47 protein-coding genes (1 of these 47 cut by a window edge) are annotated in these 52,704 nt (G+C 58.4%); 35 read left to right on the top strand and 12 right to left on the bottom strand.

Annotated elements, in window-relative coordinates:
- Nucleotides 1-386: 386 nt before the first annotated feature.
- A complete protein-coding gene (gene clpB, locus IEW18_RS19050; RefSeq protein ID WP_188559468.1) occupies nucleotides 387-3,005 on the top strand; it encodes an ATP-dependent chaperone ClpB in 2,619 nt (872 codons plus the stop codon).
- Between the two features lie 101 nt (nucleotides 3,006-3,106).
- Here the strand turns inward: clpB and IEW18_RS19045 are convergent, their stop codons facing one another.
- Nucleotides 3,107-4,042: a hypothetical protein gene (locus tag IEW18_RS19045; RefSeq protein WP_188559467.1), complete on the bottom strand. Its 936-nt coding sequence runs from the start codon at nucleotides 4,040-4,042 to the stop codon at nucleotides 3,107-3,109.
- A 330-nt stretch (nucleotides 4,043-4,372) separates the two neighbouring features.
- A complete protein-coding gene (locus IEW18_RS19040; protein ID WP_188559466.1) occupies nucleotides 4,373-4,960 on the bottom strand; it encodes a hypothetical protein in 588 nt (195 codons plus the stop codon).
- 283 nt (nucleotides 4,961-5,243) lie between these two features.
- Between IEW18_RS19040 and IEW18_RS19035 the strand changes: the two genes are divergently transcribed.
- From IEW18_RS19035 to IEW18_RS19010, 6 genes are all read left to right on the top strand, one after another.
- Complete coding sequence (locus IEW18_RS19035) at nucleotides 5,244-6,215, top strand: gluconolaconase (RefSeq protein ID WP_229728853.1); 972 nt, start codon at nucleotides 5,244-5,246, stop codon at nucleotides 6,213-6,215.
- Between the two features lie 339 nt (nucleotides 6,216-6,554).
- Nucleotides 6,555-10,316 (top strand): T9SS type A sorting domain-containing protein, encoded by a 3,762-nt coding sequence (locus IEW18_RS19030; RefSeq protein ID WP_188559464.1) that lies wholly within the window; start codon nucleotides 6,555-6,557, stop codon nucleotides 10,314-10,316.
- Between the two features lie 182 nt (nucleotides 10,317-10,498).
- The gene (locus IEW18_RS19025) at nucleotides 10,499-11,104 is read left to right on the top strand and encodes a HupE/UreJ family protein (protein ID WP_188559463.1); all 606 of its coding nucleotides are present in this window, start codon (nucleotides 10,499-10,501) and stop codon (nucleotides 11,102-11,104) included.
- A 340-nt stretch (nucleotides 11,105-11,444) separates the two neighbouring features.
- Entirely contained in the window at nucleotides 11,445-13,805 is a 2,361-nt protein-coding gene (locus tag IEW18_RS19020; RefSeq protein ID WP_188559462.1) for a M1 family metallopeptidase, read from the top strand.
- Nucleotides 13,806-13,979: 174 nt separating this feature from the next.
- On the top strand, nucleotides 13,980-14,354 hold the full coding sequence (locus IEW18_RS19015; RefSeq protein ID WP_188559461.1) for a PH domain-containing protein: 375 nt from the start codon (nucleotides 13,980-13,982) through the stop codon (nucleotides 14,352-14,354).
- A 69-nt stretch (nucleotides 14,355-14,423) separates the two neighbouring features.
- Nucleotides 14,424-14,807 carry a hypothetical protein gene (locus IEW18_RS19010; protein ID WP_188559460.1) on the top strand — a complete coding sequence of 128 codons (384 nt, stop codon included), beginning with the start codon at nucleotides 14,424-14,426 and terminating at the stop codon, nucleotides 14,805-14,807.
- Between the two features lie 66 nt (nucleotides 14,808-14,873).
- Here IEW18_RS19010 and IEW18_RS19005 read toward each other — a convergent pair whose 3' ends face one another.
- From IEW18_RS19005 to IEW18_RS18995, 3 genes are all read right to left on the bottom strand, one after another.
- Entirely contained in the window at nucleotides 14,874-16,913 is a 2,040-nt protein-coding gene (locus IEW18_RS19005; RefSeq protein WP_188559459.1) for an alpha/beta hydrolase family protein, read from the bottom strand.
- A gap of 233 nt (nucleotides 16,914-17,146) precedes the next feature.
- Nucleotides 17,147-18,529: an NAD(P)/FAD-dependent oxidoreductase gene (locus IEW18_RS19000; RefSeq protein ID WP_188559458.1), complete on the bottom strand. Its 1,383-nt coding sequence runs from the start codon at nucleotides 18,527-18,529 to the stop codon at nucleotides 17,147-17,149.
- Between the two features lie 327 nt (nucleotides 18,530-18,856).
- Complete coding sequence (locus IEW18_RS18995) at nucleotides 18,857-19,549, bottom strand: carboxypeptidase-like regulatory domain-containing protein (RefSeq protein ID WP_188559457.1); 693 nt, start codon at nucleotides 19,547-19,549, stop codon at nucleotides 18,857-18,859.
- 114 nt (nucleotides 19,550-19,663) lie between these two features.
- On the opposite strand from IEW18_RS18995, the gene IEW18_RS18990 reads away from it, so the two are divergent.
- From IEW18_RS18990 to IEW18_RS18975, 4 genes are all read left to right on the top strand, one after another.
- A complete protein-coding gene (locus IEW18_RS18990; protein ID WP_188559456.1) occupies nucleotides 19,664-20,062 on the top strand; it encodes an ArsR/SmtB family transcription factor in 399 nt (132 codons plus the stop codon).
- A 42-nt stretch (nucleotides 20,063-20,104) separates the two neighbouring features.
- Nucleotides 20,105-20,431: a (2Fe-2S) ferredoxin domain-containing protein gene (locus IEW18_RS18985; RefSeq protein ID WP_188559455.1), complete on the top strand. Its 327-nt coding sequence runs from the start codon at nucleotides 20,105-20,107 to the stop codon at nucleotides 20,429-20,431.
- Nucleotides 20,432-20,510: 79 nt separating this feature from the next.
- Nucleotides 20,511-21,206: a YjjG family noncanonical pyrimidine nucleotidase gene (locus IEW18_RS18980; RefSeq protein WP_188559454.1), complete on the top strand. Its 696-nt coding sequence runs from the start codon at nucleotides 20,511-20,513 to the stop codon at nucleotides 21,204-21,206.
- Between the two features lie 142 nt (nucleotides 21,207-21,348).
- Entirely contained in the window at nucleotides 21,349-21,897 is a 549-nt protein-coding gene (locus IEW18_RS18975) for a hypothetical protein (RefSeq protein ID WP_188559453.1), read from the top strand.
- A gap of 59 nt (nucleotides 21,898-21,956) precedes the next feature.
- Here the strand turns inward: IEW18_RS18975 and IEW18_RS18970 are convergent, their stop codons facing one another.
- A complete protein-coding gene (locus tag IEW18_RS18970; RefSeq protein ID WP_188559452.1) occupies nucleotides 21,957-22,958 on the bottom strand; it encodes a glycoside hydrolase family 43 protein in 1,002 nt (333 codons plus the stop codon).
- 202 nt (nucleotides 22,959-23,160) lie between these two features.
- Here IEW18_RS18970 and pruA point away from each other — a divergent pair, with 202 nt between their 5' ends.
- A complete protein-coding gene (gene pruA, locus IEW18_RS18965; RefSeq protein WP_188559451.1) occupies nucleotides 23,161-24,831 on the top strand; it encodes an L-glutamate gamma-semialdehyde dehydrogenase in 1,671 nt (556 codons plus the stop codon).
- Nucleotides 24,832-24,954: 123 nt separating this feature from the next.
- Here the strand turns inward: pruA and IEW18_RS18960 are convergent, their stop codons facing one another.
- A complete protein-coding gene (locus tag IEW18_RS18960; protein ID WP_188559450.1) occupies nucleotides 24,955-25,557 on the bottom strand; it encodes a Uma2 family endonuclease in 603 nt (200 codons plus the stop codon).
- 132 nt (nucleotides 25,558-25,689) lie between these two features.
- On the opposite strand from IEW18_RS18960, the gene IEW18_RS18955 reads away from it, so the two are divergent.
- From IEW18_RS18955 to IEW18_RS18900, 12 genes are all read left to right on the top strand, one after another.
- On the top strand, nucleotides 25,690-26,082 hold the full coding sequence (locus tag IEW18_RS18955; protein ID WP_188559449.1) for an NADH-quinone oxidoreductase subunit A: 393 nt from the start codon (nucleotides 25,690-25,692) through the stop codon (nucleotides 26,080-26,082).
- Between the two features lie 69 nt (nucleotides 26,083-26,151).
- Nucleotides 26,152-26,706, top strand: coding sequence for an NADH-quinone oxidoreductase subunit B (locus tag IEW18_RS18950; protein ID WP_308428074.1), 555 nt, complete (start codon nucleotides 26,152-26,154; stop codon nucleotides 26,704-26,706).
- An 86-nt stretch (nucleotides 26,707-26,792) separates the two neighbouring features.
- Entirely contained in the window at nucleotides 26,793-27,356 is a 564-nt protein-coding gene (locus IEW18_RS18945) for an NADH-quinone oxidoreductase subunit C (RefSeq protein ID WP_188559448.1), read from the top strand.
- 18 nt (nucleotides 27,357-27,374) lie between these two features.
- Nucleotides 27,375-28,643, top strand: a complete 1,269-nt coding sequence (locus IEW18_RS18940; RefSeq protein WP_188559447.1) for an NADH-quinone oxidoreductase subunit D — start codon at nucleotides 27,375-27,377, stop codon at nucleotides 28,641-28,643.
- Nucleotides 28,644-28,664: 21 nt separating this feature from the next.
- Nucleotides 28,665-29,234 (top strand): NADH-quinone oxidoreductase subunit NuoE family protein, encoded by a 570-nt coding sequence (locus tag IEW18_RS18935; protein ID WP_188559446.1) that lies wholly within the window; start codon nucleotides 28,665-28,667, stop codon nucleotides 29,232-29,234.
- Between the two features lie 124 nt (nucleotides 29,235-29,358).
- Entirely contained in the window at nucleotides 29,359-30,699 is a 1,341-nt protein-coding gene (nuoF, locus tag IEW18_RS18930) for an NADH-quinone oxidoreductase subunit NuoF (protein WP_188559445.1), read from the top strand.
- Between the two features lie 129 nt (nucleotides 30,700-30,828).
- Entirely contained in the window at nucleotides 30,829-31,830 is a 1,002-nt protein-coding gene (locus tag IEW18_RS18925; RefSeq protein WP_188559444.1) for an NADH-quinone oxidoreductase subunit G, read from the top strand.
- Nucleotides 31,831-31,943: 113 nt separating this feature from the next.
- Nucleotides 31,944-33,026, top strand: a complete 1,083-nt coding sequence (gene nuoH, locus IEW18_RS18920) for an NADH-quinone oxidoreductase subunit NuoH (protein ID WP_188559443.1) — start codon at nucleotides 31,944-31,946, stop codon at nucleotides 33,024-33,026.
- Nucleotides 33,027-33,086: 60 nt separating this feature from the next.
- Nucleotides 33,087-33,659 (top strand): NuoI/complex I 23 kDa subunit family protein, encoded by a 573-nt coding sequence (locus IEW18_RS18915; protein WP_188559442.1) that lies wholly within the window; start codon nucleotides 33,087-33,089, stop codon nucleotides 33,657-33,659.
- A 99-nt stretch (nucleotides 33,660-33,758) separates the two neighbouring features.
- Nucleotides 33,759-34,271: an NADH-quinone oxidoreductase subunit J family protein gene (locus IEW18_RS18910; RefSeq protein WP_188559441.1), complete on the top strand. Its 513-nt coding sequence runs from the start codon at nucleotides 33,759-33,761 to the stop codon at nucleotides 34,269-34,271.
- A 74-nt stretch (nucleotides 34,272-34,345) separates the two neighbouring features.
- On the top strand, nucleotides 34,346-34,870 hold the full coding sequence (locus IEW18_RS18905) for an STM3941 family protein (RefSeq protein ID WP_188559440.1): 525 nt from the start codon (nucleotides 34,346-34,348) through the stop codon (nucleotides 34,868-34,870).
- A 164-nt stretch (nucleotides 34,871-35,034) separates the two neighbouring features.
- A complete protein-coding gene (locus IEW18_RS18900; RefSeq protein WP_188559439.1) occupies nucleotides 35,035-36,789 on the top strand; it encodes a serine hydrolase domain-containing protein in 1,755 nt (584 codons plus the stop codon).
- A 56-nt stretch (nucleotides 36,790-36,845) separates the two neighbouring features.
- Here IEW18_RS18900 and IEW18_RS18895 read toward each other — a convergent pair whose 3' ends face one another.
- The 3 genes from IEW18_RS18895 to IEW18_RS18885 all read right to left on the bottom strand — a co-directional run bounded on the left by IEW18_RS18895 (nucleotide 36,846) and on the right by IEW18_RS18885 (nucleotide 38,518).
- A complete protein-coding gene (locus tag IEW18_RS18895; RefSeq protein ID WP_188559438.1) occupies nucleotides 36,846-37,220 on the bottom strand; it encodes a periplasmic heavy metal sensor in 375 nt (124 codons plus the stop codon).
- A gap of 65 nt (nucleotides 37,221-37,285) precedes the next feature.
- The gene (locus IEW18_RS18890; protein ID WP_229728852.1) at nucleotides 37,286-37,891 is read right to left on the bottom strand and encodes an RNA polymerase sigma factor; all 606 of its coding nucleotides are present in this window, start codon (nucleotides 37,889-37,891) and stop codon (nucleotides 37,286-37,288) included.
- Between the two features lie 153 nt (nucleotides 37,892-38,044).
- Nucleotides 38,045-38,518, bottom strand: coding sequence for a MaoC family dehydratase (locus tag IEW18_RS18885; RefSeq protein ID WP_188559437.1), 474 nt, complete (start codon nucleotides 38,516-38,518; stop codon nucleotides 38,045-38,047).
- Between the two features lie 272 nt (nucleotides 38,519-38,790).
- Between IEW18_RS18885 and nuoK the strand changes: the two genes are divergently transcribed.
- The 5 genes from nuoK (at nucleotide 38,791) to IEW18_RS18860 (ending at nucleotide 44,391) form a co-directional block, all read left to right on the top strand.
- Nucleotides 38,791-39,123: an NADH-quinone oxidoreductase subunit NuoK gene (gene nuoK / locus IEW18_RS18880; RefSeq protein ID WP_045687923.1), complete on the top strand. Its 333-nt coding sequence runs from the start codon at nucleotides 38,791-38,793 to the stop codon at nucleotides 39,121-39,123.
- 111 nt (nucleotides 39,124-39,234) lie between these two features.
- A complete protein-coding gene (gene nuoL, locus IEW18_RS18875) occupies nucleotides 39,235-41,190 on the top strand; it encodes an NADH-quinone oxidoreductase subunit L (protein WP_188559436.1) in 1,956 nt (651 codons plus the stop codon).
- Between the two features lie 4 nt (nucleotides 41,191-41,194).
- Entirely contained in the window at nucleotides 41,195-41,464 is a 270-nt protein-coding gene (locus tag IEW18_RS22025) for a superinfection immunity protein (RefSeq protein ID WP_373285749.1), read from the top strand.
- Nucleotides 41,464-42,933: a complex I subunit 4 family protein gene (locus IEW18_RS18865; protein WP_188559434.1), complete on the top strand. Its 1,470-nt coding sequence runs from the start codon at nucleotides 41,464-41,466 to the stop codon at nucleotides 42,931-42,933. Before IEW18_RS22025 ends, IEW18_RS18865 begins: the two co-directional genes overlap by 1 nt.
- 51 nt (nucleotides 42,934-42,984) lie before the next feature.
- Nucleotides 42,985-44,391, top strand: coding sequence for an NADH-quinone oxidoreductase subunit N (locus tag IEW18_RS18860; protein WP_188559433.1), 1,407 nt, complete (start codon nucleotides 42,985-42,987; stop codon nucleotides 44,389-44,391).
- A gap of 67 nt (nucleotides 44,392-44,458) precedes the next feature.
- Here IEW18_RS18860 and IEW18_RS18855 read toward each other — a convergent pair whose 3' ends face one another.
- Together IEW18_RS18855 and aspS are read right to left on the bottom strand one after the other, a co-directional pair.
- On the bottom strand, nucleotides 44,459-45,793 hold the full coding sequence (locus IEW18_RS18855; protein ID WP_188559432.1) for an OmpA family protein: 1,335 nt from the start codon (nucleotides 45,791-45,793) through the stop codon (nucleotides 44,459-44,461).
- 309 nt (nucleotides 45,794-46,102) lie between these two features.
- On the bottom strand, nucleotides 46,103-47,866 hold the full coding sequence (gene aspS / locus IEW18_RS18850) for an aspartate--tRNA ligase (protein ID WP_188559431.1): 1,764 nt from the start codon (nucleotides 47,864-47,866) through the stop codon (nucleotides 46,103-46,105).
- Between the two features lie 309 nt (nucleotides 47,867-48,175).
- Here aspS and IEW18_RS18845 point away from each other — a divergent pair, with 309 nt between their 5' ends.
- From IEW18_RS18845 to IEW18_RS18820, 6 genes are all read left to right on the top strand, one after another.
- Nucleotides 48,176-48,634, top strand: coding sequence for a T9SS type A sorting domain-containing protein (locus IEW18_RS18845; protein ID WP_188559430.1), 459 nt, complete (start codon nucleotides 48,176-48,178; stop codon nucleotides 48,632-48,634).
- A 168-nt stretch (nucleotides 48,635-48,802) separates the two neighbouring features.
- On the top strand, nucleotides 48,803-49,366 hold the full coding sequence (locus IEW18_RS18840) for a hypothetical protein (protein ID WP_188559429.1): 564 nt from the start codon (nucleotides 48,803-48,805) through the stop codon (nucleotides 49,364-49,366).
- A 110-nt stretch (nucleotides 49,367-49,476) separates the two neighbouring features.
- A complete protein-coding gene (locus tag IEW18_RS18835; protein ID WP_188559428.1) occupies nucleotides 49,477-49,923 on the top strand; it encodes a nucleoside deaminase in 447 nt (148 codons plus the stop codon).
- A gap of 108 nt (nucleotides 49,924-50,031) precedes the next feature.
- Complete coding sequence (locus IEW18_RS18830) at nucleotides 50,032-50,640, top strand: superoxide dismutase (protein WP_188559427.1); 609 nt, start codon at nucleotides 50,032-50,034, stop codon at nucleotides 50,638-50,640.
- Nucleotides 50,641-50,921: 281 nt separating this feature from the next.
- A complete protein-coding gene (locus IEW18_RS18825; RefSeq protein WP_188559426.1) occupies nucleotides 50,922-52,202 on the top strand; it encodes a nucleoside permease in 1,281 nt (426 codons plus the stop codon).
- Between the two features lie 173 nt (nucleotides 52,203-52,375).
- Nucleotides 52,376-52,704 carry the start of an AAA family ATPase gene (locus IEW18_RS18820; protein WP_188559425.1) on the top strand. Its footprint extends 784 nt past the window's final position, so 329 of the gene's 1,113 nt are visible here — the first part of the coding sequence; the start codon lies at nucleotides 52,376-52,378; the stop codon falls past the right edge of the window.

Raw genomic sequence — 52,704 nt, 5'->3', positions numbered from 1 at the left:
GCATCCGCTTGCAACTCGTCATCGATGCGCATAACCAACGCATAGAAGCAGACGGCTAATCACCTGCTATTTTACCACCACCCTGCTTTTAACATTTTATCAACACCGGACATCCTTATTAGGCCATAAGAGTAGTCAGGAGATTTCCCTAGAAATGACGATTCAACGCTTAACAATACTTTCTTGAAGAGACTCATAGTAGGCATTAAAAGGGAAAAATGAAGCTTAAGTGGCGCGTTGGGCCAATGTATGGCAAATTGTCTAATTTATATTGATTTAGATTAACAAAAGCCGACAAAAAGTCAGTGAAATCATATCTGCACCCCGTTTGCTAAGCATGTCGTAGAACTTCCTAACCCGAAGCACCTACCTAGATCTTAGCAACCATGAACTTTAATAACTATACCATCAAGGCACAGGAGGCCGTGCAGAAGGCCACTGAAATTGCCGGGGGCAACCAGCAACAGGCCATTGAAACCGGCCACTTGCTGAAGGGCCTCTTCCAGAGCGACGAGAACGTGCTGTCGTTTCTGGCCAAGAAGCTGGGCGTGAACCTGAACATCCTCACGCCCCGCCTCGATGCCATTGTAACGGGCTACCCCAAAGTAAGCGGCGGTTCGCCCTACCTCTCCAACGAAGCGGCCGCCGCTCTGCAACGCGCTACCGGCTTTCTGAAAGAGTTTGACGATGAATATGTGTCGGTGGAGCACCTGCTGCTGGGGCTGGTGGGCGGTAAGGACGCCGTGGCTACCCTTATGAAGGACGCCGGCTTTAACGAAAAGGACCTGAAAGCCGCCATTAAGGAGCTGCGCGGGGGCCGCAAGGTAACTTCGCAGACCGCCGAAGATCAGTACCAGAGCCTCAACCGTTACGCCCGCAACCTCAACGAGCAGGTGCGTACCGGCAAGATGGACCCGGTTATCGGCCGCGACGAGGAAATCCGCCGCGTACTGCAGATTCTGAGCCGCCGCACCAAGAACAACCCGGTGCTGCTCGGCGAGCCGGGCGTTGGTAAAACCGCCATCGTGGAGGGCCTGGCCCAGCGCATCGTGGCCGGCGACGTGCCCGAAAACCTCCAGGACAAAATCATCATGTCCCTGGACATGGGCCTGCTCATTGCGGGCGCCAAGTACAAGGGCGAGTTCGAGGAGCGCCTCAAGTCCGTCATCAAGGAAGTTACCGACTCCGAAGGCCAGATCATTCTGTTCATCGACGAGATGCACACCCTGATTGGGGCCGGCGGTGGGGGCGAAGGCGCTATGGACGCCGCCAACCTGCTCAAGCCCGCTTTGGCCCGCGGCGAGCTGCACTCCATCGGGGCCACTACCCTCAAGGAGTACCAGAAGTACATTGAGAAGGACAAGGCTCTGGAGCGCCGTTTCCAGGCCGTGATGGTGGATGAGCCGACTATTGAGGACGCCATCAGCATCATGCGCGGCATCAAGGAAAAGTACGAGCTGCACCACGGCGTGCGGATTACGGATGACGCCGTAATTGCTGCCGTAGAGCTGTCAAGCCGCTACATCACCGACCGGTTCCTGCCCGACAAGGCCATTGACCTGATGGACGAGGCCGCCGCTAAGCTGCGGATTGAGCTGAACTCCATGCCCGTGGAGCTCGACGAGGTGCAGCGCCGCATTATGCAGCTGGAAATTGAGCGCGAAGCCATCCGCCGGGAAGAAAACCACGACCGGGAAAGTGTGCTCAACAAAGAACTGAGCGAGCTGACCGCCAAGCGCGACTCGTTGAAAGCCCAGTGGGAAAACGAGAAATCGGCCCTCACCAGCATTCAGACCGAGAAAGAGAACATTGAGCGCTACAAGCTGGAAGCCGAACAGGCCGAACGCCAGGGCGACTACGGCCGCGTGGCGGAACTGCGCTACGGCAAAATTCAGGAAGCCGAAGCCAAGCTAAAGGAGCTACAGGCCCAGGCCGAAGCCGACAAAGGCAAGGACGGCGGCTCGATGCTGCAGGAAGTGGTGACCTCTGAGGACATTGCTGAGGTGGTAGCCAAGTGGACCGGCATTCCGGTGAGCAAGATGCTGCAGTCGGACCGCGAGAAGCTGCTGAACCTGGAAGCTGAACTAGGCAAGCGCGTAGCCGGCCAGAGTGAGGCTATTGCGGCTATTTCCGATGCCGTGCGCCGCTCCCGGGCGGGCTTGCAGGACCCCAAGCGGCCGATTGGCTCGTTTATCTTCCTGGGTACTACCGGTGTGGGTAAAACCGAGCTGGCCAAGGCCTTGGCCGAGTACTTGTTCAACGATGAGAACAGCATGGTGCGCATCGACATGAGCGAGTACCAGGAGCGCCATGCCGTATCGCGCCTGATTGGGGCGCCTCCCGGCTACGTGGGCTACGATGAAGGCGGCCAGCTGACCGAGGCCGTACGCCGCAAGCCGTACTCGGTGATTCTGCTCGACGAAATCGAGAAGGCCCACCCCGACGTGTTCAACATTTTGCTGCAAGTGCTGGATGATGGTCGCCTCACCGACAACAAAGGCCGGGTGGCGAACTTCAAGAACACCATCATCATCATGACCTCAAACACGGGGGCCGACATCATCCAGAAAAACTTCAAGGAGCTGAATGAGTACAACCACGACGAGGTGGTGGACCGCACCCGCGAGGAAGTGGTGGAGCGACTGAAGCAGCACATGCGCCCCGAGTTCCTGAACCGCATCGACGAGATTGTGATGTTCCAGCCCCTAAAGCGCCGGGAAATCCGCAAGATTGTGGACATTCAGTTCAAGCAGATTCAGCAGCGCCTGGAAGAAGCCGGTATCCGGCTGGAAGCTACCGATGAGGTGCTGGAACACCTCGGGGAGCAGGGCTTCGATCCGCAGTTCGGTGCCCGTCCCTTGAAGCGTGTACTGCAGCGCTTGGTGCTGAATGAGCTGTCGAAGGACATCCTTTCGGGTCGCGTGAGCAAGGACGCCGTAGTGGAAGCCGTACTGGAAGATGACCAGATCCGCTTTGTAAACGTGGAGCTCCCAACTGTGGGGTAAGCGTTGAGTGCAAACAAAAAAGCCTCGCTGGTTAGTATCGGCGAGGCTTTTTTGTTTGCGGTATCATTGAATCTGCGGTAGACGCAGGATTAGAGCCAACCCTACCGGCGGCGGGCGGCTTTGCGTTCCAGTCGGGCGCGGTAGGCCCGCCCCGAAGCGACGTGCTTTTCCTTTAGCCGGGCACGGAGAGCCGGGGGCAATGGCTTGCCGGCCAGGTAGCTGGCGCGCAGTTCGGCAAACTTAGCGTCTGAATACGGAGCATTGTGCAAGAGCATGTAGGTAAGCCCACCGGCTGTTAAAAACAGGCCCGCGGCTACCTGGCCCCCGGAAGGCTCGCTGCTTTGCGTGGGGCCGTAGGGCGAGGTAGAGTTACTGCCGGCGTCGGAACCGGTCATGAGGCGCAACCCTGGCAGCGCCAGCAGAATAGGCAGCTGCCCCCCTAGGCGCTTGGCGTTGAACAATCCTTGCACGGCATCAAGCGTGTCCAGCTGGGCATCAGCTAGTGCCTGAGCAGGGGTAGGAGCCGGAGTGCTGCGTGCAGGACCGGCCGGCACCACTCCCTTCGCCAGCAGCGGATTATGGTCGGAAGCAGTGCCGTGCACAGGCAAAAAATTGCCCTTCAAACGCCGGCTGATGCTGATTGGCAAGTGGCCCGTGGCGGCCAGTTCGCGCAATACGAGCCGCTCCCGGCTTCGCCGAAACTGAATGCGTTTATTTAGCCCAATGCCAACAAATGCGGTGCCGGCTACTACGCCAGGCGTCCAGACGCCGGCGCTGGTGGACTGCTGAGCTGGCAAGATGGAGGCGAGCATGCCCGCTGAACCCAGGGCCAGCCACCCAAAGCCACCCCCGCGCCGGCTTCGGAACAACTCATGCACAGCCCGGGCAGTATCGGCTCGGGTCAGGGCAGTAGTTGCAACGGTTGCTGGAACAGCCGCCGGGACTGGAGAGGTGGTGGCAGCGGGCAGGGCTTGCCCGCTCGCAGCAGCAGCACCGGCGGCCAGCATAGAAATGATGCAGAGAAGGCGCACTAGCATAAACTCATGGTGAATTGATAAAATGAGGGCAACGGAATGAGGCAATATACTGGCTAACCTGACCAGTCGGAAACTCCAAGTAGTGGTAGCTTTCTGCTCCATTCCGGCTACCGATTCGCAACTGCTTCTTACCAAACCCTTTAAAGCGCGTGCTACCGCGCTGGGTGCTGAAGGAGTTGTTGAAGAACATTCCCTCGGGCCGCGTGAACAGAGACGCCGTGGGGGAAGCCTCCCGCTCCGCTTCCCCCACGTGAAGCTACCGACGGTAGGGCAAGGAATGATATAACAAAGCCCCGTTGGCTAGCGCTGGCGGGGCTTGTGTTGAGCTACTTATCTGCGCTCATTCATTCGACGGGGCGCCTCAAAGAACTTAGGCTTTAAACGACGGCGTATCCACGTTGGCAGGGGTTTACCTTGAGAATGATCTTGTAAGGTTTGTTCCAGACGCCCATTACTGAAGCGGGCTAGTTTGCTGACTCCGTATCCGGCACCCAAACTACCTATCAATACCACAGGCGTAACATCAGCGTCCCGTTCCTCTACTACCACTCCATTTATGGTTGTGCGGTACGCTCCTTGAGCAGCAACTAAGCCGCGAGCCGTGTACAAGCCTGACATAATCACCCATAAGGCCCCACCTCCCTGACGTTTCGCAAACAGGTTAATAATGGCCCGAGCAGTGTCGCTAGTCGCATAATGCATCAGCATTTGCTGCTTAAAAGTTTGCTTGACTTTGGGTAAAGCCACACCCCTACTTGATTCAGCACGCTTAGTCGTGTCGGGCCAAGTTGTGCTTCTCGATAAAAGAGCAGTTACCACGACTTTGCCGGCTGGCTTATGCGAAAAATAAGGGGGTTGCGGTGCTGCAATAGGCACATTTGCTTTAATCAATGCCGTAATGAATAAGGGTAATAGCATACTTCGCACTTAATATTTCTACGCTTCGCCAAAGTAGCAACGACATACCTTTAATACAAAGCTCTTGATAATATCTCATTATGAGAGCCTGGTAGCAACACGTATTGTTCTCCGCGTAAGCAGGCCTTTTCACTTGACTTCATTCCTGGCTACCGGGAATCAAATTCGGCTATCGTTTAGCTTATCTCCACTAAAGTGCGTATGAGTAGCTACCTGATTTATTGACCTTTATCTAACTCACATGCGCTGCTCCTTCCCTTTTCCCGAAACTGCACGGTTGCCTTTGTCGCGGTATATCCGCCTGGCTGCTTTAACGGTGGGGCTGACGGCTGCCCTAGCCAGTTGCTCCAATGACGACGATGATGACATGGTAGCCGAACCGGCGGCACCCGCCCGCATCAATGTAGCCCAGGCCGGCTTGCACCCCGAAGGCATTCAATATGACGAGGCAAACAAACGGTTTCTGGTTAGCTCCCGCACCAAAGGGCAAATCGGCAGTGTGCGCGACGACAGCACCTACACGCTGTTTGCGGATGACGCGCGGCTGATTTCTACCATTGGGTTGAACCTGGACGCGGGCCGGCAGCGCCTGCTGGTGGCCGTATCGGACAACGGGGCCAACCCCACCCGCTCCAGGGCCGCTACCCTGCGCAGGCTGGCGGCCCTGGCCGTGTATAACGCCAACAACGGCAGCCTGATTTCCTACACTGACCTGGGCGCCCTGCGGCCGGGAGCCAACCATTTTGCCAACGACATAGCCGTGGACGGGCAGGGCAATGCTTACATTACCGACAGCCTTTCGCCCATTATCTACAAAGTAGACGCCCAGGGGGTCGCCTCCGTTTTTCTGGAAAATGCGCAACTCAGTGGTGGTACGGGCTTTGGCCTCAATGGCATTGTGTTCCACCCCGACGGGTACTTGCTGGTGGCCAAATCCAACGACGGCACCTTGTTTAAGGTGCCGCTGAGCAACCCCGGTAGCTTTTCGCGCGTGACCAGCGCCCAAAGTTTGGTAGGGGCCGATGGACTGCTGCTGCTCAATCCGCAAACGCTGCTGCTGGTGGCGGGCAGCCAAAGCATCGTGTTTCGGCTAACCAGCACCGACGCCTGGGCTACGGCCACGGCCGCCGGCAGCTTTGCTACGGGGGCCGTTAGCCCGACTACCATCACGCGGCGCAACCAATCGGATGCCTACGTGCTCTATCCCTTCCAAAGCACCTCGCCCCGCTTCTCCATCGTAAGAGCAGCTTTTTAAGCAGTATTAGCAGCAGGAAAAACTAGGCACCAGACAAGGCTAGCTCACGCCGGGTTGTGTACTGGTGCATGCAGAACCTCGTTGGTAGCTTGCCAGCGAGGTTTCTGCATTCTAATGCTTTATGAATGAATGCTGTTTTTTCGGGTAAATACGCTAGGCGCACGGGTCTTTTTCAATACCTTTAGATCAATAGTATCCGGAAAAAGTATAACGTTGTTTTTTCCTGGAGCAACCCTTAGTCATCCTTATTGATAGCCCTTTCTCAGCCTGGCCTGAGCTTCTAACTTCGTTACATTCCTTTTCCTTTCTTCTATCGTTTCCACCCTTACTTCCATCCTTATGATGCGAACAACTACCATGACCAGCCTCGGCCGGCCACTTGCCGTGGCGTTGCTGGGGCTGCTGTCTTTTACGGAAGCAGTGGCGCAAAAGCGGACTGTTCCGGCCGCAGTTGGCACGCAGTACCGGCCCACAACCCCGCAGGCGGCCATTAGCTCTACCGCTACGGGCGGCAACTGGAGCGACCCGGCTACTTGGTCGGGTGGCGTAGTGCCTACCGCGGCCGACAACGTAACCGTCGTGGGCGGGGCCACGGTAACGCTAGACGTGAATGCCGCCTGCGCCGCCCTGACAGTGGCTACTGGCGGCTCCCTGCTCACCTCGGCTACTACCGCCTACCAGTTGCTGGTAGCTGGCAGCGTAACCAACAATGGCACGCTGGACTTAAGCAACCCAGCTGGCACGGGCACGGTGGGCTCGGAGCTGCGGTTTACGGGCGGCGGCGACGCCAGCTTCAGCGGCACGGGCACCACGGATCTGCAGAGCCTTTCCCTGGGCAAGGCAGCCGCTACCGATGTGGTCAGCCTAGACTTGCCAACGCTGCTGGTGCAGGGCGCGGCCGGCACGGCCACCACGAGTTCGGGGTTTCTGCTGACGCGGACCGGCTCGCCAGCCGTCGACTACATGACGGGCATTCTGAAGCTAACGGGCACGGCTACGCTCACTAACAAGGTCTTTCAAACCGTTTCCTACGTTATTCCTGCCACCGGGGGCATTTGGCTTAACAACCCCAACTTCACGGTAGCAGGGCAAGGAGGCTCCCCTACCAACAACGGATTGTTGCGCGTATCGGCGGGCACTTACACCATTGGTTCCGGCATGGGCAACTCCCTGGGCTTCGGCAGCGGGGCCGCGCTTACCGTAGAGGGCGGGGCCCTGAACGTGGCCGGCCGCCTGAACGCCGTCGCTTCGGCTCCCATTACCTTTACCCAGAGCGGCGGCACGATTAGCGTGATGACCCAGACGCCGTCGACCAGCGCTTCTGCCTCTTTTGGCTTGCTCAGCAACGACGCGGCCAACGTGCAGAATATTTCGGGCGGCACCATCATCCTGGTAAACCGCAACCGGGCTTCTCCCCCCACCAACGACTACGTTGTGCTGGGTACGATGAACTATACGGGTGGTACGCTGCAGGTAGGCTCGGGCGCCACGGATACCAACTTCAATTTCAGAATTGGGGGTAACGTGCCAGGCCTGGTCATCGATAATACGACTACTGCCAAAACGGTTACCCTTGGGGCTCCTACCACGGTGTACGGCCCGGTAACCATCAACTCAGGCACTACCTTGGACGTTAGCGTGCTGGAACTCACCTTGACGGGGCCAAGCATTACCAACAACGGCACCCTTACCGCCTCATCCGGACGGCTGGCCTTCACGGGCACCACGCCCCAAACCCTAGGCGGCTCGGGCACTTTCTCCTCGGTTTCGGCGCTTACGCTCAACAACGCCGCGGGCCTGACCCTGAACGCGCCGCTGACGGTAAGCGGCAACCTGGTGCTTACCAACGGCAAGCTAGTTACCTCGGAAGCCAACCTGCTGACCCTGCAAGCCATTGCTCCGCCTACGGGCTCGGAGACTAGCTACGTGCAGGGTCCTCTGGCAGTGCAAGTCAACAGCACCAGTCCCGCCTCGCGCACTTTTGCCGTGGGTGATGCTACGGCGTGGCGCCCGGTCGTACTCAGCGGCCTGACCACTTCCGGCGTGCAAACCTTCACGGCCACGATTATCCGCGGTACTCCTACCCCGACGCTGAGCAGCCCGCTCACCTTCGTCAATTCCGTCCGTTACGCCCGCGTGCAGGGTCCGCTCCCGACTACGGCTTCCGTGCAGCTTAGCTACGGCGCCGATGATGTTATTGGCAACTTATCCTCGGCGGTAGTGGCGCAGGCGGCGGCTCCGGCCGGCCAGTACGTGTCGCGGGGCGGCGCTCCGGCCACTACCCCTACCACCGGCTTGTTCTCGACCATAGACCTGACCAGCGGCCAGGAATACTTTGCCTTGGCTAACAGCCAGCAGGAAGGGGGTGTGCTAAGCACCAGCGTGGCCAGCGGCTGCCCCGGCATTTCGGGCACCCTTACCCTGTCGAATTACAGCGGCACTATTCAGGGCTACCAGGTGAATACCGGCGCAGGCTTCCAGGCCGTGCCCGGCACAAACACCTCCCCTACCCTGGCCTTTACCAGCACCCAAACCTCCACCTTCCGGGCCGTGCTGCTGACCAGCGACGGGCGGACGGTATTTTCCCAGCCCGTTACGGTAACCGTAATTCCGGCTCCCGATGCTACCCTGACGGCCACTTCGGCTACTACGTTCTGCGGCTCGGGCACGCTTACGCTCACGGCCCCGACGGGTACGGGCACTTTGTTCTACCAGTTTCTGCGGAACGGCCAGCCCATTGCTGGCGCTACCTCTGCTACCTACACCGCCACGGTTACGTCCAGCGCCTCGTACTCGGTAACGGTTAGCAATACCAGCGGCTGCTCGTCTACTTCGGCTCCCTTGCAGGTGACGGTGAATCCGGCCACCAGCGCGGGCTTCAGCTACGCCAGCACCAGCTACTGCACCTCGGGCACGGCTAACCCCACGCCTACTTTGGCAGCGGGGGCCACGGCCGGCACGTTCAGCAGCACCACCGGACTGGCCGTAGATGCCACTACGGGTGCCATCAACCTTTCGACCAGCACGCCCGGCACCTACACTGTAACCAACTCGGTAGGCGGCACCTGCCCCTCCAGCGCTACCTTCCAAGTGACCATTACGGCCCCCGCCGCGGCGGGCTTTAACTACGCTAGCACCTCGTTCTGCACGTCGGCTACCGGCACGGTGGCACCAACGTTGGCTACCGGTGCTTCCGCCGGGGCCTTTACCAGCACGGCCGGACTTACCCTGGACGCTGCTACCGGCGCTATTACGCCCGGCACCAGCACCCCGGGTACCTACACCATCACGAATACGGTAGCGGCGGCCGGCGGCTGCGCCGCGGCTACGGCCACGGCTACCGTCACCATCACCGCGCCGGCGGTTGCCAGCTTCAGCTACCCCGCTGCCAGCTACTGTACTTCGGGCGCAACCAACCCGGCCCCCGTACTGGCCAGCGGCGCCTCGGCGGGCACGTTCTCCTCTACGGCAGGCCTGAGCATTGATGCAGCTACGGGCACGATTAACCTGACCGCCAGCACCCCGGGCACGTACACCGTAACCAACACGGTGGCCGCCAGTGGCGCCTGCTCGGCCGTAACGGCTACCACCACGGTAACCATCAACGCTACCCCGGCCCGCCCCACGGTGACGGTCGCCTACAGTGGCACCACCACTACCCTGACCAGCAGCGCCACCGCGGGCAACCAGTGGTACCTGAACGGCACGGCTATTCCCGGTGCTACCAACCAGACCTACGTAGTAAGCGCGGCCGCGCAGTATGGCACTTACACCGTGGTAACTACCTCGGCGCAAGGATGCGCCTCGCTGGCCTCGCAGCCGCTGGTAATTACGACCAGCCAGAAGCCGCTGGCTGGTTCCTCGCTGACTATTTACCCCAACCCTACCCCCGACGGCCGCCTCACCCTGAAGCTGCAGGGTTACACCAAGGCCGTTGAGCTGACGGTGTTCAACGCGGTGGGCCAGCCCGTACGCACCCTCACGGTGCCCGCCGGCCGCCCAGACCAAGCGCTGGACCTGAGCCAGCTACCTAGCGGCGTGTACATGCTACGCGCCCGCACCGAAGGTGGCCTCGATGTTCGCCGCATTGTGAAGGAGTAGCCTTTCTCGAAAGGCGACCAAAAGCCCTGCCGAATCTTCGGCAGGGCTTTTTTGTGTGGTAAGCGGCCGGCTTAACTACTGTGCATTGCCTCTGCCGTGCCGTGCGCACTGACTTGGTGACCCGCAGCCAGCCCGGCTTTATCCGTCCTTTCCTCTATTCATCTATCTGCTAGATTTGCCCGATGTCGTCCTCTGTCTTCACTACCTACCTGCAGCTTGGGTTTCACCACATCTTCAACCTGCAGGCCTACGACCACCTCGTGTTCCTGCTGGCCCTCTGCGCGCCCTACGTGCTGCAGGACTGGCGGCGGGTAGTGGCCCTGGTCACCAGCTTCACGGTGGGCCACTCCATCACGCTGGCCCTGGCTACGCTGAACGTGGTACGCTACTCACCCGAGCTGATTGAGCTGTTGATTCCCATCACGATTGTGCTGACCTGCCTGCTGAACCTGGTTCGGGCCGGCCGCCCCGCCTCCCGGCCACCGACCCGCCGGGACCCTACCCCCCTGCTGCTGACCTTGCCCAACCTGCTGGCGGCCCTGTTCGGCCTGATTCATGGCCTGGGCTTCTCCAGCTACCTGCGCGAACTACTCGGCCAGCAAAGCCAGCCGATACTGGAGCTGCTGAGCTTCAATATCGGGGTAGAGCTGGGCCAGCTGCTGATTGTTGCCATCATTCTGCTGGTGGGGCTACTCCTCCTGCGCGTGCTTAACGTCGCCCGCCGCGACTGGCTGCTGGTGACAAGCGGAGCCGCCCTGGGCATCGCGCTGACTTTATTGGTGAAATAGGGAGGTGGTGAAATGATAAGCAGCAGTGAGTTAAAGAAGTCTGTCATCTTGAGCTTGCGAAGGACCTTATCACGCAGAAACGACAAGCGTACCACCAACTCGCTCTGGCGTGATATGGTCCCCTTCGCTCTGCTCAGGATGACAGACTTTTTTAGCTTACTACTCACTATTTCACCGTTCACCTTTCCATTATTTCACCGCTTTACCACTCACCTTCCCACCTTATTGTTTCATTTTCCGTGCAACGTGGCGGGGTGGTTTGCGTCTTTCGCCGCACGCGGCGGGGGCCGATTTTTGACCCCGTTATTTCACCCTGATTTGCCCCTTTTTCCTTTTACCTATGCTGAAACCTACTCTGCTGGCCGCTGGGCTGGTGGCGCTGCTGGCCTTGCCGGCGGCGGCCCAGTCCACCAACTCCGGCACCGATAAATTTGCCCAGCTGGAAACCCTGCTGCCTACCCCCAATACCTACCGCACAGCCTCGGGCGCGCCCGGCAACGAGTACTGGCAGCAGCGCGCCGACTACAACATCCGGGTCAAGCTGGACGACACGAACCAGTCGATTTCCGGCGACGAGGACATCACCTACACCAACCTCTCGCCCGACGTGCTGACCTACCTGTGGGTGCAGCTCGACCAGAACATAATGGACAAAAACTCCATTACCACGGCTACCGAGGTGGGCCAGATTCAGCCGCGTATGTCGTTTCAGGCCCTGGACTACCTGCAGCGCAGCGAGTTTGACGGTGGTTTCAAGATTGCGGAAGTAAAGCTGAAGGGCGGCAAGGCCCTGCCCTACGTCATTAACCACACCATGATGCGCGTGGATTTGCCGACGCCCCTGCGGCCGCGGCAAGCCGTAACCTTCAGCATCAAGTGGGCCTACAACATCAACGACCAAACCAAAATCACGCAGCGCTCGGGCTACGAGTATTTTCCGGAGGACAAAAACTACCTCTACGAAATTGCCCAGTTCTACCCCCGCATGGCGGTGTACTCTGACAACCAGGGCTGGCAGCACAAGCAGTTTCTGGGCAACGGCGAGTTTGCCCTACCCTTCGGCGACTACCGCGTGAGCATCACGGCCCCCGCCGACCACGTAGTGGGCGCCACCGGCACGCTGCAGAACCCCAACGACGTACTGTCCTCGGCCCAGCGCCAGCGCCTCGAAAAAGCCAAGAACTCAACTAAGCCCGTCCTAATTGTGTCGCCGCTGGAGGCGGAGCAGGCCGAGCAGAAGCGTGCCAAAGGCACCAAAACCTGGACCTACGCCGCCAAAAACGTGCGCGACTTCGCCTGGGCTTCCTCGCGCAAGTTTATCTGGGATGCCATGGGTATCAAGCAGAACGGCACGCCCGTCATGTGCATGAGCTACTACCCCAAGGAAGGCAACCCGCTCTGGGGCAAGTACTCCACGGAGGTGGTGGCCCACACCATCAAAACCTACTCGAAGTTCACGATTCCTTACGCCTACCCGGTGGCTATATCGGTGCACGGCCCGGTAGGTGGCATGGAGTACCCCATGATCTGCTTTAACGGGGGCCGCCCCGAGAAGGACGGCACCTACTCGGCGGACCGGAAGTACGGCATGATTTCGGTGATTATCCACGAGGTAGGCCACAACTTCTTCCCCATGATTGTGAACTCCGATGAGCGCCAGTGGACGTGGATGGACGAGGGCCTGAACACCTTTGTGCAGTACCTCACGGAGCAGGAATGGGAGCGAAACTACCCCTCGAAGCGCGGCGAGCCGGCCAACATCGTGGCCTACATGCAAACCGACAAGAGCCTGCAGACGCCCATCATGACCAACTCGGAATCGGTGCTGCAGTTCGGTAACAACGCCTACGGCAAGCCCGCTACCGGCCTGAACATTCTGCGCGAAACCATCATGGGCCGCCAACTCTTCGACTACGCCTTCAAGGAATACGCGACCCGCTGGGCTTACAAGCACCCCACCCCCGCCGACTTCTTCCGGACCATGGAAGATGCCTCGGGCGTGGACCTGGACTGGTTCTGGCGCGGCTGGTTCTATACCGTGGACAAGACGGACCTGGCCATTGAGGGCGTGAAGTGGTACACGGTGGACTCCAAGAACCCGGAAATTGAAAATGCCCGCAAGCGCGAAATGATCAACAAAGCGCCCCAGAGCATTTCGCAGCAGCGCAACCTGCAGGACATCAAGAAGACGCTGGTCGACGACAAGCCGGAGCTGAAGGACTTCTACAACAGCTACGACCCGCTAGCCACTACCGAGGCCGACAAGCAGCGCTACCAGCAGCTAGTAAAGGGCCTGAGCCCCGAGCAGCAGCAGCGCCTGAACGGCGGCCTGCATTTCTACGAGGTAAGCCTGAAAAACAAGGGCGGCCTGACCATGCCGATTATCGTGCAGATGACTTACGAGGACGGCAAGCAGGAAATCATAAACATTCCGGCCGAAATCTGGCGCAGAAACAACGCCGAGGTTACCAAGGTGTTCATTACCGAAAAGCCGGTCGTGAGCTTCGTGCTGGACCCCTTTCTGCAAACCGCCGACACCGACCTCTCGAACAACGCTTGGCCCCAGCGCGCCCAGCCTTCCCGCTTCGAGCTGTTCGAGCAGCAGCAGCGCGCCCAGCCCAACCCCATGCAGCAGCAGTCAGCCCTGCAGCAGAAGGAGCAGAAGCCGGTAAACGGCACTACCTCGGGCGGCACCAACTAACCGTCATTCCTCGCAGAGCAAGGAATCTGGAATAGACTCCTGACAGCTACCCCAGATTCCTCATCTCGCTTGAAATAACAGCGGCTCTTCGCTTAGAAAGCGTCGGATTACTCTGTAGTCCGACGCTTTTCTTTTAGATTCCCCTATCCTTTCCACCTTATCCTCTACCACACTATGGGACTTCTCGATGCCATCCTCGGCAACGCCGCCGAAACCGACGCCCAGGAAATTCAGCTGGAGCTGCAGCAGCTGCTGGCTCCCGGCGAAACCGTGCGCGCGGCTTACGCCGTCATCCGCGACCTGCTGGTGTTCACCAGTAAGCGCCTGATTCTGGTGGACAAGCAGGGCGTGACGGGCAAGAAGCGCGAGTACCTGAGCATTCCCTACCGCAGCATCGAGCGGTTCAGCATGGAAACCACCGGCCACTTCGATCTGGATGCGGAAATCAAAATCTGGGTCCGCGGCCAGACGGAGCCCATCAGCAAAACTTTCCGCAACGACAAAAACATCCTCGACGTGTACCGCGCCCTGAGCGAGTTTGCCTTATAGATAGTGGCGTTGCGTGCAACTATCTGGCCGGTACGCAGCTCTTGGTAGAGACTTCCACCTCCTACCCTTATGATGCGTTCGTTACTCTCCATAACCTTAGGTAGCCTGTTCCTGCTGGGCCTGCTGGTTAGCTGCCAGATTGATGAAGAGGCGCAGAAGCCTGATCTGAGCTGCGTTTCAGTGCGTGTGCTCGGGCTCAGTTGCAACGGCATGCTGCTGCAGCTGGATGAGAATGTAAACTTCGGCAACTCCATCATGTACCGCGACACCTTACGTACGCACGTAATTGGCACGTACGCTGAGTTGCCGGCCGGGGCCGACCCGGGCCGGAAGATTACCGTGGCGTTGCGCAATCCCACGGCTCAGGAAGCCACTCCGCGCCCCTGTCTGGCCATCTACCAAGGGTTCGACGTACCCCAGATGGTAGTAGAGTCCCCGCGTTGCAGCAAATAGATTGGCAACCAGCAAAAAAGCCCGTGACGTATGTGCCACGGGCTTTTTTGCTGATCCTAAGAGCCCCTACTGACCGCCAGCGGTAGCTGCGCCGGTTTTCAGGTATTTGTCGTACCAGGCCAGGTACCGCTCGTAGCGGTCCTTCACGTAGCTGGGCTTGCTGATGCCGTGGAACTGGCCGGGGTAAATGATGAGCTGGGTGGGGACTTTCCGACTTTGCAGGGCCTGGTACATTTGCTCGGTGTTGAGCAGGGGCACGTTAAAGTCCTTCTCGCCGCAGAGAAACAGCGTGGGCGTGTTGATTTGGCCGGCGTGGAAGAAGGGGTAGGAAATGCGCATCCACACGTCGGTATGGTCCCAGGGCGTACCCAGTTCGGTTTCGTAGTCGCGGATGTACTGGTCGGTGCCGTAGCCGGCCAGCACGTTGGCAATGCCGGCCCCGCTGGTAGCGGCCTTGAAACGCTTGTCGCGGGCAATGAGGTGGTCGGTGAGGATGCCGCCGTAGCTCCAGCCGCCCACGCCCAGGCGCGCGGGGTCGGCGAGGCCTTGCTGCACAGCGTAGTCTACCACGGCCAGGGCATCATCGGAGTCTTTGTTGCCCCAGTCGGCGTAGATGGCGCGGCAGTACTCCAGGCCCCGGCCCGAGCTACCGCGCGGGTTGCTGGCTACCACCGCGTAGCCGCGGGCCGCCAGCACCTGCCACTCCGGCGCGAAGCTGTAAGCAAACTGCGAGACCGGCCCGCCATGAATCCGGAGCACCGTGGGGTACTTCTGGCCCGCTTGGTAGCCCACCGGCTTCACCAGAAAGCCACTGACTAAGGTGCCGTCCTTGCTTTTCGCCTGAATGGGCTCCACGGCCCCGAGCTGCACGGTTTTCAACCAGGCGTCATTCTGCTTGGAGAGCGGGCGCAGGCTTTTCTTCTCGAAGGCAAACACCTCGTCGGGCAATAGCGGCTCGCTGTTTACTACCACTACCTGCCCCTTCGGACCCAGCTCAAACTCCGTGATTTCGCGCTGTCCGTCCAGCACCCGCTCTACCTTGCCGCCGGCGGCCGGCACGCGGGCCAGCACCTGGGCGCGGTCGTCTTCAAGCAGGAAATACAGGCTCTTGCCATCCTTGGACCACTGGGGCTTCAGGGTGTTCCGGTCGAGACCTTGGGTGAGCAGCTTGGGCGTGCCGCCGGTGGCCGGAATGACGGCCAGCTGGTGCAGGCCGTACACGAGCTGCTCCTTGGGGGCACCTTCCACGAAGGCAATCTGCTTGCCATCGGGGCTCCAGGCCGGGCGGCCGCTCCAGCCGCCAGGGGCGCTGTCGGCCACGTCGGTGGTGGTGAGCTGGCGCGGCTGGGCCCCCGGCGTGGCGTCAATGGCGTAGAGGTCGAAGTTGTCGTGGCGGTCGGGGTCTTCGCCGCGCTTGCTCACGAATACCAGCTGCCGGCTGTCGGGGCTCCAGGCGGGGGCGTATTCGTCGTAGCGGCCGGAGGTGAGGCGGGCCAGCTTGCGCGTGGCTACATCGAAGACGTAGAGGTGCTGGCGCTGCTTGTTAAGGTAGCCATCTACGTCCTGCTTGAACTGAAACCTATCAATGACAATAACCGGCGGCGTTTTCTTTTTCGCGCGCTGCACCTGCGTGAGCGAGTCCGGGTCGGCGTCGCGGATGATGAGGGCCAGGCGCTTGCCATCCGGAGCCCACATGTAGTCGGAAACGCTGCCTTTGAGCTTGGTGACTTTCTCGGCCTCGCCCCCGTTGCGGTTCAGCAGCCAGAGCTGGGCGTGGCCTTCTTCGCCCTCACCGCGGCTCGACAAAAAGCTCAGATAGGTGCCGTCGGGCGAGAAGCGGGGGCTGGTTTCGTTGTCGGGGCTGGTGGTTACGCGTAGGTTGCGGGTGCCGTCGTAGCGGGCCATCCACACGTCGGCGTTGTTTTTATCGGCGGCGGTATCGGCCTGGCTGACCACGTAGGTAACCCACTGCCCATCGGGCGAGAAGTGGGCGTCCCGCACGTCGCGCAGCTGCTGCAGGTCGCGGGCCGTGAGCGGGTGCGGGGCCGTTTGCGCCAGCAGTGCGGCGGGGGCCAGCACGCCCAGCAGGAGTATCAGCTTTTTCATGAAGGCAGAAGAAGGAAAAGAAGAATGGGAACAAGGACAGCCCGCTGCCGGGCAGGTTGCGCCGGGCTATTTCCTGAAGATACCACTCCCTTGGCACCTTTGGGCGGAATGACCCACAAAAATGCCCCACCCTTTCTGGGTGGGGCACTTACGACATCTGGAAGCCCAACGGCTGATTTTCAACTGTCCCAACCAGTTTCCACGAGCTAGAACTGCGCAACTCAGTCCTGGTACTACCCCCCAACTACTGAGGCAGTTGGCGTGGGCACCGAGGGGTTGTATTGCGGGGTGGAGGCATTGTGTTGGGCCGAGCTTTTGCCCTTGTCATCTTTGAAATCGTTGCGCTTATAGGGCCGGATGATAAGGCGCAGAGCCTTGTCGGAGCTGAAGTAGCTGATGGCCCACCCGACCAGTGTCACCACTTTGTTGCGGAAGCCTACCAGCGTCAGCAAATGCACGAACAGCCAGGTTAGCCACCCGAAGAAGCCCCCGAAATGTTTGTTGCCAGGCAGGTCCACCACGGCACGGTTGCGGCCCACAATGGCCATGCTGCCTTTGTTGAGGTACTTGAAAGGCTTCAGAGCCTCGCCCTGAAATAGGCGCTTAAAGTTAGCGGCCAGCTGCTCGGCCTGCTGAATAGCTACCGGGGCCAACATGGGGTAGCCGCGGGGCATCTCTTCCGTCACCATGTTAGCCACGTCGCCAATGGCGTACACGTTCTGAAAGCCCAGCACCCGGTTTACGGTATCCACGTTGATGCGCTTGTTGCGGGCTACGGCGGCTTCCGGCAGGCCTTCCACGGCGGCCCCGTTCACGCCGGCTGCCCAAATCAGGTTTTCGGTGCGGATATACTCGGTTTCGGAATAGTAGAGCTTGCCGCTCTCAAACCGCTGGGCTTTCATGTTCAGGCGCACGTGAATGCCCATTTCCTCCAGGTACTGCTTGGCCTGCACTTGCGAGTCCTTAGACATGGGCCCCAGCACTTCCTCCCCCGATTCAACCAAGTAAATTTCCATCTGCTTCAAGTCCAGCTCGGGGTAGTCCTGAGGTAGCACGTCCTTGCGCATTTCGGCCAGGGAGCCGCAAATTTCCACGCCCGTCGGGCCGCCGCCTACCACCACCACGTTTAGCAAGGCCTGCCGCTGGGCCGGGTCTTCGGTCAGCAAGGCCTTCTCAAAGTTCTGGAACAGGTAGCTGCGCAGGTTCAGGGCGTTGGGTATGCTCTTGATCTGCATGGCGTTGCGCTCAATGCTGTCCAGCCCGAAGTAGTTGGTCAAGGAGCCGGTTGCTACCACCAGGTGGTCGTAGCGGATTTCGCCGATGTTGGTTACCACCGTATTGCGGCCCGTGTCCACCCGCTCCACATCGGCCATGCGGAAAAAGAAATTCTGCTGGCCCGCAAAGATTTTACGGATGGGATAGGCAATACTATCAGCCTCCAGGGCGCCGGTGGCCACCTGGTAGAGTAAGGGCTGGAAGTTGTGGTAATTGTTACGGTCGATGACCACTACCTGCACGGGCGAATCGGCCAAGTCTTTGGCCAGCCGCAGCCCGGCAAAGCCACACCCGATAATAACAATGCGCGGCTGGGAGGTAACCGGAAGATTGGTATCCATAAAACAGTACAGGAAATTGCGACCAAAGCAGCGCCGCAAACCAAGGCAACAGTGCCAAAATCCTGTACCGCAAAACCCCGGTTGAGGTTGTGGGGTAGTGAAGTAGTGAACTAGGGAGATGGTGAACTGGTGAGTTCTATGCTGGCGAGCCGCGCGACGTCATCTTTCCTTTCTCTTGCCCAAAGCCTGAAGACGCACCAAGCCCCTACCTCCACCACGGAAGTAAGGGCTTGTCATCTTATCAGGCGGTAGCACGGTGGTCAGGACGGATGGCGTCGCGCGGCTCGCCAGCATAGAACTCACTAGTTCACCAACTCACTAGTTCACCTAATAGTCTACCCCTTCTTTCTTCTTGAACTCGCCGTCTTTCACCTGCTTGATTAGCTGCAGCCAGCTGAAAGGGTTGAGCAGCGGGTTGTTGGTGGCGGGCGTGGGGCCCATGCCCATGCGGCGCTGCTGGTCGTACTGCTGGTTTTGCATGGTTTGGCGGTAGTTGCCCATGCTGGTTACCGGTAGGGTATTAAACATGCGGCGCATCACCTGCTCGTTTAGCTTGTCGGCGGGCGTCCGGTCACTTTCCGAGGGGGCTTTCATGGCCAGGAAGGCTTCCTTGAAGGCTTTTTCGGTGGCGTAAGGAAAAATGCGGACCTCGGGCAGAATGGTAGCATCTTCCTTGAGTTGCACAATCACGGAGTAGCTCTGGCGCTGATAATCTTCCGGGATGACCACGTACTGGTTGCGGTAGCCCAGGCTCCGGATAACGATACTGTCGCCGGCCAGTACGGGTAGCGAAAAGTAGCCGTAGGGGTTGGAAGCCGTACCCCGGCCCGCTTTGGGCACAAAGATGGCCGCGCCCGGCACGCCCAGCAGGGAGTCGCCGGAGGCCACAATGCCGGTAAACTGCACCACCCGGCGCTGGCCCTGAGCCCGCGCTTGGGTCGGCGCCAGCAGCAGCACTACCAGCAGAAACCCGAGCAGGACGGGTAAAAAAGAAATACGGATTCGAGCCACAGCAGACATACAAGGCATTACAGACGACAAAGATACGGCACTTTCAGGGGCCGCTGCCCGGTTTAGCCTAAATTCGGGCCCGCCCCATTTGGTTCGGTCCTCCTTCCCTGCTTTTGTCTAAAGATGCGCCTCAAACACTTTACCGTTGCATTTGGCCAGCAACTATTCAAGGCCCTGGGCGATGAGAGCCGGGTGCGCATCCTGCATTTGCTCTGGCGCAACCAGGAAATGTGCATCTCCGACCTGGAACAGGTGCTGGATTTCACCCAGACGAAAACCTCCCGGCAACTAGCGTACCTGAAAAATGCGGGCCTCGTGAATTTCCGCCGCCTCGACAATTGGGTATTCTATTTCATCAAGGACGAGGCCCAGGATTTTCTGCACCAACTGCTGGGCTACATGGAGCGCGACCCGCAACTGGTGCAAGACCAGAAGATTTACCAAACGCTCTGGTCGAACCGCGAACTGGCCGCGTATAAGCTGCAAAACCGCCGCTGGACCGGCTCGCCCGAACCCCGCTAAACGCGGGCGTGGGCTTTTCTCTTTCTGTCGCTTCGCTAGTTTATGAAATCTGCTTCCGCCGTTACTCGCCTGTTTGTTTGTACTGCTCAGAAAGATGAAATTGGAAAGGATGTGGCCAAGGCGCTGAAGATTGAGCTCAAAAAGCAGGGCCTCAAAAAACTCCTTACCGGCGGCGAAAAGCTTAAAGTCCGGGTGCAAACCTGCAACTGCCTCGACCTGTGCAAGCACTGCAAGAAAGGCCCCGGGGCGGCCCTGCTTATGCACCCGGAAGGCACCGTGTACGGCGACGTAAAACCCAAAGACGCCGCCGACATTGTGCGGGAACATCTGGGCGAGGGCCGTGTTGTCAAGCGGCTGCAAGTAGACTGAAGGCCCCGTACCCGCCGGCCCGGCCCGACGGACGTCAGTCGTACTACCCCATTGTTAATTTTTAATCCTCAGTTTTCAATTGAAAACGTACCGCCACCTTTTCTTTGACCTGGACCACACGCTCTGGGATTTTGAAGCCAACGCCGATGAAACCCTGCGTCACCTGTTCACACAGCACGAGCTGAGCCGGCACGGCATTAGCGTGGAGGAATTTATCCGGGTGTACTCCGACATTAACCACGGCTTGTGGCGGCTGTATCAGGGCGGTAAGATTACCCAGCAGCAGCTGCGGGTTACCCGCTTTCCGCGCACGTTCGTGAAGCTGGGCCTGCAGGAAACCGATTCGCCCGATAATATTTCGGCCCAGTTTACTGATATTCTGCCCCAGAAAACGGCCGTGTTTCCCTATACCTACGAGGTCCTGGACTACCTCCAGAATAAAGGCTACGTCCTGCACCTGATTACCAACGGCTTCAAGGACATTCAGTACGTGAAGCTTAACTCCTCCCGCCTCACCGACTACTTCCAGGAAATCGTGACGTCGGAGTGCTGTGGCCACCTGAAGCCCGATACCCGCATTTTTCAGCACGCCCTGGAGCGCACCGGCGCCACCCCGGCCGAGAGCCTGATGATTGGCGACAACTTGGAATGTGACGTGCTGGGCGCCTACAATGCCGGCATTGACCAAGTGTATTTCAACCCCGACAAGCGCCGTCACTTCGCCCAAACTACCTACGAAATCAGCTGCTTGAGCGAGTTGAAGCAGATTTTGTAGCCAACGCTGTTGCCAGCAACGTCGCCACTTCCTACCTAGGATGTGTGGTCGTTAAACTAAAAGGCCGTCATGCCGAGCGCAGTGCTGGGCTCCTCATGTGGCCGCCGGGCGCTAAGCCAACGGGTAGCTTACCTTTGCGCCCATGATACGACTGATCGGTTTTTCGGGGCGCCGCGGCAGCGGCAAAGACACCATCGCCCGCCTGCTGCAGCAGCTGCAACCGGAGCGCCGATGGCACATTCGATCCGTAGGAGAGCCGATTAAGGCCGTATGTGCCGCGTTGGCGGGCGAAGGCGTGGCTCCCTACTTTTCCCAGCAGGGTAAAGCCGAGCGCCTACCCGCCTTCGGTCGGACCCGGGGCGAAATGCTCCAGCAGGTGGGGCTGGCTCTGCGCCAGTGGGAGCCGAACATCTGGGTACAAGCCTTCTTCTCCCACTTGCCGGCGGAGCAATGCACCCTGATTCCGGATGTGCGCTTTCCCAACGAAGCCGACCTGATCCGCAGCCGCGGTGGGCTGATGCTGCGCGTGGAAGGCGACCCGCTCCACCAGCGCGGCGACGGCACCCGCGACGACCTGCACCTAAGCGAAACCGCCCTCGACGACTACCCCCACTTCGACGCCACCATCCACAACTACGGCTCATTCCAGGAGCTAGAGCAGCGGGTGCAGGAATTGATGGCGCGGGTATGAGGCTTTTGTCAAAGAAGCCAGCAGGTTGACCGAACCCTGCTGGCTGTAAGGCCATTCTTTCAGCTACTTACCGGCCCCGGCTGCTGCTCCCACGACGGCGTGCCGCCGGTTACCAGCCGTGGCCAGCCGTCCGCGTATTCCAGGCGGTCCAGGAGCATGACGCGGCGCGAAAAGCCCTGCTCCTCGTCAATGGCATCGAAGGTGGGTTGCTGGGGGTCAATGGCGTGGTAGGCCAGCCAGTCGTGGCCGGCGGCGTCGGTGATGACGCAGTTATGGCCGGGTGCGTGCCAGTGGTCATTGCCTTCCAGCAGCATGGCGTAAGGGTTGCCGGTGGCGTCGGCTAGAGTTTCGAAGGGGCCGGTGGCCGTGCGGGACCTAGCTACCAGCACGCCGTAGTGGGCATCGGGGCCGCAGCAGTTGTTGCCGGAGTAAAAGAGGTAGTACCAGCCCTGGCGCCGCACCACCCAACTGCCTTCCAGCAGCTGGTCGTAGCGGCGCGGGTCACCGGCTCCGGCGGGCGTCAGCAGCACAATTTCCTGGCTGCCGGGCGCAAAGGAAAGGCGGTCCGGAGCCAGCTCCCGCACCCGAATAGAGCCGAAACCGGAACCCCAGTACAGCAAGCATTTACCGGTGGCCGGGTCGTCAAAGGCCATTGGGTCAATTTCCAGAAAGCCCGCGCCGCACTGCAAGGGCGCACCGACATCTACGAACGGGCCGGCGGGGGTAGCGGCGGTAGCCACGGCCAGACATAAGCCCGAACCAGAATCGGGTTTGGCGGAATAATAGAGGTAGTAGACGCCGTTATGCTCGCTCACGTGCGGGGCCCAGAACTTCTGGGTGGTGTGGGCCCAGATGGGTTTCTGCGGTAGCCCTTCGCCCAGGTATTCCCACTGCACCAGATCCCGGGAGCGGGCTACCTGCAAGTTGATAATCAGGTTGCCCGGCCGCTTGGTCTGGGTGCCGTAGGCGTAGTACCAGCCATCCGAGGCCCGGATGATGGCAGGGTCGGGAAAGTCGAAGTCCCAGATGGGGTTGCGGTAGGTAGCGGCGGGGTTGGGCATTGCGCAGGAGGTAGGATGCAGACCTCTGAGCAAACGGATTCAGGCTGGCTTGGATGCTAAAAAGGCTAGAATGACCTTGACCGGAGAACCTCAAATCGGCTCATTGGCTTTAGAAGGGCTGAGGAATAATCTATTTCCGGTTGCTGGCTACCTTTGCCGCTCCCCATCCACCATCCACGCACTCACAAAACCAGTAACCAGTATGGCCAACGGCTTTTTCAACGTCCCCATTCCGATCAACGAGCCAGTTAAGGCTTACGCTCCCAACTCGCCTGAACGCACTGAGTTGCTCAAGACCTTAAAGGAGCTAAAGCAGCAGGAGCGTGATATTCCCATGCATATCGGCGGCCAGGAAGTACGCACCGGCAAAACCCAGCGCATTTTCCCACCCCACGACCACCAGCACACCCTCGGCTTCTTCCACGAGGGCGACGCTTCCCACGTGCAGCAGGCCATTGACGCCGCTCTGGCCGCCCGCACCGCGTGGGCGGAGCTGCCCTGGGAACAGCGCGCCGCCATCTTCCTGAAAGCCGCCGAACTGCTAGCCGGCCCCTACCGCGCCCGCCTGAACGCGGCTACCATGCTGGGCCAGAGCAAAAACGCCTTCCAGGCTGAAATTGACGCCGCCTGCGAGCTGATCGACTTTTTCCGCTTTAACGTGCACTTCATGCAGGAGCTCTACGGCCAACAGCCCCAGAGCCAGCCCGGCATGTGGAACCGTCTGGAGCACCGCCCCCTGGAAGGCTTCGTGTTTGCCCTCACGCCCTTCAACTTCACCTCCATTGCCGGCAACCTGCCTACCTCGGCGGCTCTGATGGGCAACGTAGTGGTGTGGAAGCCCGCCAACACCCAAATCTACTCGGCCCAGGTGCTGATGGAGCTGTTCAAGGAAGCTGGCGTGCCCGACGGTGTCATTAACCTGGTATATGTCGATGGTCCCACGGCCGGCGAGGTTATCTTCTCCCACCCGCAGTTCGCCGGCATCCACTTCACCGGCTCCACGGGCGTGTTCCAGAACATCTGGCAGACCATTGGCCAGAATATTAAGCGCTACAAGAGCTACCCCCGCATTGTGGGCGAAACCGGCGGCAAGGACTTTATTCTGGCCCACCCCTCGGCCCACGCCAAAGCGGTAGCCACGGCCATTACCCGCGGCGCCTTCGAGTACCAGGGGCAAAAGTGCTCGGCTGCTTCGCGCGTTTACCTGCCCAGCAACCTAGCCGCTGAAATTCTAGGCTACGTAAAGCAGGACCTCGCTTCGTTTAAGATGGGCGACGTAGAGGACTTCTCGAACTTCATCAACGCCGTTATCAGCGAAGCCTCGTTCGATAAGCTGGCCAAATACATTGATGGGGCCAAGGCCGACAGCAACGCTGAAATTGTGGCCGGCGGTGGCTACGACAAATCGAAGGGCTACTTCATTGAGCCCACGGTTATCGTGACCAAGGACCCCAAGTACGTGACCATGTGCGACGAGCTGTTTGGCCCCGTGGTAACAGTGTACATCTACGAGGAAGCCGAGTTCGAGCAGACCCTAGAGGTAGTGGACACCACGTCGCCCTACGCCCTGACCGGTGCCATCTTCTCCCAGGACCGCTACGCCATTGAGCTGGCCTCGAAGAAGCTGGTGCAGGCCGCCGGCAACTTCTACATCAACGACAAGCCCACCGGCGCCGTGGTGGGCCAGCAGCCCTTCGGCGGGGCCCGCGCCTCCGGCACCAACGACAAGGCCGGCTCCCTGCTGAACCTGCTGCGCTGGGTGTCGCCGCGCGCCATCAAGGAAACCTTCGTGCCGCCCGTGGATTACCGCTACCCCTTCATGGGCGTAGAAACCGGCGAAAATCTGAACGTAACCGGCCAGGGCGGTTTCTAAGCCTACCTAATTTTCGACAAAGCAAAAGCCGCTTCAGAGATTCTGAAGCGACTTTTCGGTTTTATAGAATTTATAGTAGCCTAACGCAGTAACGATAATCTTATCCTGCGGAGGGCCTTCCTGCTACCGTTTCGCTGGCGGCTGGGCCTGCATGGGGGTAATGTCCAGCTCGTCGTACATATCCTGGACCCTTAGCGTAACGCTCAACTCTGGAATCTCCAGCGTATCCGTCAGCTCCGCCAGCGGCGTGAACGACCACACCCCACTCTCCTCCCGCCGAAACCACTCGACCAAGCAGGTATGCTGCGACACGAGCAGGTAGTGCTGCAGGCTGGGGAGCTGTTTGTACTGGTTGAATTTCCAGCTCCGGTCGTGGTCGGCAGTGGAGGGCGACAGGATTTCGACAAGCAGCACTGGGCGGCGCATTACACGGTCCGAGGCTAAATCCTCTGGTTCGCAGGTCGCCATTACATCCGGATAGGTGTAGTACCGGCCTTCTTGCACGGCCAGCTGCACCCCTTCCAGAAACACCCGGCATCCTTTACCTCGCAGCGCTTGGCGCAATGCAAATGCACAGTTCTGAGCAATTAGGTTGTGCCGAGGGCTTGCACCCGACATAGCGTACACTTCTCCTTCAAAAAACTCGTGGCGCTGGTCGGCGGTTTCTTCCAGCGCCAAGTACTCTTCAACGGTGTAGCGGTGAGCGGCGGGTTGCGGGGCGGCCATGGGATAGGAAACTGGTTTCCCTCCAAAGATACACCTTTCCCTTACCGCCCGAATTCACCTTTGTTCCCAACTGCCCAAGCGCTACCTTTGCCTTCCATGCCGTTTCTGAGCGGCCTTATTCCGTCGACGCCTATGCTTCTCGCTGTTCCGACCCAGTATCAACCCGCTGACTTTCTGCCCATTATCGTGCAGTTCGTTCTGGCCATAGCTTTCGTAGCTTTTTCAATGATTGCCTCCCACTTGCTGGGGCCGCGCCGCAAGAGCGTGGTAAAGGATGAAGCCTTCGAGTGCGGCATCGAGTCGGTGGGCAACGCCCGCACCCCGATTTCGGTGAAATACTTCCTGACGGCCATCCTCTTTGTTCTCTTTGACGTGGAGGTCATCTTCATGTACCCCTGGGCCGTGAACTTCCGGGCCCTGGGCCAGGAGGGCTTCATCCAGATGATCATCTTCCTGGCCCTGCTGATGGCGGGCTTTGCCTACGTCATTAAAAAGGGCGTTTTGCGCTGGAATGAAGCCCGTTAGGGCAACCTTTAGCCCTTGGCTGGTGTTGCCTACCTGAAGCATTTCGCTTCTTCAAACTGACCGATCCTCATGGAAAATAGAGCTCCTGAAATCAAAATGGTAGACGCGCCGGACGGCCTGGAAGGCGCGGGCTTTTTCGCTACCTCCCTGGAGAAAGTGGTGGGCATGGCCCGCGCTAACTCCCTCTGGCCCCTGCCCTTCGCTACCTCTTGCTGCGGTATTGAGTTCATGGCTACCATGGGCGCCCGCTACGACATTTCCCGCTTCGGCTCGGAGCGCCCGTCCTTCTCCCCGCGCCAGGCGGACCTGCTGATGGTAATGGGTACCATTGCCAAGAAAATGGCCCCCATTGTAAAGCAGGTATACGAGCAGATGGCTGAGCCCCGCTGGGTGCTGGCCATGGGTGCCTGTGCCTCCTCGGGTGGCATTTTTGATACCTACTCCGTGCTACAGGGCATCGACCGGATCATTCCCGTGGACGTGTACGTGCCCGGCTGCCCGCCTCGCCCCGAGCAGGTACTCGACGGTCTGATGCGCATCCAGGACCTGGCCCGCAACGAATCAACTCGCCGTCGCAATTCGCCCGAGTATCAGGCCTTGCTGGCATCTTACAACATCAAGTAAGAAGCTAAGAGATAGAAGCTAGTAGCTAGAATTCGTTCTGTTACACTTCTATCGCCTGGCTTCTGTCTCCTAGCTTCTCAAAAAGAATGGCTGACCAAAACGAATCCCCGGAGGCGCAGGAAATGGCCGCAGTGCAAGACCCCGCGGCGCAGAAAAACGCCCAGCTGCTGGCTTTGCTGCACCGCTTGTTCGGGGCCGAAACCTTTACCGATGTGGAGGAGCCCTACGGCCTGCTGACGGTTACTACCACGCGGGAACGGATTCACGACATCGTTGCGGGCCTGCAGCAGGACCAGGAGTTGCAGCTTAACTTCCTGACCACCATGTGCGGCATGCACTTCCCCGACCGGGAGGGCCAGGAGTTGGGCATGGTGTATCACCTGCACAGCCTGACGCAGAATATTCGGTTGCGCCTGAAGATCTTCTTCCCGATTGCTGACCCGGTAGTTCCCACCTTGACTGACCTCTACGCTACCGCCAACTGGATGGAGCGGGAGACTTACGATTTCTACGGCATCATCTTCCCTGGCCACCCTAACCTCGTCCGTATTTTGAACGTGGACGACATGGATTATCATCCCATGCGCAAGGAATACGCCTTGGAAGATGGTACCCGCGAGGATAAAACTGACCTTTTCTTCGGCCGCTAGGCCCCGGATACCTTTATCATGGCAGTAAACGACACGCTGGAAGGCACCCGCAAAATTGTGGAAGAAGCGGAGGTACAGAGGCCTAATCTGCACCCGCTGGCGCCTTCCGTCAACGACTTTAATCAGGAGCTGACCACCCTGAACCTGGGCCCGACCCACCCTGCTACCCACGGCATCTTTCAGAACATTCTGCAGATGGACGGGGAGCGGATCGTATCGGGCGTTCCGACTATCGGCTACATCCACCGCGCGTTTGAGAAGATTGCCGAGCGCCGGCCTTTTTACCAGATTACGCCCCTGACGGACCGCATGAACTACTGTTCGTCGCCCATCAACAACATGGGGTGGCACATGACGGTAGAGAAGCTGCTAGGCGTAGAGGTGCCCAAGCGCGCTCAGTACATCCGGGTTATCCTGATGGAGCTGGCCCGCATTACCGACCACCTGATCTGCAACGGCATTCTGGGGGTTGATACTGGCGCTTTCACCGGCTTCCTCTACCTGATGGACGAGCGGGAAAAGGTGTATGAAATCTACGAGGAAGTAAGCGGCGCCCGCCTGACCACCAACATGGGCCGGGTAGGCGGCATGGAGCGCGACTTCAACGACGTGGCCATTGCCAAGCTGCGCGCCTGGTTGAAAACCTTCCCGGCCGTAATGGCCGAGTTCGAGAAGATGTTCAACCGTAACCGTATCTTCATGGACCGGGTGGTGGACGTGGGTGCCATTTCCGCTGAGCGGGCCCTGAACTACGGCTTCACCGGCCCCAACCTGCGCGCTGCCGGCGTCGACTACGACGTGCGGGTGATGAATCCCTACTCCAGCTACCAGGATTTCGAGTTTGAAATTCCAGTGGGCACCAAGGGCGACACCTACGACCGGTTTATGGTGCGCAACGAGGAAATCTGGCAGAGCCTGCGCATCATCAACCAGGCCTTGGAAAACCTACCCGAAGGCCCCTACCACGCCGACGCGCCCCACTACTACCTGCCGCCCAAGCAGGCCGTGTACAAAAACATGGAAGCCCTCATCTATCACTTCAAAATTGTGATGGGCGAGATTGAGGCCCCCGTGGGTGAGGTCTACCACTCGGTAGAAGGTGGCAACGGGGAACTAGGTTTCTACCTGGTTTCCGACGGGGGCCGCACGCCCTACCGCCTGCACTTCCGCCGGCCCTGCTTTATCTACTACCAGGCCTACACCGAAATGGTAACCGGCCAGACCCTCTCCGACGCCATCGTGACCCTGTCGTCGATGAACGTAATTGCCGGCGAGCTGGACGCGTAGTTTTTTGCTGAATTTGACCCTATGGAGACGACTGCCGTCAAGCCGCAATTTTCCGAAGCCGCCCAGGCTGAAATCAAGCGTCTGCTCACCCACTACCCCGACGACCGCCGGAAATCGGCCCTGTTGCCGGTGCTGCACATTGCCCAGGCCGAATTTGGGGGCTGGGTGAGCCCTGAAGTGCAAAACCTGGTAGCCGAGGTACTGGACATCAAGCCGATTGAGGTGTATGAGGTTTCCTCCTTCTACACCATGTTCAACCTTAAGCCAGTAGGCAAGCACGTGCTGGAAATCTGCCGGACGGGCCCCTGCATGCTGCGCGGCTCCGATGAGCTGACGGCTCACCTGGAACGCATTACCGGCGCCAAAGTAGGCGGCCCGGCTTCGGCGGATGGTTTGTTTACCTTGAAGGAGGTAGAATGCCTGGCGGCTTGCGGCTTCGCTCCTATCGTGCAGGTGCGTGAGAAGTACTACGAGCAGCTGGATACCCCAGACGCTGTGGATGCTATGCTCTCGGAATTGCGCAACCAGGTGCACCGCCCGGCTCTGCCGTGGGAAGAAACGGGTCTTCCGAACGCACTAGCCCGCAATTAAGCTGTTGGCTATTAGCATTTAGCTGATGGCCACCTGATAAGAGAATATTGTTCATCAGGACATTCCTGACTGCCTACATACCTAGCTAACAGCCAACAGCTAACAGCTACTAGCTTCGAACAAGATGGGACGCAAACTGCTGACCGAACATATTAACGTTGAAGGCATCGACACCTTCGAGGTGTACCGCAAGCACGGCGGCTACCGCTCGGTGGAAAAGGCCCTCAAAACGATGAGCCCCGATGAGGTGGTGGAAGAAGTGAAGAAGTCGGGCCTGCGGGGCCGCGGCGGCGCGGGCTTCCCTACCGGTATGAAGTGGAGCTTCCTGGCCAAGCCTGAAGGGGTGCCGCGCTACCTCGTCTGCAACGCCGACGAATCGGAGCCGGGCACCTTCAAGGACCGGCAGTTGATGTCGAAGCTGCCCCACCTGCTCATCGAGGGTATGATTACGAGCTCGTACGCGCTGGGCGCCAACACCTCGTACATCTATATCCGTGGGGAGTTGTTGTACGTACTGCGCATCCTGGAAAAGGCCATCGCTGAAGCTTACGCTAACGGTTTTCTGGGCAAGAACATTCTCGGCTCGGGCTACGACCTGGACCTGCATGTGCATCCCGGCGGCGGCGCCTACATCTGCGGTGAGGAAACTGCTTTGCTGGAATCCTTGGAAGGCAAACGGGGCAACCCGCGCAATAAGCCGCCGTTCCCGGCCATGCAGGGCTTGTATGCCCGCCCCACGGTAGTAAACAACGTAGAGTCCATTGCTGCGGTACCGGTTATCGTGAACGAGGGCGGCGACGAGTACGCCAAGATTGGCGTGGGCCGGAGCACCGGCACCAAGCTGATTTCGGCTTGCGGCCACCTCAACAAGCCTGGCATCTACGAAATCGAGCTGGGCTTGCCCGTTGAAGAGTTCATCTATTCGGATGAGTACTGCGGGGGCATTTGGAAAGGCCGGGAATTGAAGGCGGTAGTAGCCGGCGGTTCCTCCGTACCGATTCTGCCCAAGGAGCTTATCCTCAAAACCGCGGCCGGCGAAAACCGCCTTATGACTTATGAGTCGCTAAGCGACGGTGGCTTCGTGACGGGTACCATGCTCGGCTCGGGTGGCTTCATTGCCATGGACGAGACAACCTGCATTGTGCGAAACACCTGGAATTTCAGCCGCTTTTACCATCACGAGTCGTGCGGGCAATGCTCGCCCTGCCGCGAGGGGACGGGCTGGATGGAAAAGGTACTGCACCGCTTGGAGCACGGCCACGGCCACATGGAAGACATTGACCTGCTGGTAAGCGTGGCCAAGCAAATCGAGGGCAACACCATTTGCCCACTCGGTGAAGCTGCCGCTTGGCCCGTTGCTGCCGCTGTACGTCATTTCCGCCACGAGTTTGAGTGGCACGTAACGCACGCCAAGGAAGCCGCCCAACCCGGCGCCGTGTACCGCCCTAGCGCGGTACTGGTTTAATCCAGAACGTCATGCTGAGTGCAGCGAAGCATCTCGCGTGGTGTCATTGAAATAGTAATTCTAACGTCAGCACGCGAGATGCTTCGCTGCACTCAGCATGACCGACGACTTTAAAAGTCTTCATCCTAAATGGCTAAAATAACTTTCGACGGCGTTGAGGTAGAAGTTCCGGACGGAACCACTATCCTGAATGCTGCCCGCCAAATTGGGGGTAGCATTGTGCCCCCGGCCATGTGCTACTACACCCCGCTGAAAGGCTCGGGTGGTAAGTGCCGCGCCTGCCTCGTGCGGGTAGCCGCCGGCTCGGCCAAGGACCCGCGACCCATGCCCAAGCTGGTAGCCTCGTGCGTAACGCCGGTGCAGGACGGCATGGTAGTGGAAAATACTACCTCCGAGCAGGTGCTGAACGTGCGCAAGGGCATCGTGGAAATGCTGCTCATCAACCACCCGCTGGATTGCCCCGTGTGCGACCAGGCCGGGGAGTGTGACCTCCAGAACTTTGCCTTCGAGCACGGCGTGTCCACGACCCGCTACCAGGAAGAGCGCCGCACCTTCGAGAAAATTGACATTGGGCCGCTGATTCAGCTGCACATGACGCGCTGCATTCTGTGCTACCGTTGCGTGTACACGGCCAACCAGATTACCGATAATCGGGTGCACGGCGTGCTGGGCCGCGGCGACGCGGCGGAAATCGGCACCTACATCGAGAACATCATCGACAATGACTTTTCCGGCAATGTCATCGACGTGTGCCCGGTAGGCGCCCTGACTGATAAGACGTTCCGCTTTAAGTCGCGCGTGTGGTTCACGAAGCCCGTGAATGCTCACCGTGACTGTCCTAAGTGCTCCGGCAACGTAGTGCTCTGGTACAAAGGCAAGGAAGTACTCCGTACTACCGCTCGCAAGGACCAGTATGGCGAGGTGAAGGAGTGGATTTGCAACGAGTGCCGCTTCGAGAAGAAGGAAACGTCGGACTGGACGATTGAGGGCCCTGCCCACATTGACCGTTCTTCGGTAATTTCGGCCAACCACTACGAGCTGCCCGTGCTAAACCAGTCGGTTATTGCTGACCTGCCGGAAAGTACCCAGCGCGAACTGGCCCAGAATCCGCCACTCAAGCTGGGTAGCTAAGATTCAGAACGTCATGCTGAGTGCAGCGAAGCATCTCGCGTGCTGAGGTTGCCAAAGTAATTACCACGCTGGCGAGATGCTTCCTTCGTCAGCATGACAAACGTGAAAAACTAATGATTGAACTACCCGCACTAGGCTGGCAATCCATTGTCATCTTCGTTGTATTCGCGCTTTCGTTGCTGATTGCGACCTACTGCACGTACGCTGAGCGCGTTATTGCAGCCTTTCTTCAGGACCGCGTAGGTCCGGACCGCGCCGGCCCTTACGGCCTGGCTCAGCCCCTGGCCGACGCCGTGAAGATGTTTACCAAGGAAGAATTTTTTCCGGGCGGCGCCAACAAGGCTCTGTTCATTTTCGGCCCCTGCCTGGCCATGATTACGGCCCTGATGTCGTCGGCGGTAATTCCGTTTGGCAACAGCATGAGCTTCGGCAACAACGCCTTCTTTCTGCAGGGCATCGAGGTAAATATCGGTATGCTGTGGGTGTTCGGCGTCGTTTCGCTGGGCGTGTATGGCGTAATGATTGGCGGCTGGGCTTCCAACAACAAGTTTTCCTTGCTAGGTGCTGTTCGGGCGGCTTCCCAGAACATCAGCTACGAGCTAGCTATGGGCATGGCCCTGATTGCCGTACTGATGATTTCGGGCACCTTGAGCCTGCGCGACATCACCCTGCAGCAGTCGGTAGCCGGCGAGTGGCACTTCTGGAACATTGTGAAACAGCCGTTGGGCTTTATCATTTTCCTGGTGTGCGCCTTCGCCGAAACCAACCGCACGCCTTTTGACTTGCCGGAGTGCGAAACCGAGCTAGTAGGCGGTTACCACACCGAGTACTCCTCCATGAAGCTGGGCCTCTACCTGTTCGCCGAGTACGTGAACATCTTCGTGGTGTCGGCCGTGATGAGCGTGCTGTACTTCGGGGGCTTCAACTTCCCGTTTCAGTATGAGCTGCGCGACTGGTTGGTAAGCAACCAGGGCTGGGAGCTGGCTTCGGCTCAGAACCTGATTACCCTGCTGGGTACCGTTGGCTTGTTCTTGAAAATCTTTGCCTTCATCTTCTTCTTCATGTGGATTCGCTGGACCCTGCCGCGCTTCCGCTACGACCAGTTGATGCGCCTGGGCTGGACCATCCTGATTCCGCTGGCCGTTCTCAACATCCTCATCACCGGCGGGCTCATCCTGTTTGGGGTGATTAATTAACTTTCTCTGCTACCGCGTCATTCCGCACCACTAGGGGAGAATGGCACTTGGTCTGACCATATGCAACTCACAAATAGAGCCAAGAAACTAGAAAAGAAGCCCATGACCCTGGCCGAGCGGGCCTACCTGCCGGCAATTTTCCAGGGTCTGAGCATTACGATGCGTCACTTCTTCATGAAGAAGGCGACGGTTCGCTACCCCGAGGAGGTCCGCCCCTTCGCTCCTATTTTCCGGGGCCTGCACGTGCTCAAGCGTGACGAGCAGGGCCGGGAGCGGTGCACGGCCTGCGGTTTGTGCGCTGTTGCCTGCCCCGCCGAAGCCATTACTATGGTAGCCGGTGAGCGGAAGAAAGGCGAGGAAGGCCTCTACCGCGAGGAAAAGTACGCCATCAGCTACGAGGTGAACATGCTGCGCTGCATTTTCTGTGGCCTGTGCGAGGAAGCCTGCCCCAAAGCGGCGGTGTACTTGCAAGCCGACAAAATTGCGCCGCCACGGTACGAGCGGGACGAGTTTATCTACGGCAAGGACCGTCTTGTGGAGCCCGTGTCACCGGATGAGCGCTCGGTGCGTGGTATCCAGCTGACGCCGGAGCAAGCCGATGCCCTGCGTAACAAGCTTGCTCAGCAAGTCTAGTTGTTGGTTTGTGGTAGGCAGTAATTCGGGTATGTTGCCCGCCGCTGCTTACCGTTTCTCTAGCTAACAACCGACAACTCACCCCTGATAACTCACTTCATGTCTCCTCTCTTCCTCTTCTTGGCTTTCGTGGCGTTGCTTAGCGCCCTGGGCGTGGTATTCGCTAAAAATCCGGTGCACAGCGTGCTGTTCCTGATTCTGACGTTTTTCGCCTTGTCGGGACACTACCTGCTGCTAAACGCGCAGTTCCTGGCCGCCGTGAACATCATCGTGTACGCCGGGGCCATCATGGTTCTGTTCCTGTTCGTGATTATGTTCCTGAACCTGAACGTGGACACGGAACCGCACAAGCCGGCCCTAGCCAAGATTGCCGCCGCCGTAGCAGGTGGTTCTTTGCTGCTTATCCTGGTAGTAGCCCTGAAAGACGTGCTGCCCACCGGTGCCCCCACCGACGCTACCTTCGACTCGCAGATTGGGATGGTTAACCGCCTGGGCCTCGTGCTGTATCAGCAGTACCTGCTTCCCTTCGAACTGGCTTCGGTGCTGTTCCTAGTAGCCATGGTAGGAGCTGTTATGCTGGGCAAACGCGAGGTAGGAGAACGAAACTTTTAATATAGTCCTGCCCGACGGGCAGAATAGAAAGCGGCTACTGAAGCATCAGTAGCCGCTTTTTTTATGTTTGTGCGATGGAAGTAAAGCTATACAAATCACGGTGGCGCGCCGTAAAGCTGCTCATCGGCTGTTCTGGTTTCGTTGCGGTAGGCTGCGGACTGTTGCTTAAGGGCACTACCCCTCAATGGGGAGCCTGGGCGTGTATCCTCTTTTTTGGACTGGGCTATCCAGTGGGCGTCTACCATTTGCTGGACCGGCGGCCCCAGATTATTCTGAATGAAGCCGGCATTTTCGACCGGATGGCTCACAAGGTGTTTATCAACTGGAATATTATCGAGGACGCTTACCTGGTTCAGGTCCACGGGCAAAAGTTTATCTGCTTGGTTGTGCCGCCGGAGTGGGAGCCTTCCCGCAAGCAGGGCAAACTTGCCCAAACCCTAGCTCCCATTCCCAAGCACCTCGGCTTCCAGGAGCTCAACATCTCCTTATGTCAGATCAACGTCGATGAAGTCAGGCTGCTTGAGTTTATCCTATTGATGTCAAAAGCTAACCCGAAAGTCCGGGTGCCTTTGCTTGAGGACTTTACCAAGAGCTTCTAATCTAGAATCGGAATAAAATGCTCGTTATTTTCTTTTAAAAATTAAATTTTATCCCGCAATTCGCTTACCATATTCTCCATTTTATCTAATAAAATTGTAAGTCTGCTAACAGACTGCAGCAGCTGTATTTAGCTGTTATAGAGGCTCTTTATCCGGTTGGATTTGTGAAGAAGTTGCTGGCCCTACTGCTGGGCTTGCTGGCCTACCCGGCCTGGGCACAAACGGGCGCATCGGCACCCGAAACGGTACCGTGTGATGCCGTTATTCAGAAGTTCATGACTCGCTGGAAGCTCCCGGGGGCTTCTGTGGCTATCAGTCGGCACGGCCAGCTGGTGTACGCCCGCGGCTTTGGCTACGCCGACCTGGCCAAAAGCCAACCCGCAACGCCCGCTACCTTGTTTCGGGTGGCCAGCGTATCAAAGCCCGTAACTTCTGTAGCCATTATGAAGCTGCTGGAAGATGGCCGCCTTGACCTTCAGCACCGGGTTTTCGGGCCCCAGGGCTACCTCAACGACAGCTATTATACCAGCGTCATCACCGACCCGCGTATCTATACCATCACGGTGCGCCAGCTGCTAGAACACACTGCAGGCTGGAACCGCGACGCAGGCGTGGATGGCTTCAGCAGCTCCGACCCAATAGACTTTCCGGTTCACGTAGCGCAGGTAATGAACGTGCCCAACCCAGTCGGTGACTCCACGCTGGTGCGCTACCTGCTGAGCCAGAACTTGAACTTCACGCCTGGTAGCCGGTTTGCTTACTCCAATATTGGATACCTGATCCTGGGCAAAATCATTGAAAAGGTAACCGGACAACGTTACGAAGCATGGGTCCGCGCCCATGTTTTAGCTCCTAGCGGTATTCAGGAAGCCCACCTGGGCCGCAACCTCCGGGCGGATAAGCAGGAAAACGAGGCGGAATATTTTTGCCCGCTCATGGGCGAATCGTGCTACGGCACGGGCAAGCAGGTGCCTTTTGCCTACGGTGGGGCCAACCTCGAGGCCATGAATGCCCACGGCGGCTGGCTTTTCACGGCCCGGGACTTGGTGCGCCTCTTGCTCTCGGTGGATGGCTCCCCTACCCGCCCCGACCTCCTGCGGGCTTCGACCCTGGACACCATGACGGCACCTTCCCAGGCAACCCGGCGCTACGGCAAGGGCTGGATGCTCAGCAAGCGCGGGGTCTGGTGGCATACCGGTTGCCTTAACGGCTCGACCAGCCTGGTAGCCCGCACGCCGGATGGCTACACTTGGGCCCTGCTATTCAATGCCTGCCCGAATACCAACCGTTTTTGGAATGATGTGGAAGAGCTGGGCTGGGACTGCGTGAACAGCACCAACACTTGGCCTTCCGTTGATCTGTTTCCACCCGAGCAACACGCAACCCGGCTCCGAGTGAAGCGAACTGCCGCTAACTCGGCCACTTTGGCCTGGAGTAATGGCAATGGCACGCATCGGCTGGTGGTAGTGCGCGAAGGAGCCCCGGTCAATGCTTTCCCGCTAGACGGCCGTACCTACGCTGGGGGGCGCATACTAGGCAACGGGACCTCTCTGGGCCAGGGCAACTACGTAGTGGCCGCCGGCCCCGACAGCACTGTGCAAGTAAATGGCCTACTGCCTGGCCGCACGTATTACGCTCGGGTTATGGAGTACCGAATGGATGAGAAGACGGGTATGCAGCCCGTATATGCCTTTGACGGCAACCCCAGCACCCGCTTTCAACTTCCTGAGCCGGCTCCACTGGCTAAAGCCAAGCTCCGCAGCAGCTCTCATAAAAGCTCTTTGGCAAGTAAAGTGCGGGCCAAAAGTTCTCGGGCAACATCACCCGCCCTACCCGCCCCCCCCCAGGCGCAACCTGCTTCTGAGCAAAACTCTTATCTAGGACGCCTGCGTAGTCTGCTGAGTTGGCGCAAAGGGTAGGCACGTATTCTTGCCTATGAAAAAGGCTCCTGGTGAAAAACCAGGAGCCTTCTATTTTAAACCGGGGAAGAAGGCTCTTCCGCCGGGGAGCGGCGCATCCACGCTGGACCGCAACTGGCGCGCATTTTCTGCTGAAACTTCTCCTGCTCCTCTGGGGTCAGACCCGCCATCCGGGATTCCATTTTCTGTTTCCACAAGCGGCGCCGCTGGGCCCAGCCTTGGCCCCGGCCCCCACGCCCCCACCCTCCAAACAGGATGCGGGAAAGCAGCAGCAGCCCTAGGGTTTGCCAGAACGTAATAGTAGGCCCGCTAAATAAGGTCGGCACCAGCCAGTTCCAGAGGTACATGGTCAGGAAGCCAGCCACGGCCACGAACAAGGTGGCAAAGAGTATGAATTTGAGGCCGCCAAGCAGCCAAAAGGAGCGGTTCATGCTGGGTAGATAGAAAGCAGAAAAGAAAGGAAGGACACGAATCCTTGCCACACTTTTTCAAATGATTAATCAGTAAACAGCTCAGTATAGAGCGTTTGCAGCCGCTTGCGTAGGTGCTGCACAGCGTAATGCTTGCGCGAAATCAGGGTTTTGAGCGGAACGCCGGTTTCCTCTTCCATTTCGCGGAAGGTTTTGTCTTCCAGCTCGTGCCAGATAAATACCTGCCGCTGGGCCGCCGGTAACTCAGCCAGCGCATCAGAAAGAGCTTCCATGAGCGTTTCACGCAGCAGCCGGTTTTCGGGTGCATCATCAGGCGCCGGCAGGATGTCGGCCAGCAGCAGCGTATTCTCCTCTCCGTCGGCCGCGAACAGGGCCATTTCATTTTCCAACGAAACCGGCTTTTTACGGCGGTACAGGTCCGTGATTTTGTTGCGGGCCACGCGAAACAGCCAGGCGGCGGCCTGCTCCACCGGTTTCAGCATCCGGTAGCTTTCCACCAGCTCCGCAAACACATCCTGGAGTACGTCTTCGGCCTCGGTTTCATCAGGGATGCGGCGGCGTATAAAGGCCAGTAGGCGCGTGCGCTGGGTGCGTACAGCTTCCTGAATTTGCAGGTCCTGGTGGCCAGCCGTCATCAGTGAGGCGTCGAGTGGGTAGGCAATAGTTTCCATTCTACTCCGGCAGACGCGGGAGCCTCTTGAATACTTTAGTCTAGGTAGTAATTATTTAGGGATGTAGCCCCGGCAGTACAGCTCGGAAAGGCGCCTTGGTTGCCCAAAGCCCTTGTTCAGCGGGAATTGTGGAGTTCAGGGCACAAAGCCGTTTTACTGAGCCGGGTTATCGAAATGATACAGGAAGGTAATGATACCTGTGTACGCGGGTTTGCGGCTTCCTTCAATATTCAGCGCTACCTCAATACGAGCCTTGGCGATGCCGCGCAAGTCTTTTACTGTCAGCAGCTTAGCCCGCAGCTGCACCTGACTATCTACCGTCACGGCCTGGTTGAAGCGCAGGCTCTCAACTTCGTAGTTTACCTGCATTTTCAGATTCTCAATAGTTACAATCTGGTTCCAGAGGTAGGGCAGCAGGGCCACCGTAAGGTAACCGTGGGCAATGGTAGCACCAAACGGCGACTCCGTTTTCGCGCGCTCGGCATCCAGATGAATCCACTGGAAATCCAGCGTGGCGGCCGCAAACTGGTTGATTTGCTCCTGCGTGATACGGTGGTAGGGCGAGATTCCCAGCTCTTGGCCTTCGTACTGCAACAACTCGGTCAGGCTGCCAATGGTAATGCTCATGCGGGTAGGAAATTGGGGTGTGGTTACGAAGGTAGGAAACGGGCGCCAGCGGCCCGGCCTGCAAAGATGCGGTTCGGGCGGGAAATGAAAACGACGCTGTTTACTGTCTGGCCGCGTCCGGCGGCCTTGCCAGCCGTGAATCTTCGTCTTGTCTCAGCCTAGAAAGGGTCAGATTTTGCCGTGGCGTTTTCCAATTTTCAGGATACCTTTGCCGGCTAGTTGTCCTGAACTCCTCTATCGTTCGGGCGTCCTTTCGCCGTCAGCCTTCCCGCATGGACCAGAATATACCGCAGGTCATCCAAACGGTACCCCTTCAGTACTACGTTTTCTTTGCCACCGCCTTGTTTTCCATTGGGGTGCTCGGAGTACTAACCCGCCGAAATGCCATTATCATCTTTATGTGCGTGGAGCTGATGCTCAATGCTGTAAACGTGCTGCTGACGGCTTTTTCGGCGTACCGGGCAGACGCGAACGGGCAGATTTTCGTGTTTTTCATCATGGCTGTGGCCGCCGCGGAAGTAGCTGTGGGGCTTGCCATTATTGTGATGATCTACCGCAACCTGCAAAACACCGACGTTAATCTGCTTAATCGACTGAAGTTCTAGGTTTGAGCCGTGAGGACTTAAGGCGTTGGTAGTATGGCTTTTCCGTTCCACTGAATGGAAAAATCTACGGAAGCCAAGCCGCTGAGCCCTAGGCCCCAAGACCCCATTCATATGCAAGAACAAGTATTACCCGCCGCCAGCGCCCCGTACTCCACTTTCCTGTACGTGCTGATTCCGCTGCTGCCGTTTCTGGGTTTTCTCATCAACGGGCTGCTCAACCGCCGGCTTTCCGGCACGGTAGCCGGCCTGATTAGCTCGGCAGCCGTGCTCGGCTCCTTTGCTATTTCCGTGTTCCTGTTCCTGAATTTTCAGTACCAGTACACCGTCACGCTCTTCGACTGGATTTCGGTGGGCTCCCTGCAGATTCCGTTTTCCTACCAGATTGACCAGCTCAGCCTGATTATGCTGCTGCTGGTGACGGGCGTGGGCTTCCTGATTCACGTGTACAGCATTGGCTACATGCACCACGACGAGAACGTGGGCAAGTTCTTTAGCTTCCTGAACCTATTCGTGTTCAGCATGCTGGTGCTGGTGCTGGGCGCCAACTTCGTGATTCTGTTCATCGGCTGGGAAGGCGTGGGACTGTGCTCCTACCTGCTCATCGGCTTCTGGAACAAAAACCACAACTACAACAACGCCGCCAAGAAAGCCTTCATCATCAACCGCATCGGCGACCTGGGCTTTCTGCTGGGCATCTTCCTGATTTACCTCACCTTCAACTCGGTGCAGTTTGGGGAAGTGTTTCAGAAGGCGCACTTGGGTCAGTTCGGCCCCTACACCGTAAGCATCGTCACGGTGATTACCCTGCTGCTCTTTGTGGGCGCCACCGGTAAATCGGCCCAGCTACCACTATACACGTGGCTGCCCGACGCCATGGCCGGCCCTACCCCCGTTTCGGCCCTGATACACGCCGCGACCATGGTAACGGCGGGCATCTACATGATTCTGCGCGCCAATGTGCTCTTCACGCTGGCTCCCGATACGCTCGAAGTTATTGCCATTATTGGCGCCGCTACGGCCCTGTTTGCCGCTACCATTGGCCTGGCCCAGAACGACATCAAGAAGGTACTGGCCTACTCCACCGTATCGCAGCTGGGCTACATGTTCCTGGCGCTGGGCGTCATGGGCTATAGCACTTCCCTGTTCCACGTCCTGACCCACGCCTTCTTCAAGGCCCTGATGTTCCTGGGCGCGGGTTCCGTGATTCACGCCATGAGCAACGAGCAGGACATGCGCCGCATGGGTGGTTTGCGTAAGGCTCTGCCCATTACGTTTATCACCTTCCTGATCGGCTGCCTGGCCATTGCCGGCATTCCGCCCTTCTCGGGCTTCTTCTCTAAAGACGAAATCCTGCTGCACGCCTACCAGCACAGCAAGGCCCTGTATGCGGTGGGTCTGTTTACGGCCTTCCTGACGGCCTTCTACATGTTCCGCCTGCTGTTCCTGACCTTCTTCGGCGAGTTCCGCGGCACCGAGGAGCAGAAGCACCACCTGCACGAGTCGCCGGCTTCCATGACGCTGCCGCTGGTTATTCTGGCTATTCTGGCCGCCGTGGGTGGCTTCATGAACGCGCCGCTGCTGCTAGGTGAAGAGAACGGCTACTTGGCCAACTACCTCGCGCCGCTGTTCACTTACTCCAAGCAGTTGAACCCCGCCGCTTTCGGCGTGGAAGTTGACCACGCTACGGAGTACATGCTCATCGGCCTCTCGGTGGGCGCCGGCGTGCTGGGTATCATCTTCGCCTACGTGCAATACGTGAGCCGCGGCGTGCGCCCGGCCGAGGACGACGCGCACCGCTCGGCCCCGGAGAATGTGGTTTACAACAAGTACTACATCGACGAGCTGTATAATGGCCTGTTCGTGCGCCCCATCATGGGCCTCTCGCGCGGCCTCTACCGCTACGTGGAAAACGGCATCATCGACCCCGTGGTGAACGGCTTCGGCCGCCTGACCATGGGCGGCGGGCAGCTGCTGCGCTACGTGCAAACCGGCTCCGTGGAAACTTACCTCATCCTGATGGTGGTAGGCATTGTGCTGGTGCTGGCTTTGAACTACCTGAAGTTTTAGGTGTATGCAGGGCGCATTACTGCTAGCAGATATAATTGAACCTGGCTTCTCCCTAACTGGAGCCTTGTTTATGCTAACGTGCTACATGATGCCCGCCCTTTTCGGTCGTGACCAGCAAAATGGTCGGACCATCTTTTTCCTGAATCTGCTCCTGGGCTGGACCCTCATCGGATGGTTCTACGCTCTTCATCTTGCGCTCAAACTGTCGCCTACTGATCAGGAAGCTGCTGCTTCACACGGATTTTGGCGTCATCGGAATAACCTGATTAGCTAATGCTGACTGTCCTTCTCCTACTCTGGCCCGTGGCGGCCGCCCTGCTGCTGCACTTCTTTAAAGGCGGCGCTGCCCGGGTGGCGGCGTTCGGCGCGGCGCTGGTCGAACTCGTGCTGGCGGCCTACGCAGCCTTTACGTTCAACCCGAACAACGCCGGACAATTCTCGCTGAACCTGCCCTGGATTGCCTCCGCTGGCATGAATTTCCACGTGGGCATGGACGGGCTGAGCTTGCTGCTGGTACTGCTGACGGCTTTTCTGGTCCCGATTATTCTGCTGGCCGCCTTCCGCCGCGACTTCGAGAATGAGTCGGTGTTCTACGCCCTGGTCTTGTTCATGGAAACCGGCCTGATTGGCGTGTTCACGGCCCAGGATGCCTTTCTGTTCTACTTCTTCTGGGAGGTAGCCCTGATTCCGATTTACTTTCTGGCCGGCGTGTGGGGCGGCGTGAACCGTGCCAAGGTCACGTTCAAGTTCTTCCTCTACACCATCGTCGGCTCCTTGTTCATGCTGGCTGGCTTCGTGTACCTCTACTTCCAGACTGGCCCCGCGGCCAACGGTCTGGCCGCCCATAACTCCGACCTGGCTTCTTTCTACAACCTGAACCTGCCGGCCGAAACGCAGGCTTGGCTGTTCTGGCTGATTTTTGCGGCCTTCGCCGTGAAGATGCCCATCTTCCCTTTCCACACCTGGCAGCCCGACACCTACACCGAGGCTCCGGCTCCGGCCACCATGCTGCTCTCGGGCATTATGCTGAAGATGGGTATTTACGGCTGCATGCGCTGGCTGCTACCCGTCGTGCCCCTGGGCGTTGACCGGTGGCAGAATCTGGTGCTGATTCTGGCGGTTATCGGTATTATTTACGGGGCCATCATTGCTATTCGCCAGCAGGATGTAAAGCGCCTGATTGCTTACTCCTCCCTCTCGCACGTCGGACTGATGATTGCCGGCGTGTTTTCCCTCACGCAAATTGGCCTGCAGGGCGCCAGTATTCAAATGCTGGCCCACGGCGTGAACGTGGTAGGCATGTTCTTCATTGCCGATGCCATTGAGCGCCGCACGGGTACCCGCAACATTGCCGACTTGGGCGGTCTGACCCGGCAGGCACCGGTGCTCACGGTGTGCTTCCTGGTTTTGCTGCTTGGCACCGTGGCCCTGCCCCTGACCAATGGCTTCGTGGGTGAGTTTCTGCTGCTGGCCGGTGTGTACCAGTACAATGCCTGGATGGGCGCCGTGGCCGGCGTGACCATTATTCTGGGCGCCGTGTACTTGCTGCGCATGTTCCAGCGCGTAATGCTGGGCCCGGACTCGTCCTTCACCGCCACTTTCACTGACCTGACCGGCGCGGAGCTGGCTTTGCTGGTGCCGCTTATTGTGTTGGTATTCTGGATCGGCTTGTTTCCCAACACCTTCCTGCACCTGTCGGAAGGCAGCGTGCTGAGCATTCTGAACGAGGTAGTAAAACGCTAAACTGATGGTAGTCCGCGGTGGCTTCCGCCGTGGCAACTCCCTCCTACGCTAATGAATTCAATCATTCTACTTTCCGTTCTGGGCCTCGGCAACCTGTTCCTCGGGTTCCGCCGCTCCAACCGGTTGCTGCTACCCGTGGCCATGCTCATGCTGGCCGTGGTATTCGGGGTGAACTTTCTGGACTGGGGCACCTCGCAGTCGTTTTTCAACGAGATGCTCGTCGTTGATAATTTCTCGGTGGCCTTCACGGGCATCGTAGTTCTGACGGCCTTGCTGCTGTTGCCCTTTTCGCAGCAGTACGTGCGCGACGGTGAAGCCAATCTGGCGGAATACTACTCTTTGCTGCTCTTCTCGCTGGTGGGCGCCATCATGATGGTGTCGTACAACCACCTGCTGATGCTGTTTTTGGGCATTGAAACCCTGAGCATTGCCATGTACGTGCTGGCTGGCTCCGACAAGCGCAACCTGCGCTCCAACGAAGCTGCCCTGAAGTACTTCCTGATGGGAGCTTTTGCCACCGGCATTCTGCTGTTCGGCATGGCCCTAGTGTACGGCGCTACCGGCACCTTCGTGCTGCGCGACATCAGCTTTGCGGTGCAGAACCCGGCCAATGCCACGCTTACGCCCATGCTCTACATCGGTATGCTGCTGATGCTGATTGGTATTGGCTTTAAAGTATCGGCCGCGCCCTTCCACTTCTGGACGCCCGATGTGTACGAGGGCACGCCTACCTTCTTCGCAGCTTTCATGAGCACGGTGGTAAAAACGGCGGGCTTCGCGGCCTTCCTGAAGCTGCTGGTCCAGGCTTTCCCGGCGGCCGCGGCCCAGGGCCTGTGGCTGCCTACCCTCACGGCCATGTGCGTACTTACCTTGCTGATTGGCAACGTGGGGGCCGTAGCCCAAACCAGCATCAAGCGGATGCTGGCCTACTCCAGCGTATCGCACGCGGGCTACCTGCTCATTGGTCTGGTAGCCTTCAACGGGCAACTGGAAGGAGCCTCCGCCAATGGCGTTTTCTTCTACTCCCTGGCCTATTCGGTGGCTACCGTGGCCGCTTTCGGGGTGCTCAAGCTGGTGGCCGATGCCCGCCAGCGCGAGGATTATAATGGCCTGAACGGTCTAGCGAAAACCAATCCGTTGCTGGCCTTTGTTATGACGGTTGCTATGTTGTCGTTGGCGGGAATTCCGCTTACCGGGGGCTTCTTCGGCAAGTTCTTCGTGTTCTCGGCCGCCGTGGAAAATGGCTACATTGGCCTCGTGGTATTTGCCGTGGTGATGTCCATGGTTAGCATCTACTACTACCTGCGGCCCATTATTGCCATGTACATGAATGCTCCTGATGCTACCACCACCGAGGCGGTGCCGGTTGGCTCGTTCCAGTCGGCGGCCCTACTGCTGCTGGCCTTGCTAACGGTAGTACTAGGCGTACTGCCAGGCCTGGTGAGCGGTATTTTATAAGCGCAGCACCCACGCATAAAAAAAGAGCGGCCCCAAGGGCCGCTCTTTTTTTATGCGTGGGTAAATCTTACTTTTTCACGACCCGAATGCTGATGCGCCGGTTCAGAGCCCGCCCCTCGGCAGTATTGTTGGAGGTAACAAAGTATTTGCTTCCGTAGCCTTTAGCTTGCAGGCGGTTGATATCTACGCCTTCGTTGGCAAGTACCAACATGGCGGTTTTAGCTCGCTCCTCACTGAGTTGAAAGTTTTTCAGGGCATGACCTGTGCTGTCAGAGTAGCCTCCAATCTTTACCACTGAATTGGGGAAGGTTTTGAGGATGCTGGCAATGTTGCGCAGCTGCTGATACGACTCATCCGTGAGGGTAGTCTGTGCCGTCTCGAAGTACACCCGGTCGAAGTTAATCCAGCCTTTAGTGCGGTTCACGGAGTCTACCTGCATTCTGGGGTCGGCCAGGAAGGTGTAGAGGCGGTTTTCCGTAGAACTGGCCCCCACTTTTTGGGTAGTGCCATCAGCTAGCCGCAGAATCAGGGGCTGACCCGTGTCGTAAATGTATTTGTCGTCGACGGGGTCGTAGCGGCCAGTGGCAGCAGCCTTCGCCGGAGCAGTTGCCGCCATGCTAGTAGTTACCAGCCCCGCTGCGGTGCCATTCTGCGGGGCTTCTCCCGAATCGTGCCCGAAGAAGTAGCCCAGGCCCACTGCCGTCAGCAGGAGCACGCCCCACACCCACGGCTGGCTGGCAATTTGGGTAGTGGCGCTGGGCGCAGGTGGCGCGGGCGTAAACGTGCGGCCTCCTCCTACTGCGGTCCAAGAGCCGGTAGTAGGTGCCATTTCAGTGCCTACCCCCAGGGCTACCTCTGGTAAGGGAGTCAACTCCCGGCCTGTTTCGGGGACGGGTAAACGCGTACCCCCGGCCAGCAACAGCCGGCGAAACGCGCCTTCATCCTGCTGAAGCCACTGCGCCAGTCCGGCCACGTCAAACTTATGTTCCTGGCTGTATTCGCCAGCTACGCCCAGCGCCGCTACCGCTGCCACACTAAATAAGTGGTGCACCGCCGAGGAGTTGATGTTAGCCGCAGAAGCTATCCGCAGGCTGGTTACGTTGTAGGATTCCCCCATCAAGCCCCGCATAAGCGCTTCGCCCCGTTGCAGCCACGCCTCCTGCCCCGATTCCAGAATAGTTTCGGGAACGTTAGCACCATAGGCCTCCCGGCTCAGCTTCCATACCGCTTCGGGGCCATCGGGTCCGCTTACGCGACCCACCAGCGCATGCACCACTGTGGGGACTATTTGGCCTAAAGCAACCCAAATCCCGGCCTGACTTTCCTGGGTCTGTTCGGCCAGCCGATCTACGACTTTACTGGTGAAAAATACTTGTGAAGTGTGCGTTACGGCTTGTTCCATGATTATCCATTCCCTTACAGTCCAACATGACACAAAGTACAATTATTTATTACAATAATTACGTTAAATGATTAAATCTTACACCGTCTAGCATTCTTAAAAACCTCGTGCTTCTTTACTGATCATCAGAAGCTTAACAGTAATATTCGCTTGAATGTGGCCCTTACTACCGGTGCTAGTGATATTGGGCTGCAGGTGGGGAGGCTTACCCGCTTCAGCACGATTCCCTCGGTTATGTGCCTGCCATAAAACAGAAAGCGGCGCCTGACATATCAGGCGCCGCTTTCCGGGTCTGGAAATAAGTAAACTCTATTTCCCTGCTACTGCCGTAGCAATGCTCAACTCCTTTAGTTGGGCATCTGAAATCGGCGAGGGCGAGTCAATCATGACGTCGCGGCCGGAGTTGTTTTTGGGGAAGGCAATGAAGTCGCGGATGGAATCGGCGCCGCCGAAGAGACTGCAGAGACGGTCGAAGCCGAAGGCAATGCCACCGTGGGGCGGGGCGCCGTACTCGAAGGCGTCGAGCAGGAAGCCGAACTGGGCTTTGGCTTCTTCATCGGAAAAGCCCAGGAGTGAGAACATGCGGGCCTGCACCGCGCGGTCGTGGATGCGGATGGAGCCACCGCCTACCTCTACCCCGTTAATGACCATATCATAGGCGTTGGCGCGTACTTCCCCAATGGTGTCGGGCGAGTCGAGCAGGGCTACGTCTTCGGGCTTGGGCGAGGTGAACGGGTGGTGCATGGCGAAATAGCGGCCTTCCTCCTCGTTGTATTCGAGCAGGGGAAAATCGACTACCCACAGGGCCGAGAACGTGTCCTTGTCGCGCAGACCGAGGCGCTGGCCCATTTCCAGGCGCAGCTCCGAGAGGGCCTTGCGGGTTTTGTTCGGCTCGCCGGCCAGCACCAGCAGCAAGTCGCCGGGCTGGGCGTTGAAGGCCGCTTTCCACTGCTGCAGCGCCTCCTGGGAGTAAAACTTATCCACCGATGACTTCACCGTACCATCCTGCTCCACGCGGGCATACACCAAGCCAGTGGCACCAATCTGGGGGCGCTTCACGTACTCGGTCAGTTCGTCGAGCTGCTTGCGGGTGTAAGAGGCCGCGCCGGTAGCGTTGATGCCTACTACCAGCCCGGCGGCCTCAAATACGGGGAAGCCGTGGCCTTTTACTACCTCGCTCAGCTCTACGAACTTCATGTCAAAGCGCGTGTCGGGCTTGTCGTTGCCGTAGTAGCGCATGGCGTCGGCGTACGTCATGCGGGGCAGCTGGCCGATTTCCAGGTTTTTCACCTCCCGGAACAGGTACTGCACCAGCCCTTCGAAGGTGTTGAGGATGTCTTCCTGCTCCACAAACGACATTTCGCAGTCAATCTGCGTGAATTCCGGCTGACGGTCGGCGCGCAGGTCCTCGTCGCGAAAGCACTTCACAATCTGGAAGTACCGGTCGAAGCCTGACACCATCAGCAGCTGCTTGAACGTCTGGGGGCTCTGGGGCAGGGCGTAGAATTCGCCGGCGTTCATGCGCGAGGGCACAACAAAGTCGCGGGCGCCTTCCGGGGTGCTTTTAATCAGTACGGGCGTCTCTACTTCGATGAACTGCTGGCCGTCGAGGTAGCGGCGGGTGGCCTGGGCCACGCGGTGGCGCAGCATCAGGTTCTGGCGCACGGGCGAGCGGCGCAAGTCGAGGTAGCGGTACTTCATCCGCAGGTCGTCGCCGCCGTCGGTTTCGTCCTCAATCAGGAAGGGCGGCAGCTTGGCCGGGTTCAGCACCTGCAGCGTTTCTACCCGAATTTCGATGCTGCCGGTGGGCATCTTGTCGTTTTTGGAGTGGCGCTCGGCCACGCGGCCCGTCACGCAGAGCACAAACTCGCGGCCCAGCTGCCGGGCCTGCTCGCGCACCTCGGCCGTTTCTACCCCTTCTTCCAGGGCCAATTGCGTCAGGCCGTACCGGTCTCGCAGGTCCACCCACAGGATGCCGCCTTTGTCGCGGGTGCGCTGAACCCAGCCGCAGAGCGTAACGGTTAAACCAATGTGTTCGGGGCGCAAGTCGCCGCAGGTGTGAGTCCGGAGCATGTTCTTAATAGCATGAGGAATGAGAAATCAAAGAATGAGCAGTAGAATTGAGAGTCGGGCCGACAGCAACTCTTTATTCCTCATTCTTCATTTCTCATTCAATTACAGGGCGAAGGTAGGCAGGAAAATCAGTCGAAGGCTGAAAAAACGTCGGTCTGGGAGCGGGACTTACCGGGGGCGAAGTTGAGGAAAACTAGGATTTCCCGGGTGAAGGCTCCTTTTTTGCAGACTCGGCCTAAATCCGGCACGGAGTATGCAAACCACCCCGTACCAACCATTCTTCACGTGCCACAACCTTCTTTTACCCATATGAAACGCCCCGTTCTGCTCGCCATGGCCGCCACGCTCTTGTCTTTTTCCGCTGCTCAGGCCCAGACCAAGGTTAAAACCAAAACCAAGTCCGAAGTCAACGGTACGGAAATCAAAACCAAATCGGAGACGGTGGAGCCCGTAACCCTGAACGGCCCCATCAAGCGCGTAGAAACTCTTTCGGGCATCGACGTATTTCCTTCCTCCAGCGGCCAGAGCATTATGCTCAGCTTCACCCAGCAGTTCACCAAACCCGGCACGCTGGTGATGACCAATTACAAAAAGCAGCCCGTGTACACCACTGAGCTTGACCCGCAGAACAACACCGGCGCGCCCGTAGACCTGGGTCGTATTCCGGCCGGCACTTACCTGATTGAGGCCAAAACCGGCAACTACGTGTACTGGAAAAAGGTGAGCATCAAGTACCCCTCGGTATCCGTTTCCAAGAAGCGCCGCTAAATCACGGCTTAAACGGATTGCACGGATTCGTTCTGCGGTTTGTTTGACGTACGCTTACGCGGATTTTTTGCGCTCCGGGGTCGTTATGGCTTCGGAGCTTTGCGTTTGCTAAGCCCCTGCGGTTTGCTTTAGACCTAGTAGGTTGCACCCTCCTACCCTTCCTTGACTATGATACCTTTCCGTTTTTTCCGCCTTGCCTCCCTGCTGCTCGTACTGGGCGCCCTGGTAGCTTTTGCCGGCCCCAAACTCAAGAAAACCCCCATCGGCCAGAATATTACCCTGGGAGTGCCCGAAGGCTTTGCGGCGCTGCCCGACGATGGTATTGCGGCCAAGTATCCGGCGGCGCGTAAGCCCCTGGCTGTGTTCAGCAACCCCAGCGGCCGCATCGACCTGAGCGTGGCCCAGAAGCCTACTACCTTCAGCAACCGCGACTACGCCCTGCTGCTGAAGATTTACAAGGCCAGCATTCAGAACATGTACTCGAAAGTGCAGTTTCTGCAGGAAGACATCCGCACGGTAAATAAGCGCGACTACGTGGCCTTGGAGTTCGTATCAACGGTTACGGACAACCGCCGCGGTGGCAACCTGGCCCCCATCCGCAAGTACCAGTTCGTGCAGTACGCCATCGAGGGCGACCAGCTTTACGTCTTTACCTTCGTGGCCCCGGCCGAAGAGCAAGCCCAGTGGCAGCCCGTTGCCAAGGCCGTAATGAGCAGCGTGACAATGAAGTAAGATAGTGAGGTGTGAACTAGTGGGTTGGCTGTTCTATTGATGCCACCAGCGTAGTTTGCGCCAACCGAACCTTAACCTCACTTGTTCACTACCTCACTATCTTACCGCCCATGACCCTTTCGCTTTATTCCGACGAGCAGTACATGCGGGAGGCGCTCAAGCAGGCGCGCTACGCTTTCGAAGAAGAGGAAATTCCGATTGGGGCGGTAGTCGTGCTGGATAAGCGCATTATTGCCCGGGCCTACAACCAAACCGAGAAGCTCCAGGACGTGACGGCCCACGCCGAAATGCTGGCCCTGACGGCGGCGGCTAACCACCTGGGCAACAAATACCTCACCGACTGCACCCTGTACGTAACCGTGGAGCCCTGCGTGATGTGCGCCGGTGCCACGGCCTGGGCGCAGGTGCGGCGGGTAGTGTATGGGGCCTCGGAGCCAAAGTTTGGGTTTCGGCGCCACGGCAACTTGCTGCACCCCCGTGCCGAGATGGTGAGCGGCATCCTGAGCAATGAGAGCGAGGAGCTGATGCGGGAGTTCTTTGCGCAAAAGCGGAAATAGCTACTTTTGGCCGCTTCCGTAACCCTGGGGCCACCGCGGCGGTTATAGCTGCAGGTACTCCGGAGCGGCTGCGTCGCTTCCTCTTTCCACCAATCAAACCCTTCTGTTATGGCCTTCGAACTGCCCCAACTGCCCTACGCCTACGATGCCCTGGAGCCGCACATTGATGCGCAAACCATGGAAATTCACCATACCAAGCACCACCAGGCCTACGTCACCAACCTCAACAATGCCATTGCCGGCACCGAGCTGGAAGGCAAGAGCTTGGAAGAGCTGATGCATAACATTGCCGCCGCCCCGGCCGCGGTGCGCAACAACGGTGGTGGCCACTGGAACCACTCCCTGTTCTGGACCATCTTGGGCCCCAACGGTGGCGGTGAGCCCACCGGTGCTATTGGCGAGGCTATTACCAAGGCGTTCGGCTCCTACGAGAAGTTCAAGGAAGAATTTACCAAGGCCGCTACCACCCGTTTCGGCTCCGGCTGGGCCTGGCTCTGCAAGCAGGCCGACGGCTCGGTGCAGATCTGCTCGACGCCCAACCAGGACAACCCCCTGATGCCTGACACTGGCTGCAAAGGCACGCCCGTTCTGGGCCTCGACGTGTGGGAGCACGCCTACTACCTGAAGTACCAGAACCGCCGCCCCGACTACATTGCGGCCTTCTACAACGCCATCAACTGGGACGAAGTAAACCGTCGTTTCGCCGAAGTAGCGTAACTGCTGCATTCTCGGCTGTATCTGGAAAGGCTACCCTAAACGGTAGCCTTTCTTTTTTGGGGCCGTGCAGCCGCCTGTCCGCAGCTCCCAGCTGGCCTTTCTCAGCCCCGCCGGCCATGCCGGACCCGATTTGCCAACTGGTAAGGCTGCTGTCTTAAGCCAGGGTTTTGCCAGGGGCCTTTTCTCCGCCGCAGGGATTTACCGGCCCATTTCACCGGAAGGATTTCTTGTATCTTTAGGATCAAAATTATGTTCCCCCTTCCTTTCCCAACGGCATTTGCATGAGTACCAAGCTGCGTCTCATTATCCTGAGCTTTCTACAGTTTTTTATCTGGGGTTCGTGGCTAATCACCATCGGTGCCTACTGGTTTCAGACCAAGCAGTGGTCGGGGGCTCAGTTTGGGGCCATTTTTTCTACCATGGGCATTGCCTCCATCTTCATGCCTTCTATCATGGGGATTATTGCCGATAAGTATGTGAATGCCGAAAAACTGTACGGCATCCTGCATATTCTGGGTGGGGTAGTACTGTGCATGGTACCTTTAGTAACGGATCCGGGCACCTTTTTCTGGGTGATTTTACTGAACATGATTTTCTACATGCCCACGCTGGCCCTTAGCATTGCCGTGTCGTACTCGGTGCTCAAGCGCGAGGGCTTGGATGTAGTGAAAGATTATCCGCCCATCCGGGTGTGGGGCACCATCGGCTTCATTGTAGCCATGTGGACGGTGAGCCTGCTGGGCTTTGAAAAGTCGGCCAGCCAGTTTTATGTAGCGGCGGGTGCAGCTTTGCTGCTGGGCGTGTACTCGTTTACCCTACCTAAGTGCCCGCCGCCTTCCAAGAACACACCGAGCCGCTCCCTAGTCGATGCCCTGGGCCTGAAGTCGTTTGCCCTGCTGCGCGACCCCAAGATGCTCACCTTCTTCCTGTTTGCCCTGCTGCTGGGCGCGGCCCTGCAGCTCACCAATGCCTACGGCGACACCTTCCTCCACGACTTCGACAAAGTACCAGCTTACCAAGACTCGCTGGCGGTAAAGTACCCGGCCATCATCATGTCGATTTCCCAGATTTCGGAAACGCTGTTCATCTTGGCTATTCCGTTTTTTCTGCGTCGCTTCGGCATTAAGCAGGTCATGTTCTTCAGCATGATTGCCTGGGTGCTGCGTTTTGGCCTGTTCGCTTACGGCAACCCCGGTTCGGGCCTCTGGATGATTATTCTTTCGTGCATCGTGTACGGCATGGCCTTCGACTTCTTTAACATCTCCGGCTCGCTGTTCGTGGAAACCCAGACGACCTCTTCCATTCGGGCCAGCGCGCAAGGCTTGTTCATGATGATGACCAACGGTTTCGGGGCGGTACTCGGCTCCTCCGTCAGCGGCATCGTCATTGAGAAGTACTTCACCAACCCCGTTGACCAGACCAAGGACTGGCACAGCATCTGGATAACGTTTGCCCTGTACGCGTTGGTTATTGCCGTGCTGTTCGTCATCCTGTTTAAGCACAAGCACAGCCCCCAGGAGGTAGAGGCTACCCACGCCGAGCCCTTGCTTGCGGTTGAGTAAAGCAAGATTTCTTCCGTTTACAAGCCCCGACGGTTCGTTTCCGCCGGGGCTTTTTGCGTCTGATGTGAGCTAGGTAGTTCGCTCCGGAGGAACTCCTTGGGACATAATAGTTGGCTGCTTTATCCTGCCAATTCGCCCCAATTTCCTATCTATGCGGAAAGCCCCGCACTACTTTGGAAAAACAAGCTACCGCGCCCCCCTCCCCCGCCATTGTATCAGGTCTGGAGTCAATGTTTGACACGGCCTTTTACTTTCAGCCCGTTCGGTATTTCTACCAGCGCTACGGCAAGTTGCCGCGCCGCCTGAACTTTCAGCTCTCAGGCAAGGCTGACCGACAAACTTTACTCACGGAGCTAGGCACCACCTATGACCTGGAAGCCTGCCTGGTAGCCCACACCCAATCCTATGAAAAAGCGGGCGAAGGCCCGGAGGTACTGACGACGGCCCTGCTGCTGGCCCCGGAGCTGTTGCTGCTGTTCGGCGACCGAAGCGGCTACGGCGA

It is taken from the genome of Hymenobacter glacieicola (genome assembly GCF_014640315.1).
GTDB lineage: Bacteria > Bacteroidota > Bacteroidia > Cytophagales > Hymenobacteraceae > Hymenobacter > Hymenobacter glacieicola.
The sequence above is the reverse complement of the archived record's forward strand: the minus strand, read 5'-3'. Positions and strand labels throughout refer to the sequence as shown.

What these genes read in the sequence shown, in the direction of transcription:
- IEW18_RS19045 (WP_188559467.1), bottom strand. Translation starts at nt 4,042, where the DNA reads ATGCTAGTGCGCCTTCTCTGCATCATTTCTATGCTGGCCGCCGGTGCT.
- IEW18_RS18995 (WP_188559457.1), bottom strand. Translation starts at nt 19,549, where the DNA reads ATGTCTGCTGTGGCTCGAATCCGTATTTCTTTTTTACCCGTCCTGCTC.
- nuoK (WP_045687923.1), top strand. Translation starts at nt 38,791, where the DNA reads ATGGACCAGAATATACCGCAGGTCATCCAAACGGTACCCCTTCAGTAC.
- IEW18_RS18990 (WP_188559456.1), top strand. Translation starts at nt 19,664, where the DNA reads ATGCGCCTCAAACACTTTACCGTTGCATTTGGCCAGCAACTATTCAAG.
- IEW18_RS18985 (WP_188559455.1), top strand. Translation starts at nt 20,105, where the DNA reads ATGAAATCTGCTTCCGCCGTTACTCGCCTGTTTGTTTGTACTGCTCAG.
- aspS (WP_188559431.1), bottom strand. Translation starts at nt 47,866, where the DNA reads ATGCTCCGGACTCACACCTGCGGCGACTTGCGCCCCGAACACATTGGT.
- IEW18_RS18825 (WP_188559426.1), top strand. Translation starts at nt 50,922, where the DNA reads ATGAGTACCAAGCTGCGTCTCATTATCCTGAGCTTTCTACAGTTTTTT.
- IEW18_RS18935 (WP_188559446.1), top strand. Translation starts at nt 28,665, where the DNA reads ATGGAGACGACTGCCGTCAAGCCGCAATTTTCCGAAGCCGCCCAGGCT.
- IEW18_RS18835 (WP_188559428.1), top strand. Translation starts at nt 49,477, where the DNA reads ATGACCCTTTCGCTTTATTCCGACGAGCAGTACATGCGGGAGGCGCTC.
- pruA (WP_188559451.1), top strand. Translation starts at nt 23,161, where the DNA reads ATGGCCAACGGCTTTTTCAACGTCCCCATTCCGATCAACGAGCCAGTT.
- IEW18_RS19020 (WP_188559462.1), top strand. Translation starts at nt 11,445, where the DNA reads ATGCTGAAACCTACTCTGCTGGCCGCTGGGCTGGTGGCGCTGCTGGCC.
- IEW18_RS18830 (WP_188559427.1), top strand. Translation starts at nt 50,032, where the DNA reads ATGGCCTTCGAACTGCCCCAACTGCCCTACGCCTACGATGCCCTGGAG.
- IEW18_RS18975 (WP_188559453.1), top strand. Translation starts at nt 21,349, where the DNA reads ATGATACGACTGATCGGTTTTTCGGGGCGCCGCGGCAGCGGCAAAGAC.
- IEW18_RS18845 (WP_188559430.1), top strand. Translation starts at nt 48,176, where the DNA reads ATGAAACGCCCCGTTCTGCTCGCCATGGCCGCCACGCTCTTGTCTTTT.
- IEW18_RS19005 (WP_188559459.1), bottom strand. Translation starts at nt 16,913, where the DNA reads ATGAAAAAGCTGATACTCCTGCTGGGCGTGCTGGCCCCCGCCGCACTG.
- IEW18_RS18915 (WP_188559442.1), top strand. Translation starts at nt 33,087, where the DNA reads ATGCAACTCACAAATAGAGCCAAGAAACTAGAAAAGAAGCCCATGACC.
- IEW18_RS18895 (WP_188559438.1), bottom strand. Translation starts at nt 37,220, where the DNA reads ATGAACCGCTCCTTTTGGCTGCTTGGCGGCCTCAAATTCATACTCTTT.
- nuoF (WP_188559445.1), top strand. Translation starts at nt 29,359, where the DNA reads ATGGGACGCAAACTGCTGACCGAACATATTAACGTTGAAGGCATCGAC.
- IEW18_RS18905 (WP_188559440.1), top strand. Translation starts at nt 34,346, where the DNA reads ATGGAAGTAAAGCTATACAAATCACGGTGGCGCGCCGTAAAGCTGCTC.
- IEW18_RS18855 (WP_188559432.1), bottom strand. Translation starts at nt 45,793, where the DNA reads ATGGAACAAGCCGTAACGCACACTTCACAAGTATTTTTCACCAGTAAA.
- IEW18_RS19010 (WP_188559460.1), top strand. Translation starts at nt 14,424, where the DNA reads ATGATGCGTTCGTTACTCTCCATAACCTTAGGTAGCCTGTTCCTGCTG.
- nuoL (WP_188559436.1), top strand. Translation starts at nt 39,235, where the DNA reads ATGCAAGAACAAGTATTACCCGCCGCCAGCGCCCCGTACTCCACTTTC.
- IEW18_RS19030 (WP_188559464.1), top strand. Translation starts at nt 6,555, where the DNA reads ATGATGCGAACAACTACCATGACCAGCCTCGGCCGGCCACTTGCCGTG.
- IEW18_RS18960 (WP_188559450.1), bottom strand. Translation starts at nt 25,557, where the DNA reads ATGGCCGCCCCGCAACCCGCCGCTCACCGCTACACCGTTGAAGAGTAC.
- clpB (WP_188559468.1), top strand. Translation starts at nt 387, where the DNA reads ATGAACTTTAATAACTATACCATCAAGGCACAGGAGGCCGTGCAGAAG.
- IEW18_RS22025 (WP_373285749.1), top strand. Translation starts at nt 41,195, where the DNA reads ATGCAGGGCGCATTACTGCTAGCAGATATAATTGAACCTGGCTTCTCC.
- IEW18_RS18940 (WP_188559447.1), top strand. Translation starts at nt 27,375, where the DNA reads ATGGCAGTAAACGACACGCTGGAAGGCACCCGCAAAATTGTGGAAGAA.
- IEW18_RS18885 (WP_188559437.1), bottom strand. Translation starts at nt 38,518, where the DNA reads ATGAGCATTACCATTGGCAGCCTGACCGAGTTGTTGCAGTACGAAGGC.
- IEW18_RS18890 (WP_229728852.1), bottom strand. Translation starts at nt 37,891, where the DNA reads ATGGAAACTATTGCCTACCCACTCGACGCCTCACTGATGACGGCTGGC.
- IEW18_RS18840 (WP_188559429.1), top strand. Translation starts at nt 48,803, where the DNA reads ATGATACCTTTCCGTTTTTTCCGCCTTGCCTCCCTGCTGCTCGTACTG.
- IEW18_RS18955 (WP_188559449.1), top strand. Translation starts at nt 25,690, where the DNA reads ATGCTTCTCGCTGTTCCGACCCAGTATCAACCCGCTGACTTTCTGCCC.
- IEW18_RS19015 (WP_188559461.1), top strand. Translation starts at nt 13,980, where the DNA reads ATGGGACTTCTCGATGCCATCCTCGGCAACGCCGCCGAAACCGACGCC.
- nuoH (WP_188559443.1), top strand. Translation starts at nt 31,944, where the DNA reads ATGATTGAACTACCCGCACTAGGCTGGCAATCCATTGTCATCTTCGTT.
- IEW18_RS18925 (WP_188559444.1), top strand. Translation starts at nt 30,829, where the DNA reads ATGGCTAAAATAACTTTCGACGGCGTTGAGGTAGAAGTTCCGGACGGA.
- IEW18_RS18865 (WP_188559434.1), top strand. Translation starts at nt 41,464, where the DNA reads ATGCTGACTGTCCTTCTCCTACTCTGGCCCGTGGCGGCCGCCCTGCTG.
- IEW18_RS19025 (WP_188559463.1), top strand. Translation starts at nt 10,499, where the DNA reads ATGTCGTCCTCTGTCTTCACTACCTACCTGCAGCTTGGGTTTCACCAC.
- IEW18_RS18910 (WP_188559441.1), top strand. Translation starts at nt 33,759, where the DNA reads ATGTCTCCTCTCTTCCTCTTCTTGGCTTTCGTGGCGTTGCTTAGCGCC.
- IEW18_RS18950 (WP_308428074.1), top strand. Translation starts at nt 26,152, where the DNA reads ATGGAAAATAGAGCTCCTGAAATCAAAATGGTAGACGCGCCGGACGGC.
- IEW18_RS19040 (WP_188559466.1), bottom strand. Translation starts at nt 4,960, where the DNA reads ATGCTATTACCCTTATTCATTACGGCATTGATTAAAGCAAATGTGCCT.
- IEW18_RS18945 (WP_188559448.1), top strand. Translation starts at nt 26,793, where the DNA reads ATGGCTGACCAAAACGAATCCCCGGAGGCGCAGGAAATGGCCGCAGTG.
- IEW18_RS18860 (WP_188559433.1), top strand. Translation starts at nt 42,985, where the DNA reads ATGAATTCAATCATTCTACTTTCCGTTCTGGGCCTCGGCAACCTGTTC.
- IEW18_RS19000 (WP_188559458.1), bottom strand. Translation starts at nt 18,529, where the DNA reads ATGGATACCAATCTTCCGGTTACCTCCCAGCCGCGCATTGTTATTATC.
- IEW18_RS18970 (WP_188559452.1), bottom strand. Translation starts at nt 22,958, where the DNA reads ATGCCCAACCCCGCCGCTACCTACCGCAACCCCATCTGGGACTTCGAC.